Raw genomic sequence first — 45,689 nt, forward strand, 5'->3', positions numbered from 1 at the left:
TGGGTCGCGACCGTGACGAGCAGCGCCCCGAGCGCTTCCAGGTCGGCCAGAAGTTCGACGCGATGGTCACCGGCTTCGACCGGTCGAAGAAGCCGACCTTCTCGGTCAAGGCGATGCAGATCGCCGAAGAGAAGCAGGCCGTGCAGCAGTATGGCTCGTCCGACTCGGGCGCGTCGCTGGGCGACATTCTGGGTGAGGCCCTCAAGGCTCGCAGCCAGAACAACTGATTTTGCGACCTGAAGAGGGGCTCGGGCACCGCGAAAGCGGTTCCCGGGCCCTTCTTTTTTGATTTTAGGACACCGTCAACCACATCTTCTGGTTGATGCAGATTGGAAAAAAGCGCTAAGGTTTCCTTGGGGATAGCCGTTCGCGGCCAGGTTGGGCGCGGCCGCCAAGGGAGGGGCGCGAATGATCCGTTCTGAGTTGGTTCAATTGCTGGTGCAGGATAATCCGGGCCTTTCGGTCCGCGAGGTCGAGCAGATCGTATCGATCTTCTTCGACGAGATTGTCGGCCGGCTGAGTGAAGATGGTCGCGTGGAACTGCGCGGCTTCGGGGCTTTTTCCACCCGGGCGCGCGATGCGCGGCTGGGCCGCAACCCGCGTACCGGGGAAGCGGTGGAGGTGGACGCCAAGCGCGTTCCCTATTTCAAGCCCGGCAAGGAGATGCGGGTTCGCCTGAACATGTGATGTTCGCTTGACACGCGGCGTGCGGCAGGGTCTTGCCTGCCGCCCACTGCGGACGTGGCGGAACCGGTAGACGCCGGAGACTTAAAATCTTCTGCCCCTCGGGGCGTGCGGGTTCGAGTCCCGCCGTCCGCACCAGCCTTGCCAGCGTTACCAGGCCTCGGGTACCGGCCGCCCGTCGCGCCATTCGGCAATGCGGCGGCGGGTACCCGCGGTCGTGCCCTCCGGCAGCGCGTCCGGATCGAAGGCATCGGCTTCGACGATCTCGAGCGACGGCCGGAAGGCGAAGACCACCTGCTCCACCAGCGCCAGCGTCACCGTGTCGCGCCGGAAGTTCGGCCGATGCTGCAGCGTGCCGAGCAGCCGCACCGCGCCGTGCGACACCATGCCTGCCTCCTCGCGCAACTCACGCAGCGCCGCCGCTTCGGCCGATTCGCCCGCGCCCTGGCCACCGCCCGGCAGATGCCATCCATCGATATAGCTGTGGCGGACCAGCACGAGCTGCCCCGCTGCGGTCAAGGCGATGGCGCGCACGCCCCGCGTGCGGGTCCGGGTGAAGAACCATCCCGCCGTCCGCACCGCCAGATAGCCGCGCAAGGCCATTGCGATCAGTCCGGCGAGCCAGGGGAGCGAACGAAAACGATGCAACGCCATGCCCGCGATTCTAGGCCGGTGCGGCCGCGCGGGGAAGCCACCGGGGTTGGCAGCCGCGGCCCGCTACCATAGAGCTTGGCCTTCGCCGCCCGGAACCCGCCGATGCCACGCCTGCGCCTGCCCTTCATCGCCTTGCTGCTGACGCTGTCGTCCTGCGGCGCCGAAGGCCAGCGCAAGGACGACACGCCGGTGGTGGTCAGCGCGATCGGCTCGGCAAAGCTGCTCGCCGATCCCAGCGAAATCCCGATCGACGACGCGCAGGCCGTCGCCCTCTCCGCCACCGCCCAGGGGCTGGTGCGCTTCGACGGAAACGGCCAGATCGAACCGGCGCTGGCCGAGCGCTGGAACGTGTTCGACGATGCGCGCAGCTATATCTTCCGGCTGGGCGACGCGACGTGGCCGGATGGACAACCCGTCACGGCCGGCGAGATCGTCCGCGCGCTGCGCCGTGCCGTCACGGCCAACAACCATAGCCGGCTCGCCCATTATCTCGCGGCGATCGACGAGATCGTCGAGATGACGCCGCAGGTGATCGAGGTTCGGCTGAAAAGCCCCCGCCCCGATCTGCTGAACCTGTTCGCCCAGCCGGAACTCGCGGTGTTTCGCGGGCGCAATCTGGCCGGATCGGGCCCCTTCCGCATCGTCGCGGGCAAGCGCGACGGCCTGTTGCTGCGCCCCGCCGAGACCCCGGGCGACGATCCCAAGGCCGCTCCAGCACCCCATGATTTCGTGCGGCTCCGCGGCGAATCGGCTGCCGTGGCCATCGCCCGCTTCCGCGCGGGGGCCTCCGACCTGGTGCTCGGCGGCGCCCTGGTCGACTGGCCGATCATCGAGGCGGCCGGGATCGCGCCGGAAAATGTGCGGGTGGATCGCGCGGTGGGATTGTTCGGGCTGGCGGTGCTCCACCGCGACGGCTTCCTCACCACGCCGCAGAACCGCGCGGCCATCGCGATGGCGATCGATCGCGATGCGCTGACCTCGGCGATCGCGCAGGACTGGGCACCAGCCGAAACCATCCTCCCCGCCCAGCTCGATTCCGCGGCGCCGCCCGCGCCGGGGAGCTGGATGACGGTTGCCCCGGACCAGCGGCGCGCGCTCGCCGCCCAGCGGGTGCGGGAGTGGCAGGCGGTGCACCGCGGCCCGGTGGAGATCCGCCTCGCCTTGCCCAACGGCGCGGGCGCGACACTGCTATGGGGCCATCTTGCCTCGGCGATGATCTCCATCGGCATCACCCCGATCCGCGTGGCGCTCGGCGATCCGCGCGCGGACCTGATGCTGGTCGACGAAGTGGCCCCCTATAACAGCGGGCGCTGGTATCTCGATCAGGCGTGCCGCGCCTGTTCGGACGACACCGCGACGCTGATCGCCGCCGCGCGCGATGCCCCGGACCTCTACAACCGCACGCACCGCATCGCCGAGGCCGATGCAATGCTGGCCAGCGACGTCGCCTTCATTCCCATCGCGCAGCCTTTGCGCTGGTCGATCGTCGCGCTGCGGCTGGTGAACTGGCAGGGGAACGCACGCGCCTGGCACCCGTTGAACCATCTGCGCAAGCAGTGAGGCAAGGAATGGCACGGGCGACACGGATGAACGAAGGTTTCGCGCAGCGGCTGCCGATCGGCACCGATGCCGCGGCGGTGCGCCAGCGCATCGAGGCGATGGAGCATCTGCTGGAAGGCCTGGTCCGCATCCCCGGCCTGCGCCGCAAGGTGGGCCTGGACGTGCTGCTCGATTTCGTCCCCGGCATCGGCCCGACGGCGGCGGCGGCGATGGGCGCCTATCTCGCCTGGGAAGCGCGCAATCTGGGCATGCCCAAGCGGACCATCGCGCGGATGGCCGGCAATATCGGCATCGACTGGGCGCTGGGCATGATCCCGTTCGTCGGCGCGGTGCCGGACTTCTTCTTCCGCTCGAACACGCGCAATCTCAAGCTGATCCGGCGCTATCTCGACAAGCACCACCCGGCGAGCCGGGTGATCGACATCTGCTGAGGCGCTCCGGGCGTGGGCCCTCAGCCCGCGGTCTTCAGCCCCTGTCCGCCGATCGGCACGGTTTCTGTAATCGTCTGCATGCCGGCGATCAGCGGGCGTGCCTTGGCGATGGCGGCACGCACCGCCGGCAGCGACAGCGAGCGGGAATGCGCTTCCTTCGTCTCCCATACCTCGGTGATCCAGAGCGCGTTGGCGTCGGCGGGATCGTTGGCGACGATATAGCTCAGGCAGCCGGGCATCCCCGGGATCGCCCGCATGAGTATCGCCGCCAGCGCATCCCGCTGACCGCCGCGTGCGGTCATCTTGCCGATGGTGCCGTACATCGCGACCATCTGCATCACCGCCGTCTGTGCTTCCGCCTGGCTAGCCGCCGCGACGCCCAGCGCCGCTGCGCCGGCGAGGAAGCTGCGTCGTTCCAGTGTCATGCGCTCACTTCCCCCGCCAGATCTTGAGCGCGGCATCGTCCGCCGCGCCGCCGGTGCCCGCCTCGCAGCGATGGTAGCGGAAGCGTGTGTCGAGGCAGAGCCACAGCTCGTCGAGCCAGCCGTCGCGGTTGGTCGTCACCCGGATCGCTTCCGCCGGAATGGCGCGGTTCGCGGCCGCAAAGGCGCGCTTGAAGTCACCGACCGTGGGCGTGCCGCGCGACAGCGCGCCCATGTCGGGGAAGCGGATCTGGCGGTACAACCCGGTCGAGCGCTGGAAATAGGCTTCCGGCGTGGTCTTCATGCAGGTGCCGTGCTTGGCCCATTCGTGCTGGATCAGCTGTTCGGAAGGCGTCGCGCACATCGTCTTGGCGATCAGCGCGGGCGGCAGGATCGGCGTCGCCTTGCAATATTGCGGCCAGGTCTTGCCCGCCGCATCGGGCCACAGCCCGTGCAGGGTGAAGCCGAAGCGCCCCCCGGCGCAGCGGAAGGCGTTGGCCGGCTCGTCGCCATGCGCGCGGCAGAAGCCGGGCGCCCAGGTGAGCGCCAGCGTGTAGCTGCTGATCGGCAGCACGCGGCGCGGCTCCTTGGCGCTCGGCAGCTCGGGCAGCGGCCGCGTGACCTTGCTCGGCGCCACGCACATGCCCGCCTGCGCCAGCGCCGCACCCGGCAGCAGCGCCGCGATCAGCCCCAAGCCTGCCACTGTCGCCTTCATGCCATCCTCCCTCAAACGCTCGCGAAATCGAGCCCGATATCGGCGGCCGGCGCCGATTGGGTCAGCCGCCCGACACTCACATAGGTCACGCCGGTCTCGGCGATTGCGCGGATCGTATCCAGCCGAACGCCGCCCGAGGCCTCGGTCGGCACGCGGCCCGCGACCAGCGCCACCGCTTCGCGCAGTACCGGCGGAGGCATGTTGTCGAGCAGCAGGTGCGTGGCGCCCGCGCCCAGCGCGGGTTCGATCTGGTCGATCCGGTCGACCTCGACGATGATCCGCTCGATCCCCGCCGCCACCGCGCGCGCCACGGCCGCCTCGACCGAGCCGGCAACCGCGACATGATTGTCCTTGATCATCGCCGCGTCCCACAGCCCCATGCGGTGGTTGGTCGCCCCGCCCATCCTGGTCGCATATTTCTCCAGCACGCGCAGGCCCGGCAGCGTCTTGCGCGTGTCGAGCAGCGTCGCGCCGGTGCCGGCGACCGCATCGACATAGGTGCGCGCAAGCGTCGCGATGCCGCTCAGATGCTGGACCGTGTTGAGCGCCGAACGCTCGGCGGTGAGCAGCGCGCGCGCCGCCCCGCGCAGCCGCAGCAATGCGGTGCCCGCCGCGACCTGCGCGCCGTCCTCGACCAGCCGTTCGATCTCCACCTGCGGATCGAGCGCGCGGAAGAACGCCTCCGCCAGCGGCAGGCCGGCGACGGTGATCGGGTCGCGGCTGTCCATCACCCCGTCGAACCGGGCATCCGCCGGGATCACCGCCGCCGCGGTAATGTCGCCGCGGTCGCCGAGATCCTCGGCCAGGGTCGCACGCACGAACGAGTCGATGTCGAAGCCGGGAAGCAGGAAGGTCATGCCCGCGCTGTAGAATCCCGCAGGCGGCGCGTCTATCCGAACTGCACCAGCGGCGGCCGGCCATCGACATACTGGCTGGCCGGCTGGTCGAAGCGGAACCCGCCCGCCGCCAGCCGGATCAGGATCTGGCGGGTGTGGAGCATGCTGGTGTGCCCGTCCGCCGCCCAGGCCGGATCGGTGAGCTTGTCCGCCGCGAGCAGCACCCCGCGCGCGCGGCGGTGGAGCAGCCCGCTTTCCACCATCACCCCCACTCGCCGGTGCGCGGTCGAGGGCGGCAGACTCAGCGCGCGGGCGATGGCCCCCGTCGACACCGGCTGCCACAGCGATTCGGGCGGCACCGTGCCCAGTTCGCCATACGCCAGCGCCAGCTCGCGATTTTCCAGCACCGGCCGGGCATTGGCGCACAGCACCGCGTTGAGCAGCACCATGTCGGTCCAGGAGTGGAAGCGGTGGGCGTGGAACTCGATCCCGGTCAGCAGCACGTCGTGGGCGGCGGCGAGCCCCATGTACCAGTCATAGGACAGGTGATGACGCGTCTCGGGAAGCGTCAGGCCGAAGGCGGCGAAATCTTCCACCATTCGGACCAGCGCATCGTGGCTGCAGCGGAACAGCGCGGCGATCTCCGGCCGGGCATGCACCGCCTCGGGCACGCTGACCCCCGCCGGGCCCCGCTCGCACAGCCCCATCGCGCACAGCGCATGGATATGGCGCCGCATCGTCTCGAACGGCCGCCCGAGCGACGCGGCGAGCGCGTTGATGCTGATCGCCTTCGCGCTCCCGCCCTGGCGGCGGGCATGGCCGGCGCCGTGCGGCGACAGCATCTCGCTGGCGCGCGCCACCACCATGAAGATGATCGCACGATCCAGATCGCCGTCCAGCGCACGGATGCCGGCGGCGATCATCGTGTTCTGCATCTCGGCGATCAGCCGCACCATCAGTCGCCCGCGCGGCAGGGGTGCCTGCGTCGGATCGAATGGAGGAACGGCTCTAATCAACTCCTGCATCGGCGAACACGCCCTACGGCGGGACAAGGAACAGGCAAGCACCCATTCCCCCACCGGAATGAGTACCCAAAGATTTGCGAATCGTTACTAGACCATATCAATGCTCGGGTCGACGTCCGGGGGGTCGCCGAACAATAATGATGCACTCTACGCTGCCAGAGCCTTGGCCAGAGGCCTGGATCGCCGCCGCCGCCACTCTCCGTGCCAAACGCGAGGCCATAGGGCTGTCGCTCGATCAGCTCGCTGCATGCACGCGAATCGGCCGCACCCATCTCGAAGCGATCGAGGCCGGGCGGTTCGATCGCTGCGGCGCGCCGATCTATGCGATCGGCTTCACCCGCTCGATCGCCCGCGTGCTGGATACCGCCGAAGCCCCGATCCTCGCCGCGATCCGCGCCGGCAATGCCGAGCGAACACCGCATCCGCCGGTGCCGGCAACACCGAGCCCGGCACGGCGGCTGGTACCCGATCTGGGCTTCGCCACCACCGGTACCTTGCTGTTGTCGCTGCTCGGCGCTTCCCGCGGCTGAGCGATCAGGCCGGTACCGGTCCCAGATCGCCCTGCCCCACCTTGCCGCTGGCGAGTTCGAGCATGCGGTCGAGGCTCTTCTTCGCCTGCACCCGCAGCCCCTCTTCGATCTCGATCCTGGGGCTCAGGTCGCGCAGCGCGAGGTAGAGCTTCTCCATGGTGTTGAGCGCCATGTAGGGGCAGATATTGCAGTTGCAGTTGCCGTCGGCCCCCGGCGCGCCGATGAAATTCTTCTCCGGCATCGCCTTCTGCATCTGATGGATGATGTGCGGCTCGGTCGCGACGATCAGCGTGTCGCCGGGCATCGTCTTGGAAAAGTCGAGGATGCCCTTGGTCGAGCCGACATAATCGGCGTGATCGAGGATATAGGCCGGGCATTCGGGATGCGCGGCAATCGGCGCGCCCGGGTGCTCGGCCTTGAGCTTGAGCAGTTCGGTCTCGCTGAACGCCTCGTGGACGATGCACACGCCCGGCCACAGCAGCAGTTCGCGGCCGGTCTTGCGCTGGAGATAGCCGCCCAGGTTGCGATCGGGGCCGAAGATGATCTTCTGGTCCGCCGGGATCTGCGCCAGGATCTTTTCGGCCGAGCTGCTGGTGACGATGATGTCGCTCAGCGCCTTCACCTCGGTCGAGCAGTTGATATAGGTCAGCGCGATATGATCGGGATGCTGCGCGCGGAAGGCGGCGAACTGGTCCGGCGGGCAGCTGTCTTCCAGGCTGCAGCCGGCGTCCATGTCGGGCAGCACGACGATCTTGTCGGGCGAGAGGATCTTGGCGGTCTCGGCCATGAAGCGCACGCCGCAAAAGGCGATCACGTCCGCATCGGTCTCGGCCGCCTTGCGGCTGAGGTCGAGGCTGTCGCCGACGAAATCGGCTAGGTCCTGCAGCTCGGGCTTCTGGTAGTAATGCGCGAGGATCACCGCGTTGCGCTCCTTGCGCAGCCGCTCGATCTCGGCGCGGAGATCCAGTCCGCTGAGGCTGCCGCCGATGCCGTTGCGCGCGTCCATGTCCCAAAACTCCCGTGGTTCGGCCGCCACATGGCCCGGCTGGGCGGCCGGATCAAGGGAGCGAACGCAGCACGGGCGTTCGGGGTGCGGCCGGCCCGGACTACCGCATCACGGCCATTGCGGCGTCAGGGGGCGATGGCTGCCGGCCGTACCGGCGACGATCCCTTGTGCCAGCGCCGTGCCGGCCGGGCTGAACGCAATGCCATCGGCGAGCACCTGCACGCCCAGCATCAGGCCGATGCCCCAGGCCCAGGCGGGATGGATGCGCCCACTCCGTCGATAATCGGCGATCACGCCGAGGATCGGGAACACCAGCACCGCCGCCAGCGCCGCATACCAGGCATAGGGCATCAGCAGCGGCATCGGCAGCAGCCGGCCGAACCCCGGGCCGGTCAGGATCGCCATCGCGCAGTACATCAGCCGGCGGTGCCATCCGGTCTGCCGACGCGTCGCCAGCGCCGCTCCGACCAGTCCGGCGAACAGCAGCAGTTGCAGGGGATTGCTGATCAGGAACTGGCGAATGTCGAAGAAAAAGGGCGCGCCATGCTGCACCGAGAGCACCGTCATCAGCGTGCCCATCACCACCATCAGCGGCACCCAGAGCACGGACACCCAGCCCAGCCGGCGATGCAACGCCACCGATCCGGTATCCACCAGCAGGTTCTGCGCAAGATAGAGCGCCACCCAGCCAAAGAAAACAAAGGCGTGAACGTGGAATATGGCAGGAACGGCGAAGCTCGATCGCCCCATGGCGAGACTCAGCGAAAACCCGGCAACGATTACCGCCGCCATCACGAACGCCATCACCAGAAAAAATCGCGTGTCGCCCCTCCGCACGCGCGGCACATCCTGCACAATCGTTGCCATGATCAACCCCCCTTGACCTGGCACGACTCCCTACCACTATCCGGTCACCGCGACAATCGGACACCGACAGCAACGAAGGACTTGCCGCCGCTAGGCCGGCAGGCGCTGCCACCCCTCGCCTGCCGGTGCCACCCGCCCGCGCGCCTCGAGATCGAGCAGATGCGCGAGCACCGATCGCCCCGCCGCGCCGTGCAGCCGCGGATCGAGACCGGCATACATGCGCTCGACCATGTCCGGGATCGTCGCGACGTCCTGCTCCAGCAGCCGCAGGATCTGCCCTTCGCGCTGCTTGCGGTGCCCGGCCAGCCCCCGGACGAAGCGATGCGGGGTGCCGATCGGATCGCCATGCGCGGGATAGTAGATGCGATCCTGCGGCCGCTGCATCAGCGTCTCGAGGCTGGCCATATAGGCCGCCATGTTGCCGTCCGGCGGGGCGACGACGGTGGTCGACCAGCCCATCACATGGTCGCCGGTGAACAGCGCGCCGCTTTCCTCCAGCGCGAAGCAGAGATGGTTGGAGGTATGCCCCGGCGTTGCGACGGCGGTGAGCGTCCAGCCCTGCCCCGCGATCTGCGCGCCGTCCGCCAGCACGGCATCGGGCGCATAGCCGGTATCGAAGGCGGCATCCGCGCGCGGGCCGGCATCGTCGAGCACGAGCGGCGCACAGCCGATGATCGGCGCGCCGGTCGCCGCCTTCAGCGCCGGTGCGGCCGGGCTGTGGTCGCGGTGGGTATGGGTGCACAGGATCGCCCGCACCGGCCGGCCGTCGATCGCCGCCAGCAGGGCTGCGAGATGCTCGGCATCGTCGGGGCCCGGATCGATCACCGCGAGGTCGCTGGTGCCGACCAGATAGGTCTGCGTGCCGGTGTTGGTGAAAGGCGAGGGATTGCCCGCGAGGACCCGCGTCACCAGCGGTTCGAGCGCGATCGCAAGGCCCGTGGGCGCGTCATCGGTCATGCCCTGCATTTGGGCATTCCGCGCGCCGAGGCAAGCGGAAGGGGGAGCGGGGCCGGCCCCGAAGGAGTAGGCCAGCCCCGCCGAGTGCGCCGCTGCGGGGATTGTGCCGCGGCGCCCTACGCTCAATCGTCGCTATCGTCCTTGGCGTCGTCGCGCAGTTCGGCCAGCGCCTCGTCGATGCCCTTCAGCGCTTCGGCGCGCTGCGAGGGGCTGAGGCTGGACTGTGCCTCGATCGTGCGGCGGGCATGCTGCAGGCTCATCAGCGCGCTCTTCATCGCCATGTTCTTGCTCATCGCGGCCAGCTTTGCCGACTGGTCGGCATGCATCGCGCTCATCGCGGCGATGCGATCGCTGCAGATGATCATGATCTGCTTGTTGCCCTCCGTGCGGTGTTCGACCGTGGGCGAGGTGCCCTTGCCGCAACTGCCGTTGCGGATCTCCGGCAGGCTCGCCTGGAGCGCCGCCATGTCCGGCATGTCGGGCATGGTGATTTCCTGACGGGTCCCGTCCTTCCGGACGATCACCATCTTCTTGATCACCTTGCCGTCAGTGGCAGTGCGATCGACGCGAACGACCTGGTGCTTGCCGGCCGGCACCGGGGGGACAGGCGGCACCGCAGGCGCGGCGGGCACGGCCCGGATCGCAGGCACGGCCGGTGCGGCAGGCGCGGCTCCGGTTACCGGCGCGACTGGCGCGACCGGCGCCGGCGGCGCGGGCGGCGACGGCGGCGCGTCCTGCACCTGAAGCGCCGCGCCCATGCTGGTGCGGATATGCTCGGCGGCCTGGCTGCCCGAGGCGGTCAGCGCCAGCGCGGCGAGCGAAACGGTGGTGATCCCGGCCAGCCCCGCGCCGATGCGGATGGGGGAAAGCTTCCGGTGGATCGAGAGCATGCGTAATCTCCCTTTGACGTCGTTTATGGTGTGGAGGTGACAAGCCGCCGAGACCGCGCCCCCATGCGCGGACTTGACGATCGCACGGCCATAAGCATGGCGCAGTGCCTGGGCGCGGCCGGCGAGCACCAGGGCGTCGCAGGCCATTTCCTGGTCGGCACGGAAGGCGCGAAACGCCCGCCATGCGACCGGATTGAACCAGTGGAGGGCCAGTACGATCAGCGCGGCCCAGTTGGCGATCAGGTCGCCGCGCAGATGGTGGCCAAGTTCATGGGCGAGCGCGAGATCGCGTTCGAGCTCGTCATAGCGTTCGGAAAAGTCGCGCGGAAAGGCGACGTACTTGCGGAAGATGCCGAAGGCGAGTGGACCGTGCGCGGCATCGGTCTCGATCACCCGCACCCGCCCTTCGGCCACGGTACGGTCGACCCGCGCCCGCGACAGCAGGTGGCGGCAGAAGCGGCGATGCGCGACGAGATGATAGGCAAGGAAGATCAGCGCGCCCGCGCCCCATAAAGCGAGGAGGAGCAGCGTCACGTTCAGTCCCTCGGCCACCGGCGTCGGCGCGACCAGCGCGGCGGGCAGGTGATGGCCGCCGGCGCTCAGGTCGATGGTGACCACCGCGCCCTGGTCGATGGTCGCCGGCAGCTTGGCGGGGTTCAGTACCCCCATCGCCACCGCCGGGGCCTCGGCCGCCCTGCGAGTGAGCGGCGCGAGCAGCGCGCTCAGATGCCACTGCCCCGGCAGCGGCGGCAGCAGCATCCGCGCGGCGGGCAGCACCCACAGCGCATAGGCAAGCTGCGGGCCGAACGCCTTGCGCACGGGTCCACGGAGGGCAAGCGCCAGCAGCATCAGCAGCGTGCTTGCGAGCAGGGTCTCGATCCACCAGCCGATCATTGCTTCAGCTCCTTCAGGAGAGCTTCGATTTCGGCGATGTCCTGGTCGGTGATGGCGTCGCGTTCCGCCAGATGCGCCACCAGCGGCGTCAGCCGGCCGCCGAACAGCCGGTCGATCAGTTTGCGCGATTCCCCTACCACATAATCGCCCCGCGCGACGAGCGGGCGATAGCGATAGCGCCGCCCCTCTTCCTCATGCGCGATGACGTTCTTGGCGAGCAGCCGCCCGAGCAATGTCTTGACCGTGTTGGCGCTCCAGCCGCGATCGGCGGGCACCCGCTCGGTCACTTCCTGCGCGGTGAGCGGCGATTCCTCCCACAGAACCTCCATCACCGCATGTTCGGCTTCGCTGATTCGCTCGGTCATACACCCTCACTGACTACGCTTGTAATCGTCTCGATTACGTCTGTAGTCAAGCCGCTGAATGCTTGGTGAACGGCAGCGTGCCGGCAGCCGAAGCGTCGGTGCGCTTTACAGGTGGCGACGATGGTTAACGGCGATTGACCACCGCAAGCCGCAGGCGGCCGCACTTCGCCGATCTTGGCACGCGCCCTGCAACAAGAAAGGCACGAAGCGTCTCTCCCCCAAGACGCTCCAGCGTCCCCCCAGACGCTCAGGGCGGATCGATGGTTCACCGGCATGGCCATCGATCCGCCCACACCGGCTTTTTTGCCCCCCCCATCACCGCCCCATCGTCATCCCCGCGAAGGCGGGGATCCATTGGTGGGGGCGTCTCGGCTCTTTCGGAAACGTCCTGGCAAATGGATTCCCGCCTTCGCGGGAATGACGGATAGGGGTGCAGGGAGAGCCCCCCCCCCAAACGAAAAGGGCCCCCGCCGCCAGCGAGAGCCCTTCCCTTCCTCCGGTACGAACCGCGTCTCAGGCCGAAGCCGCGACGCCCTTGTCGGCCATCAGCTGGGTCAGCTCGCCGCTTTCGTACATTTCCATCATGATGTCCGAACCGCCGACGAACTCGCCCTTCACATAGAGCTGGGGGATGGTCGGCCAGTCGGAAAAGGCCTTGATGCCCTGGCGGACGCCCTGGTCCTGCAGCACGTCGACGCTGTCGAACTCGACGCCGAGATGGTTGAGGATCGCCACCGCGCGGCTCGAAAAGCCGCACTGGGGGAACAGGGGGCTGCCCTTCATGAACAGCAGCACGTCGCTGCCGTCGACCAACTGCTGGATGCGGGCCTGGGTATCGTCGGTCATTGCTTACTCCTCGGGCGTCGCTTCGGTGGTCAGCTGGAGCGCGTGGAGCACGCCGCCCATCCGTCCACCCAGCGCCGCATAGACGGCCTGGTGTTGCCGCACGCGCGGCATGCCCCGGAACATGGGGGCGACAACCCGCGCTGCATAGTGGTCGCCGTCCCCTGCCAGATCGGTGATCTCGATCTGGGCGTCGGGGATGCCGGCGCGGATCAGCGCCTCGATCTCGGCAGCGGGCATCGGCATGTTACTTGGATTCCATCAGCTGGCGGCGCGCCTCGACGGTCTGCTCCTCGATCGCGCGGCGCACGGTGGCGTCGTCGATCTCGACATTCGCCGCGAGCATGTCGCCGAGCAGCTTGCGGATCACGTCCTCGTCGCCGGCTTCCTCGAAATCGGCCTGGACGACGGCCTTGGCATAGGCGTCGGTCTCTTCGGGCGTGAGGCCCATCTTGGCGGCGGCCCACTGGCCGAGCAGCTTGTTGCGGCGCGCGGTGATGCGGAACGCCATATCCTCGTCGCGCGCGAACTTCGCCTCGAACGCCCGTTCGCGATCGTCGAATGCGGTCATCATATGCCCCTTAGCTAAACTCGGGACCGAGATAGGAGGGCGGGGCCGCGCTGGCAACGGGGGAGGTTCCGGATGGCGGGCCGAAGCGTCCGTCCTACGCCACCAAGGCCGAGTTATCGACTTCAACGTCAAGGTATAACGGAGCCTCCAAACCATCGTCATTCCCGCGAAAGCGGGAATCCATTCGCCTGTACGCTGGGGGATAGGACCGCGGCTTCAGCGCCAATGGATCCCCGCCTTTGCGGGGATGACGCCGATATTGGGACCGGGCGAGTCCAACAGCGAGGGGAAGGATAGAGGTGCGGACGGTTGCGGAGGTCACAGGCGTAGCGCGATGGCGATGATCGCAGCGGCAATCAGAAATGGCGCCAGAAACGCCGCAACACCGCCGAACCACCCCCATTTCCGATAGGCCCGCTCGATCCCGAACTCCCAGCAGAATTCGAAAACGGCTCCCACGACCTCCGCCATGCCAACACCCCCAGGTACTACCGGAGCATCGCGCGCCTCCACTTTGAAGGCAAGCCGGAGACTCAAGGGCGCGTCGGTACCCCCTACCCCGCCACCCGCACCACCACCTTCCCGATCACCGCCCGCGCCGCCATCTTGGCGATGGCCGCGCCGCCCTCCGCAAACGGAAACACCTCCGTCACCCGCGGCGCGATCTTGCCGTCGCTCCACAGCCGGAACAGCGTGTCGACATGCGTGCGGTTGGCCTGGGGATCGCGCGCGGCGAAGGCGCCCCAGAACACGCCGCACACGTCGCAGCTCTTGAGCAGCGTCAGGTTGAGCGGCAGCTTCGGGATGCCCGCCGGGAAGCCCACCACCAGATAGCGCCCCTCCCAGCCGATCGCGCGCAGTGCCGGCTCGGCATAGTCGCCGCCGACCGGATCGTAGATCACGTCCGCCCCCTTGGGGCCGACCGCCGCCTTGAACGCCTCGGCCAGCGCCTTCGATGCTTCCTTGTCGAGGGGCCCGCGCGGATAGACGAGCGTCGCATCCGCCCCCGCCGCCCGCGCCGCCTCGGCCTTGTCCTCGGAGGAGACCGCCGCCACCACCGTCGCGCCGTATGCCTTGCCCAGCTCGATCGCCGCGAGCCCGACGCCGCCCGCCGCGCCGAGCACCAGCAGCGTCTGGCCGGCCTTCAGCTTGCCGCGATCAAGCAGCGCATGGATCGTCGTCGCATAGGTGAGCAGCAGTGCCGCACCGTCCTCGAAGCTGCGACCCTCGGGCAGCCGGTAGAGCTGCGCCGGGCTCAGCACCAGCTTCTCGACCAGCCCGCCATGGCCCGGCACCGCGATCACCCGGTCGCCCGGTGCCCAGTCGGTGACGCCCTCGCCTACCGCTTCGATCACACCGGCGATCTCGCCGCCCGGCGCGAACGGGCGGGGCGGCTTGAACTGGTAGCGATCCTCGATGATCAGCACGTCGGGATAGTTGATCGCGCAGGCGCGCACGCCAACCAGCACCTGGCCTTTCCCGACTGCGGGATCGGCCACCTCTTCCAGGCTTAGAGTATCAGGTCCGCCCGACGCCTTCGACAGCAACGCCTTCATGTCCGCCTCCACCAGCGATCCACGGGCGTTCATGCGCAACCGCGGATTCGAATTTCGAAATCGCGGTATCTTGTGCCAGCGTCATGCCGATCTCGTCCAGCCCCTGCATCAGGCAGTCGCGGCGGAACGGGTCGAGCTCGAAGGCGAAGCGGTCCTGGAAGTCCGTCGTGACGGTCATCGTCTCCAGGTCGACGGTGATCTCGTTGGCGGTCGCCACCTGCACCAGCCGGTCGATCGCCGCCTGCGGCAGCACGACGGTGACGATACCGTTCTTGAAGGCGTTGCCCGAGAAGATGTCCGAAAAGCTCGGCGCGATCACCGCCTTGATGCCCATATCGGCGAGCGCCCAGGCGGCATGCTCGCGGCTGGAGCCGCAGCCGAAATTCTCGCCTGCCACGAGGATCGGGCTGCCGGCATAGCGCGGATCGTCGAACAGGTTGCCCGGCTCCGCGCGAACGCTCTCGAACGCGCCCTTGCCCAGCCCCTCGCGCGTCGTGGTCTTCAGCCAGTGCGCGGGGATGATGATATCCGTATCGATGTTCTTCGCGCCCCAGGGATAGGCGCGCCCCGAAACCTGCTGGATCGGCTCCATCAGCGGCGCTCCGCCGACACGGTGTTCAGATGCATGGACACAGCTTTCCTAACGAGTGGCCGGCAGCCACCCCAATTTCCGGCAATCGGCCGCCCGCGTCAGCGCGGTGCGACGACGGCTCGCTCGAGCGCCGGGATCGTCTTGATCGGCGTCTCCGGCCGCGGATAGGCACCCGCATAGGCTGCGGCGACACCGCTCAGAATGGTTCCGGCAATCAATGCGACGAGCGCCTTTTTCACGGCGTCTCTCCCCTTAACTATTACGCCTGGTTCGCCATCAACTCGCGAACGTCGGTCAGGTGCCCGGTCACTGCCGCCGCCGCCGCCATTGCGGGCGAAACGAGGTGCGTGCGCGAACCCGGACCCTGGCGTCCTACGAAATTGCGATTCGAAGTGGAAGCACAACGTTCTCCGGCGGGAACCTTGTCCGGATTCATCGCCAGGCACATCGAGCAGCCCGGCTCGCGCCACTGGAAGCCCGCCTCCAGGAAGATCCGGTCGAGCCCCTCTTCCTCGGCCTGGCGCTTGACCAGTCCCGAGCCCGGCACGATCAGCGCCTGGCGGATGCGGTCGGCGACCTTGCGGCCCTGCACCACCGCGGCGGCGGCGCGCAGATCCTCGATGCGGCTGTTGGTGCACGACCCGATGAAGATGTGCTCCACCGGAATGTCCTGCATCGCGGTGCCGGGGGTGAGGCCCATATAGTCGAGCGAGCGCTGCGCGGCGGCGCGCTTCGAGGGATCGGCAAAGCTTTCCGGATCGGGGACGACGCCGGTGATCGGCACCACGTCCTCGGGGCTGGTGCCCCAGGTGAGCGACGGTGCGATGTCGGCCGCGTCGAGCGTCACCACCTTGTCGTAGGCCGCGCCCTTGTCGGTCGGCAGCGTCTTCCAATAGGCGACGGCGCGGTCCCATGCCTCGCCGGTCGGCGCCATTGGCCGGCCCTTGAGATAGTCGAACGTCTTCTGGTCCGGCGCGATCAGGCCCGAGCGCGCGCCGCCCTCGATCGACATGTTGGAGATGGTCAGCCGCCCCTCGATCGAGAGGTTGCGGATCACCTCGCCGGTGAATTCGATGACATAGCCGGTGCCGCCGGCCGCGCCGATCTTGCCGATGATCGCCAGCACCACGTCCTTGGCGCTGACCCCGTGGCCGAGCGTGCCGTCGACGCGGACTTCCATCGTCTTCGACTGCTTGAGCAGCAGCGTCTGGGTGGCGAGCACATGCTCGACCTCGCTGGTGCCGATGCCGAAGGCCAGCGCCCCCAGCGCGCCATGCGCCGAGGTATGGCTGTCGCCGCACACCAGCGTCGTGCCGGGCAGGGTGAAGCCCTGTTCGGGACCGACGACATGGACGATCCCCTGCCGCGCATCGAGCGCGTCGATATAGGGCACGCCGAACTCGGCGACATTGGCGCGGAGCGCGGAGAGCTGGCCGGCGCTGGCCGGATCGGCGATCGGCAGCGGGTTGCCGGCGGCATCGACGCGCGGGGTGGTCGGCAGGTTGTGATCGGGCACCGCGAGGGTAAGATCGGGACGACGCACCGTGCGATCCGCCGCGCGAAGGCCGGCAAAGGCCTGCGGGCTGGTGACTTCGTGGACGAGGTGCCGATCGATATAGATCAGGCAGGTGCCATCGTCCCGGCGCTCGACGACATGGTCGGCCCAGATCTTCTCATACAGGGTGCGCGGTTCACTCGACATGCGCGCGCTTTAGTCGAATCGTGCGCGGATGCAAGCTTTGGGGACATTTTCTGCTCCACCTTGCGCCTGCCTCTCCCGCTCCCGGACCGCCTGAGCGCCCGCAACCCGCCATGGCCATGCACCATGCCTCCCGACAAAGCTTTTATATTGGGCGTTGTATGATCGTGCGGGTTAGGTGGATAACTCTGGAGCAAGGGCCTTTTCGAAAAACCCTCGCGTCTTTTGGGGCAAATCCATGGAAGAAGACGAAACACCGGCGGATCACGACGGCGCCACGCTGCTCTACGATTACTTCAAGCATCTCACCGGGCTATGCCTGTTTTCGCTGGGCGGCGTAGCCGCGCTGACCGACAAGCTGGCGGGACGATCGCTGGTGCTGCTGGTCCTCACCTTGCTCGTGATCGGGCTGGCGGGCCTTGTCTCCTTCACGGCGACCGGAAGCATCGTGGACTCGCGCTCCACGGGCAAGCCGATCCGGCGCGACATCACCTATTGTCGCCATGCGGCGCCGCTGATGCTCTCGGTCGGCCTCGGCATGTTCCTCTATCTGTTCGTCACCGCGCGCGGCCACTGAGCGGCGGATCCAGGCGGGCCGGTTACTTCGCCGCCACCCCCCGCAAATAGCGCTGCACCGCCGCCACCTCGTCCGGCCGCAGTGCGTGGAGGTTCTCCTTCACGATCGTGCCCATGAAGCCGACGTTGCGGCCCCCTGCCCCGACGCCCTCGTGCAGCAGCCGCTGGAACTCCCCCGGCGCATAGCTTGCCGCCATCGGCGCGAGCGGGGGCACGGGCTTGCCGTCATGGGTGCGCGGCTCGGTGAGCGCGTGGCATTCGGAGCAGAGCACCTGCGTCAGGTACCGCCCCGGATCGGCGGGCCGTTTTGCCACTCCGTGCGGCTCCGCCACCAGGCTCGGCCGGGTGGCGCCGGTCAGGATCTTCCAGCGGCCGACGGGGCCGAACCAGGTGCTCGCCAGCACATCGTCGGGCGCGGGCCTGAGGCTGCGGACCCAGGCGATGATCCGGCCGACATCGTCGTCGGCGAGATAGGTCATCGACCAGGCGGGCATGAGGAAGACCGTCCGCCCTTCCTTCGTCACCCCCTGGCGGATCAGCCGGGCGAGTTCGGCATCGGAATAGCGCGCGGCGCTGCGCGCGATCGGCGGCGGGGCGACCTGCCCCTCGCGCCAGTCGACCGGGGTCCACACCGCGCCCTTGCCGTCGCCATGGCAGCTCTTGCAGCCGGTGAGCGTCGCCAGCCGCGATCCTTCGGCCAGCGAGGCGGTATCGTGCGGCACCGCGATGGCGCTCAGCGGCACGGCGTGGCTGCGGCAAAGTACCCATTCGGAGGCGCCGTACAGCCCGCCCGCCCCCAGCACCGCCAGCGCCGCCACGCCCAGCCCCAGTCGCACCAAGATCCGCATCGTCATTCCCCCCGGAAGGATGCGCCGCGCTATGCCAGAACCGGGCCGTCTCCGCCACGCTCCTTGGGCGAAACATAGGCCGGGTCGTGCGCGAAGGGCAGCGGGCCGCCGTTGCGGAGTGCCGCCAGCACGGCGGCGAAGTCGGTCTCGCAGCGGAACCCCAGCACGCGCTCGGCCAGCCCCGCATCATAGACCCGGCCGATGCTCGCCGGCAGCGTCCAGCCCCGCGCCGCATAGAGCGCCGCCGCCTCGGGGAACGCCTGCGCGATCACCGCCGCCGCGTCGCGCTTGAGGTCGCCGCAATCCGCCCGCACGAACGGCGTGGGCGCGGAGATCACGAACACGCCGTGGCCCACCATCGGCGCGCGCTCCAGCGCCGCCAGATGCGCCCGCGCCGCATCCTCCACCGTCAACCGGCGGTGGAGCAGTTCGTTGGCCTTGAGGTTCTCGCCCGAGGGCACGGCATGGGTGTCGTCGTCCTCCGGGAAGAAGCGGCTCGTGCGCAGCACGATCGTCGCCAGCCCCTGCTCGGCCCAGGCGATCCGGCACAGCCCCTCGGCGGCGAGCTTGGTGACACCGTAGATGTTGCGGGGGACAAGCGGGCCGCTGGTCTCGTCAAGCCACACCGCCGCCTCGCCCGCCTCGTCGCGGATCGCCTGGCTGATCATCAGCGAGGTGGTGGAGGTGAAGACGAACCGGTCATGCCCCGCCGCCGCCGCGCATTCGAGCAGGTTGAGCGTGCCCGCGACGTTCACGTCGAGGAAGGTCTGCGCCGGATAGCGGACGATGTCCGGCTTGTGCAGCCCGCCGGCATGGAGCACCGCCTCGATGCCCTGCTCGGCGAACACGCGCTCGACCAGCGCCCGATCGGCGACCGAGCCCAACACCTGCGTGTCCGCTCCCGGTGCCACGTCGAGCCCGATCACCGCATGCCCCGCCCCCCGAAGCATCGGCGCCAGGAAGCGTCCCAGCCAGCCCGACGATCCGGTGAGCAGCACCCGCATCAGGGGCGGCTCCCATATTTCCGCGCCAGCACCGCGCAGACGAACAGCTGGAGCTGGTGGAAGATCATCAGCGGCAGCACGATCAGGCTCACCGCGCCGCCCGGGAACAGGATGGTCGCCATCGGGATGCCGCTCGCCATGCTCTTCTTCGAGCCGCAGAAGACGATGGCGATCTCGTCCTCGGTCGAGAAGCCCAGCTTGCGGCTGCCGACCGTCGTCACCGCGATGACGATGCCGAGCAGCACCGCGTTGAACGCCAGCACCAGCGCAAGATCGGCCAGCGACACCCGGCTCCACACGCCGGCGACCATCCCCTCGCTGAACGCGGCATAGACGACCAGCAGGATCGATCCGCGATCGACCACCATGGTCAGCGTGCGATGCTTGAGGATGAAGGCGCCGATCAACGGCCGCGCCGCCTGCCCGGCCGCGAAGGGCAGCAGGATCTGCATCGCGATCGATTCGAGCTGCGCCAGCGAGAAGCCCGCGCCGCTGCCGTGCGGCAGCAGCAGCGCGGCGAGCAGCGGGGTGATGATCACCCCGATCAGGTTGGAGAGCGAGGCGCTGCACAAGGCCGCCGGCACATTGCCCCGCGCGATCGAGGTGAAGGCGATCGACGACTGCACCGTCGAGGGCAGCAGGCAGAGGAACAGCAGGCCGAGCGCGATTCCGCCCGGCAGCAGCTGGCCGGCAACCGCATAGACGCCGAGCCCGAGCAGCGGGAAGAACAGGAAGGTGCTGAGGAACACCGTCAGCTGCAGCCGCCAGTTCGTCAGCCCCGCCCAGATCGCCGAGGGTGCGAGTCGCGCGCCATAGAGGAAGAACAGCAGCGCGACGGCGATCGTCACCGCCTGGTCGGCGATGCTCGCGCCGATGCCGCGCGCAGGGAACAACGCGGCCAGGCCCACCGTGCCCAGCAGCATCAACAGATAGGGATCGATCCAGCGACGAAGGGCGGCCATGCGGGTACTCACACCATGGATAGTGCGGTCGCCCATGCGCGCACCTGCAGCCCCGTGCAAGCGCTCAGGCTGCAGCCGGCAAGGGGCTCCGCTGCACCTGCTCGCCCGCATCCGCCCAGTCGGGGCGGCGGCGGACAAAGGGGTTGAGGAACAGGAAGGGCAGCTTCACGAACAGCAGCTCGGAATGGATGAAGCTGTCCACCGCGCGCTCCCACCAGCGCGGCGCGCGCTTGCCATGGGCGCGCAGCCAGCCGTCATAGGGCGCCCAGTGGCTCGGCTCGTCCTGCTCGATGATCCGGAAGATGCGGGTGAGCACCTTGTCGCTCAGCACCGCCGGGTGGTTGAGCAGGATGTGGACCTGCCGATGGCCGCGCTGCTCGGTGAGCGAGATCACCCGGCAGAGCTTCTCGAACTCGGCATCGTCCTCGATCAGTTTGCGGGTATCGAGCGTGTCGATGGTGCGGCGGAACATGATCTCGACGAAGCGATCGATGTGGCCGAAGGTCCGGTCGAGCGCGAGCGGCATGCGGCCCTGCAGCTCGAACCACCGCTTGAACATCTGATAATGCTTGCGCTCGTCGGCGCGGTGCTGCTCGATCGCGGCGATCAGCGCGTGGTCGTGCGGGGCACGGGCGCGAACCGCCTCGAGCACCCGGTCGATGCTCGTATAGCCGCGATGCTCGTTGTAGATGTAGATCGACCCCAGCAGGTCGAGATAGCGGCGGCGGAACGCGGACAACATGGGCCAGACGCTATGCGTCTGATTTATTTCCGTCAATCAATCGTTCTTGACGAAGAAATGGTCGATCACGTCCTTGGCCAGCCGCGCCGGGCGCTTGGTCTCCGCATCGAGGCAGCACCAGCTCGACTTCACCTCGGCGAGCACCTCGGAACCGCGGCGGATGATCGTTTCGTAAAAGGCACGGGCACCCTGGACCTTCTCCAGCAGCACGGTGGCGACCACGTCGTCCTCCAGGAACGCCGGGCGGCGATAGGTGATCTCGTGCTTGAGCGCGACCCAGAGGTGCTCGGCCACCGCCTCGACCGGGGCCAGCGCCTGCCAATGGCTGACCACCGCCGCCTGTACCCATTTCAGATAGGAGGCGTTGTTCACATGTCCCATGAAGTCGATGTCGTCCTGGGCGACGTCGACCCGGAATTCGAAGGGAATCGCGGTGTTGCTCACCCCTGCATCATAGACCAGCGGGGCCGAACAAGCGAGCCGGCGACAGACGAAATTCGGCGGATGTCGAGCACGTCCGCCAAGCCGCGCATGCCGTAGCGGAAGCCGATCAGGCCGGGCCGATTTCCAGCCGCTTGGCCAGCGTGTCGCGGCGCGCATCGAGCTCGTGCCGGGCGCGCTCGATCAGCTCCAGCTCGGTGGCTTCGAGCAGGTCGTCGACCACCCCGCGCAGGTGCCGCCGCATCGCCGCGCGCGCCCCGTGCGGATCGCGGGCATGGAGCGCGTCGAGGATCGGGCGATGCTCGTCATAGCGCGGATTGACGCCGTTGCGGCGCGCGCGATCGAACATGTTGGCGCACAGCGGCGAGCGGCTGCGCAGGTCCCACAGATATTCCACCACGCTGCGGATCGCCGAATTGCCGGTCGCGTTGGCCACCGCGATGTGGAAGCGGTGATCGGCATCGAACAGCGTCGCGTTGCCGGTCGCCGGATCGGCCATCTCGGCGGCGATATGGTCGAGTTCGGCCAGCTGCTCGGCGGTGATCGACACCGCTGCCAGTGCTGCCGCTTCGCCCTCGAACAGGATCCGCGCCTCGGTCAGGTCGAAGGCGCCGATATCGAGATTGAGCGCATCCTCGCGCAGCCCGCCCGAATTGTCGCGGTGGGTGACGTAGAGGCCCGAGCCATGCCGTGCCTCGATCCAGCCCTTCATCTCGAGCGCGATCATCGCCTCGCGGATCGTCGGGCGGCTGACTTTATATTCTTCGGCCAGATCGCGTTCGCCGGGAAGGCGCGTGCCGGGCGCCCAGCGGCCCGCCTCGATTCCGTCCGCGATCGACGCGGCCACGCGCTGGTAGAGTTTGCTGCGGTTTAGTTTCATCAACTCATCTCATAGGCGAGCGGCGGATTTTCGCAAAGCCTTTGGCCTTACCAATCAGTCCCGAAAGCGGTCGGGGCGATAGCGGCCGGGATCGAGCGCGGGCGTGCCGCCGAGCAGCAGCCGGCATGCCAATTGGGCAGCCGCGGGCGCCGTCTGGATGCCGAAGCCGCCCTGCCCGGCGCACCAGAAGAAGCCGGGGGTCGCGGGATCGAAGCCATAGACCGGCCGCCGATCGGGCGCGAAGCTGCGCAGGCCCGCCCAGCGATGCTCGAGCGCCGCGACCCGCCAGTCGACCACCTGCTCGAAGCGGTGGATGGCGGTGGCGACGTCGATCTCCTCCGGCGCGGCATCGCAGGGTGGGCTGTCCACTTCGTCATGCGGCGTGAGCCACAGCCGCCCGCCGGCCTCGGGCTTGAAATAGAAGGTCCCGCCGAGGTCGCTGACCAGCGGGCAACCGGCAGGGGGCGCGGGATCGGTGCGCAGCTGCACCATGGTGCGGCGATAGGCGCGGATGCCGATCGGCGTGGCGCCGGCCAGCACCGCCACCGCGTCCGCCCAGGCACCGGCGGCGTTGACCAGCTGGGCGGCGGCGAACGCACCGGCACGGGTTTCGAGCTGCCAGCTACCGTCCGCGCGGGTCGCCCCGATCAGCGCCGCCGAGCAGTGGAGCACCGCGCCGGCCGCCCTGGCGCGGGCGAGGAAGTGCTGATGCAGCGCGGCCACGTCGATATAGGCGCAGCCGGGTTCGAGGACGCCGAGCGCCCAATCCTCCCGCAGCCCCGGCACCAGCGCGCGCGGATCGACGGCATCCAGCGCCACGCCGCTGCCCTCGAAGGCGGCGAGAAAGGCGTCGACCTGCGCCTGGTCGCCCGCACGGGCGAGGTGCAGCTCGCCGAGCGGGTCCAGAAAATCTCCGTCGCGCAGCATCGGGCCCGAGGCGGTGGTCAGCGGCTGGATGTCGGGCCCGCCATAGGTTTCGGACCAGAAGGCGGCCGATCGGCCGGTGGCGTGATAGCCGGGCCGGTCCTCGGCTTCGAGCAGCAGCACGCGGGCGTGCGGCGCCAGTTCGGCGGCGAGACTGGCCCCGGCGATGCCGGCGCCGACAATGGCAACGTCGTAGCGGCTCACCGGCGGGGCGCCCGCGCATCGAGAAAGCCCGCGATCGCGGCGAGGGCACGATCGCGCACCGGATCGGCCTCGCGCAGGATCTCGTGCGCGCTCTCCGGCCCGAAGCGCAGCAGCGCCGCATCGGGCAAGCGCGGCGCGATCCGAAGTGCTGCCCGCGCATCGACCAGCCCGTCCGCCTCGGCGACCAGCAGCAGCAGCGGCGTGCGCACCGCCTCGATCGGGCCTGCCTCGAGATCCGCCATCGAGCGGAACGCCTCGACCAGCCATTGCCAGCTGGGCGGGCCGGTCAGCAGCGCGCGGTCCTGCGCCTGCCACCAGAGTTCGTCGGCATAGCGATCGGGATCATGGGTGAGCAGATTGGCCCGCGTTTCGGTGGTATAGGGCTTTTCATTGCCCTTCCAGGCAGGCCGCCGCGGATCGCCGAGCCGCGACAACAGCCGCGCCGTCGGTGCCGCCAGCCGACCGAGCGCGCTGCGCACGCCCAGCATCGGCGCGATCAGCACCGCCGCGTCGGGCGCGATCGCGCCTTCGACCAGTCCGCGCAGCACCAGATGCCCGCCCATCGAATGCCCCATCACCACATGCGGGCCGGGCGTCTCCGCCATCCACTGCGCGGCGAACGCGCGGAGGTCGGCGATATAGGCCGCGAAATCGCCGATATGCCCGCAATTGGCCTTGGGCGTCAGCCGGCCCGAGCCGCCCTGCCCGCGCCAGTCGAACGCGGTGATCGTCCAGCCCTGGGCATGCCAGTACGCGAAGCTCTCCAGATATTTCTCGAACACGTCGCCGCGGCCGGTCTGGAACAGGATGCTGCCGCGCCCGCCCGGCGCGGGCCAGTGGAAGCGCCGGAGCATCCAGCCATCGGGCGCCGGCCAGCGATCGACGTTCGCGCCTTCAGGGATTTCGCGCGCAACCTTCCGGGAAACTGCCATGCGTCGTGGTTACGGTTTCGTAAGCCGGTCCGTCTACCCATTTGGGCCATGGGGGCGATCTTCCAGGCATGTCTGCTCGGCGCGCTCGCGCTGGTCCTGGTCTCGGCCGGGGTCGAGGACGTGCGCTTCCGCACCATCGCCAACGCCAAGAACGCAGCCATCGCGCTGGCCGCACCGCTCTGGTGGTGGGCGAGCGGGATGGGCCTCTGGCCGGACATTGCCGTCCAGATCGGATGGGCCGGCCTTGTCTTCGCGCTGTTCGCCGGTGCGTTCGCGCTGAACATGATGGGCGGCGGCGACGTGAAGCTGATCGGCGCGCTGGCGCTGTGGCTGCCACTGGCGCCGCTGCTCCGCATGCTGCTGCTGATGTCGCTGCTGGGCGGCGCGCTCACGCTGTTGATGTTGCTGCACAAATGGATCCGCCGGCGCGGCACGGCTGCCGCCGCGATCGAGGTGCCCTACGGCGTCGCGATCACCCTCGCCGCGCTGATTGTCCTTTGCGAACCGATTCTTAACCGAATTGGATGATGCTTAACGCGGCCAATACCGGGTCGGCCAACGAAGTGTGAAGAGGCACAACACAGGATGGACGCACGTAGGCTATTGCTGCTCGTCGGTGCGCTGGTGGTCGCCGCGATCACCGCGTTCATGGCGCGCAGCCTCGTCGTGGGGAGCCCTGCGCCCGTCGCCGGTGCGATGCCGAACGGCGTGGCCGCCCCGCCGGCTGCCCCGGTCAACACCACCGAAGTGCTGGTCGCCAAGCGCGCGCTGCCGGTGGGCACGATCCTCGATCCGACCGCACTCGAATTCCGCCCCTGGCCCAAGGATCTGGTGCAGGGCGCCTATTATGTCCGCGGCCAGAGCGAGCCGGCCAAGCTGCAGGGCACCGTCGTCCGCTTCGCCATCCCCGCCGGCCAGCCGGTCACCCAGGGCGCGCTGGTCAAGCCGGGCGACCGCGGTTTCCTTGCCGCCGCCCTCGGCCCCGGCATGCGCGCGGTGACCGTCCCGGTTTCCGCCCAGAGCGCGGTCGCCGGCTTCGTCTTTCCGGGCGACCATATCGACCTGATCCTGACGCAGACGGTGAATGGGGACGGCCCGCCGCTGCGTGCCTCGGAAACGGTGCTGCGCAACCTGCGCGTGCTCGCCACCGACCAGCGCACCGACAAGCAGACCGACGACAAGGGCAAGACCGTCGTCGTCGGCTATTCCACCGTCACCGTCGAGGCGACGCCGAAGATCGCCGAGAAGATCGCGGTGGCGCAGACCGTCGGCAGCCTCTCGCTGTCGCTGCGCTCGATCGCCGACACGCAGAGCGACCTGGACGAGGCGATCGCCAGCGGCGCGGTGACCGTGCCGGACGATCCCAAGAAGGAAAAGGCGTTCCTCGCCCGCGCCGCCAGCCGCCCCCAGGACGATGGCGACAGCTATGTCACCGGCGCGGACGTGTCGCGCTTCCAGCGTCGAACCGTGCCCGCCAAGGAAGGCGCGCCTGGCGGCATGGCGCCAGCCGGCCCCGCCTCTGCTGTCGTGTCCGGCTATCCCGGCGCCGCACCGCAGCCGATCGGGCCTGTCGTCCGCGTCGTGCGCGGCAGCGATGCGAGCCTCGTCCCCGTGAGCGGAAAGAACTGAGATGCAGCGCACCCTTCCCCTCGGCCTGGGCGCGCTCGCGTCGCTGCTCGCCGCCCAGCCTGCGCTCGCGCAGGGCCGCCCCGCCAAGCCGGTCGCCCGCATGGCGCAGCTGCCCGCCGGCAGCCAGCGCCCGGCGCGCGAGGTGCTGCTGTCGATCGGCGAGGGCGAACTCGTCACCCTGCCCGCCGCCGCGACCAATGTCTGGACCTCGAACCCGAGCGTCGCCGACGTCTATGTCGCAAGCACGCGGCAGATCCACCTCTATGGCAAGGCCTTTGGCGAAGCGACGGTGTTCGCCACCAACGCCGCCGGCGCGGTGATCTACTCGGCGAGCGTCCGCGTCAGCCAGAACATCAGCAGCATCGATGCGATGATGAAGGCGGCGATGCCGGATTCCGACATCACCGTCACCACCGTCGGCCAGATCGCGGTGCTCAACGGCACCGTCCGTTCGCCGCAGGACAGCGAGCAGGCGCAGCGGCTGGTCACCAGCCTGCTCAATCCGGGCGTGAAGATCGACGATGCCAGCACGCCGCTCAAGATCGGCGTGGTCAATCGCCTGCGCACCGCCACCCCGTTGCAGGTTCAGTTGCAGGTGCGCTTCGCCGAAGTGAGCCGCAGCTTCGTCAAGAACCTCAACGTCAACCTGACCAACCGCGACCATGGCAGCTTCCTGTTCGGGATCAATCAGGGCAAGCAGGGGTCGATCACGACCTGGACCGGCGACACGCAGGATCCCGCGAGCGGCGCGGTGAAGGGCAGCAAGGTGTTCACCTTCCCCAGCCCCAGCACCGGCAACACGCTGCTCGGCGCGGCGGGGCATTTCCTCGGCACCGATCTGCTCGCCAGCCTCGATTTCGGCGAGACGATCGGCCAGGTCTCCACCCTCGCCTCGCCCAGCCTCACCGCGCTCTCGGGCGAGACGGCGAACTTCCTGGCCGGCGGCGAGATCCCGATCCCGATCGCCCAGGCGCTCGGCACGACCACCGTCGAGTACAAGCAGTACGGCGTCAGCCTCGCCTTCACCCCCACCGTGCTGGCGGACGGGCGCATCTCGCTCCACGTGCGCCCGGAAGTGTCGCAGCTCTCGTCCTCGGGCGCGGTGACGCTGGCCAACACCACCATCCCCGCACTCACCACCCGCCGCAGCGAGACGACGGTCGAGCTGGGCTCGGGCGAGAGCATGGTGATCGGCGGGCTGCTGCAGAACACCCACAACAACTCGATCACCAAGACGCCGGGGCTGGGCGACATGCCGGTGCTCGGCGCGCTGTTCCGCTCCAACGCCTTCCAGCGCAACGAGACCGAGCTGGTGATCGTGATCACGCCGTATCTCGTGCGGCCGGTCAACGCGAACCAGATCCGCCTGCCGACCGACGGCTACAAGGCGCCGAACGATTTCGACCGCATTTTCATGGGCGAGCTTGCCGGCGGCAAGAGCGGCGGCGACCGGCCGATGCCGAGCATGGCGCCGCCCAGCGCCGCGCCGTCGACCGAGGCGCTGGCCCCCACGCCGATCGCGCCGCCCCGTTCCGGCCGCAAGTCCCGGGGCGCGGCTGCCGCGCCGGGCTTCGGCCTGTGATGCGCCTGCTGAGGAGAACCGCCTTGTTCCCGCGCCCCGCCCTCGCCCTCGCCGTCCCTGCGCTGCTGCTCGCCGGATGCGCCGGCTATAATGGCAGCCTCGATTCGGTGCACCAGCCGGTGGTCAGCCGGCAGGACCTGACGCTCGACCTCCAGGCCTCGAACGGCCGCCTCGCGCCCGGCGAGGACCACCGGCTCGCCGAATGGATGGGCGCGATGAACCTGCGCTACGGCGACCGGCTGTCGATCGACGACGGCGCCGACGGCAGCACCGGCCGCACGCAAGTCGCCGCCGCCGCCGGCCGCTACGGGCTGATGCTCGCCGATCGCGCGCCGGCCACCGGGCGACCGAGCGGCAGCGACAGCGTCCGCGTCGTGCTCACCCGCACCAGCGCCAGCGTGCCCGGCTGCCCCGATTATTCGCACCCAAGCATGATGACGGCGGATGCCAGCACCAGCTCCAATTTCGGCTGCGCCACCGCGTCCAACCTGGCCGCGATGGTCGCCGATCCGGCCGATCTGGTGCGCGGCGCCCCCGGCTCCCCCACCGCCGATCCGCAGACCATGACCAAGGCGATCGGCGCCTATCGCGCGGCCGTGCCCTCGGGCAGCGGCGGCACGACGGTGAAGAGCGAGTCCGCCGGAGGGCCGAAGTGAACGCGCCGTTCAACCCGGGCCGCGCCGCCAGCCGCGAACCGTTCACCGCCTTCGTGTGCGACGAGGCCACCGCCGAGCTCATGCGGCCGATCGCAGTGGAGCTCGGCTGGTCGCCGGAAAAGGTCAACAAGGGCGGCCTGCGCAACGCGGTGCAGACGCTGGCCGTCTCCGCCAGCCCGAACATCCTGTTCGTCGACCTGTCGGAATCGGGCGACCCGCTCAACGACATCAACGCGCTCGCCGAGGTTTGCGAGCCCGGCACCATCGTGCTCACGGCCGGCGCGGTGAACGACGTGCGGCTCTACCGCGACCTGATCGCGAGCGGCATCCAGGATTATCTGCTCAAGCCGATCAACCCGGACATGCTGCGCGACGCGTTCCTGCATGCGCAGGTGACGCTCGCTGCGCCCAAGCAGACCGAGGCGATCGTCGGCCATCCGCACTGTACCGTCGCCGTGATCGGCACCCGCGGCGGCTGCGGCGCCACCAGCATCGCCGCCTCGATCGCCTGGCTGCTCAGCGAGCGCGCGGCGCGGACCACCGCGCTGCTCGACCTCGACGTGCATTTCGGCACCGGCGCGCTGGCGCTCGATCTGGAGCCGGGCCGCGGCCTGACCGACGCGATCGAGAACCCCAGCCGCATCGACGGGCTGTTCATCGAACGCGCGATGGTCCGCGCCTCGGAGCGACTGGCGGTGCTCTCCGCCGAGGCGCCGATCAACGCGCCGATGCTGGGCGACGGCGCGGCCTTCTACCAGCTGCAGGAGGAGATGCGCGGCGCCTTCGAATGCACGGTGACCGATCTGCCGCGCCAGATGCTGGTGCAGCATCCGCATCTGATCGCCGATGTGCAGGTGGCGGTGCTCGCGACCGAGCTGACCCTCGCCGCCGCGCGCGACGCGATCCGCATCCTCAGCTGGTTCAAGTCGAACGCGCCCCAGACCCAGCTGTTCATCGTCGCCAACAAGGTGCCGCAGGCCGGCCTGCTGGAGATCAGCCGCAAGGATTTCGAAGGCTCGATCGAGCGCCGCATCGATTTCCTCGTGCCGTTCGAACCCAAGATCGCCAGCCAGGCCGCCAAGCTGGGCAAGACCATGGCCGAGGTGGGCAAGAACCAGCGCAGCTTCGCCCCGCTGACCGACCTCAGCCGCCGCATCCTCGAGATCACCGACGCCGGCGAGGAGGGCGACGCCAAGGCGACCGCCAAAGGCGGGTCGCTGCTCAGCAAGCTCGGCGACCTCAAGGCGCTGATGGCGAGCAAGAAGAAATAGGGCGATGGGGCTGCTGCCGCTCCTGATGGTGGGCCTGGGCGCCGCGGCGGTGCTGGCGCTGCTCGTGCTGGCGCTGTCCGGCCCCTCGGCGCAGCGTGCCAGCGCGCGGCGGCTGACCTCGCTGCGCGACCGGCATCTGGTGAGCGCGACCGGCGCCAACGCGATGGAGGCGCAGCTCCGCCGCATCTCCACCGCCCAGGCCAGCGGCTTCGAGCTTACCTTCGCGCGGCTGCTGCCCAACCAGGCGCAGCTCGAAAAACGGCTGGCGATGACCGGCAAGAGCTGGACCGTCGGCCAGTACGGCCTCGCCACGCTGGGCCTCGGCATCGCCGTCGCGGCGTTGCTGCTGGTCAAGGGCGCGCCGCTGCTGCTGGCGCTGGTGTTCGGCACGTTCGTCGGGCTGTGGGTGCCGCATTTCGTCGTCGGCTTCTTCGTGAAGCGCCGTGTCGCGAAGTTCACCGCCACCTTCCCCGACGCGATCGATCTGCTCGTCCGCGGCCTGCGCTCGGGCCTGCCGATCACCGAGACGATGGGCGTCGTCGGTCAGGAAATGACGGGTCCGGTGGGCGAGGAATTCCGCGGCATCAGCGACAAGATGAAGATCGGCCGCACGCTCGACGCGGCGCTGCAGGAGACCGCCGATCGGCTCGGCACGCCCGAGTTCCAGTTCTTCACCATCACCATCGCGATCCAGCGCGAGACCGGCGGCAACCTCGCCGAGACGCTGAACAATCTGTCCGACGTGCTGCGCAAGCGCTCGCAGATGAAGCTCAAGATCAAGGCGATGTCGTCGGAGAGCAAGGCATCGGCGCTGATCGTCGGCTCGCTGCCGTTCATCGTGTTCGGCCTCGTCTGGTTCATCAACAACAACTACATGATGCACTTCTTCACCGATCAGCGGCTGATCGTCGCCGGCGGCGGCGGGCTCGTGTGGATGGCCATCGGCGCCTTCATCATGGCCAAGATGGTCAATTTCGAGATCTGACGGCGATGGAACCCACCGGCCCCACCCTGCTCGGCATCGACGTCACCTGGGTCGCGACGATCCTGTCGGCGGTCGCCGCCCTCGCGGTGCTCGTCGCGATCTACGCCGCGACCACGGTGCGCAACCCGATGTCGCGGCGGGTGAAGGCACTCAACGAACGCCGCGAGGAGCTCAAGGCGGGCATCGCCGCCACCCCGTCCAAGCGCCGCGTGAAGCTGGTCCAGCGCAGCGACACGACCGATCGCATCCGCAGCCTGCTCTCCTCGCTCAAGGTGCTCCAGGACGAGCAGCTCAAGGTCGCCCAGCTCAAGCTGCTGCGTGCCGGCATCCGGCGGCGCGAATGGGCGGTGGGCGTGATCTTCGGCCGGCTGGTGCTGCCGATCGTGGTCGGCGGCCCGATGCTGTACGTCGTCTACGGCACCGATACGTTCGCCACCTGGTCGCCGCTCAAGGCCTATGGCCTGGTCGCCGGCAGCTTCATCCTCGCGTACAAATTCCCCGACCTCTACCTGAAGAACCGCATCCAGAAGCGCAGCGACGCGATCCGCAAGGGCCTGCCCGACGCGCTCGACCTGCTGGTGATCTGCGCCGAGGCGGGCCTGACGGTGGACGCCGCCTTCGGCCGCGTCGCCAAGGAACTGGGCCGCGCCTATCCGGAACTGGGCGAGGAATTCTCGCTCACCGCGATCGAGCTGGGCTTCCTCACCGACCGCCGGGCGGCGTTCGAGAATCTTGCGCTCCGCATCGATCTCGAAGCAATTCGCGGCGTCGTCACGACGATGATCCAGACCGAGAAGTATGGCACCCCCCTCGCCTCCGCGCTGCGCGTGCTTTCTGCAGAATTTCGTAACGAAAGAATGATGCGCGCAGAGGAAAAGGCCGCACGACTTCCTGCAATCATGACCGTGCCGCTGATCCTGTTCATCCTGCCGGTATTGTTCATCGTCATTCTTGGGCCCGCAGCATGCTCAATCAACGATGCGTTGATGCGCTGAGGCCGGGGGAACCTTGATCGTCCCGGCAGGTTGTGCGCGAGACTGTTGGAGCCCGCGCATGAACGACCTGCCCTACACCACCCCGCTGCAGTTTCTCGGGCTCGCGCTTGCCCTGGTGGCCGGGTGGCTGCTCGGTCTCGCCAGCAACCGCAGCGGCCGCAAGTGGCGCGATCGCTTCGAGGCGGAAGAGGCCGCCCACCAGGCGCTCCGCGAGGAACTGACGGTGGCGAACAGCCGCATCCGCGATCTGGAAGCCGCCAATAGCCGGCTCGAGCGTAGCCTGGCCGACCGGCGGCCGGCGCCCGTCGCGGACCCGGCACCCGACAAGCGTGACTCGGCGATGCGCAGCTGGTTCTATGGCGGCACCGATGTGCTCGCCCGCATCCGCGGCATCGACGAGCATCGCGAACGCCAGCTCAACCAGCTGGGCATCCAGCATTTCCGCGACATCGAGAACCTGCCGGGCGAGGACGAACTGCCCCTCGAGGATCGGCTCGGCCTGCCGCGCGGGACGATCGTGGACGAGCATTGGCGCGAGCAGGCCGCGCTGCTGCGCGCCGGTCGTACCGACGAACATGCAAGGCGGTTCGGCCAGCGCGTCTGACCAACGCGAACAATTCAGTTGACTGTCGCCCGGGCACCACGCCCGGGCGCTTTCGTTTGTGCAGCAATCTGCCGCAGCTCTCCCATTTGCAAACGCGCATTCACCTGTGATAGCTGTGCAATGCCAGCAGGTTGACGGACCGGCCGCCCCCCGGAACGCGCGATAGCGACGATGCGGCTGCATAACCGATCCAACACCAGCGCCGCGAAAAATTCCCACAGGTAGCACATTTGTCCGCAAGTGGCTTGACAATTGGTCAGGCCTCTATGACAGTTCAGGTCATACCGGACGTCAGTTCCGGGACAAAATGAAGAACGCCGCAGACAGGGTTCGCTAACCGGAAGAGGGGTGGTTTGATGCCGTTTCAACCAGAAATTGGGGCGCATCGCGCCCGCGCCGGTACCAAGTTGGTACTGCTCTCCGCAGCCTGTGTGGCAGCGCTCGCCTTTGGCGGCTCCGCCATGGCCCAGACCAGCGACCAGCCCACCGCCCAGAGCCAGGACGAGCCGGGCGGCGAGATCGTGGTAACCGGCTTCCGCTCCAGCCTCGCCTCCGCGCTCGACGCGAAGCGCAAGGACATCCGCATCACCGACGGCATCTCCGCGGAGGATATCGGCAAGTTCCCGGCGCAGAACATCACCGAGGCGATCCAGCGCATTGCCGGCGTCCAGATGTCGAACATCAACGGCCGCGGCTCGACGATCAGCATCCGGGGCCTGGGCGCCCAGTACGCCCGCACGACGATCAACGGCCAGACCTTCGCGAGCGCCGACTTCAAGGACGGCTTCCGCTACGACATCATCCAGACCGACCTCGCCAGCGCGATCCAGGTGGTCAAGTCGCCGACGGCCGACATGGACACCGGCGGCCTGTCGGGCACCGTCAACATCGATACGGTCAAGCCACTTGCCTATAAGGGCCCGCACTTCATCGTCGGCGTGAAGGGCTACAACTCCGAATATCGCGGCAAGGAATGGACGCCCAAGGTCAGCGGCGCGTACATCGACAGCTTCGCCGGCGGCACGCTCGGCGTGATGGCGAACGTCAGCTACCAGAAGCTGAAGGATCGCGGCGACTACGTCTTCATCAAGAACTGGTACAATGCCGGCGTCATCGATCCCGATGTCCGCGTGCCGGGCAATCTGCGCTATCGCCGCATCGATCGCGACACCGAGCAGCTGATGGCCAGCGGCGCGATCCAGTGGAAGCCGGCCGACAATTTCGAAGCGCTGCTCCAGGGCGAATATTCACGCGACCACACCCGCTACACCACGCGCCAATATGTGTTCGGCCGCTGGGCTTCCAGCGCGGTCACGGTGAACGGCAAGGCCAACGGCATCGCCAACAACATCACGATCAGCAATTTCAACGTCGACAACAACACCCAGCCCGAACTGCGCAACCTCAAGACCCAGGCCTATACCGGCACGATCAACTGGCAGCCGGGCGACAGCTGGAAGGTGCATGCCGTCGCCCATTATACCAAGGGGGACGCGGCGCTCTACGAATGGGCGTCGATCGACGAAGTGAAGTTCGCCCAGGGCGGCACGCTCGACATCTCGAACCCGAGCAACATCAAGTGGACCACGCAGAGCCTGACCGACGGCTCGCTCTGGAACAACGCCAACCGCACCTGGTTCGCGTTCGTCGACGGCGCGACGCACCTCCAGACCGCGAAGGACAAGGCCGCGCAGGTCGACCTGACCAAGGACCTTGGCTGGCACGGCATCCAGTCGCTGGTGCTCGGCGCCAAATACCATCATGAGAGTTTCTCGACCCGCGCCTTCCGCCACGATCGCGACGGCGACGTCACCGATCCGGTGACCTACCCCGAGTTCAACTATATCCCGAACCTCGGCACCACGGGCCAGCTGGTCACCAACTTCCTCGACGGCGCGATGTCGATCCCGCACGCTTTCCTGTCGACCAACGCCGATGTCTGGCAGAGCCTGCTCGCCTCCAAGGGCATCACCGTGCCCGACGTGCCGGACTGGCCCAGCACCTACCGCGTCGATCGCTACGTGCCCGCGGTCTATGCGATGGCCAATGTCAACACCACCGTCGGCGGCATGGCGCTGCGCGGCAACCTTGGCGTGCGCTACGAGCATACCCACCAGAACGTCACCGCCAGCCTGACCGACGGCACCGGCAGCGATGCCGCGCTGCTCGGCCTGCAGCACATCGTCCAGGATTACGGCAACGTCCTGCCGAGCGCGAGCTTCGCGCTCGATATCACGCCGAAGCTGGTCGCCCGCTTCGCCGCCGCCAAGGTGCTGGTGCGCCCGCTGCTCAACAGCCAGACGCAGATGGCCGACACCATCAGCACCGGCATTTCGCAGCAGAAGCGCCCCTTCACCAGCGTCTCGGGCGGGGAATCGCGCCTCAAGCCGCTCACGGCGAACCAGCTCGACCTCAGCCTGGAATATTACCATGGCCGCGGCAACTCGGTGAGCATCGCCGGCTTCTACAAGGCGGTGAAGAACGGCACCTTCACCCAGTTCTATTGCCCCAGCTCGTACAACGGCGTGGCGCTGAACGGCGTGACCACGGACTGCCAGTCGGCGGACCTGAAGAGCGACTACAGCTTCAGCCGCGTGCTGAACGACAACCGCACGATCCACATCAAGGGCGTCGAGATCGCGGCCTCGGAGAATTTCGACGGCATCCTGCCGATCAAGGGCTTCGGTGCCACGGGCAACGTCACCATCGTGGATACCGACGCCAGCGCGCTGGGCACCGGCTTCAACCTGCGCGACCTGTCGAAGTTCACCGCCAACATCACGCCCTATTGGGAAAACGAGATGTTCAGCGTGCGCTTCTCGGTGAACCACCGCAGCTCGTACCGGCAGGATGCCGCCAGCAGCTTCTTCGTCAACGGCGGCGAGATCCACACGGTGCGCGCCCGCACCCAGATGGACCTGGCGCTCGGCTTCACGCCCAACAAGTGGCTGAGCTTCACCGGCGGCATCATCAATCTGAACAACACCCACGAAGACGCCTATCAGACCACCGCGGACACCTTCCAGATGGCCAGCCGCACCGGTCGCACCTTCTATTTGTCGGCCACGACCAAGTTCTGATCGACGAACCCCGGGCTATCCCCGGAAGCGCCCCTCTTCCCATGCGGAAGGGGGGCGTTTCTCGAAAATACGCAAAGGGTACCCAGCGTTCAGTCTACGCCGGGATCGCGGTAGCCGTATACATCCATGTCGATCGATCTAGGCGTCCAGTCCCGGTCCGCCCATTCGCTAGCAAACTTCAAAATATGTTCGCAGAATTTACCGTAACTCACGCCTTGAGACATTGCCAAGCGCTCACGAACAATACGATCATATATAAAGAATGCATCCGGAATATGAAAATGAAGATATTTCGAGCAGAAAGATATACGAGCATTAACTGCACGACGATCTTTAGGGGCTCCCCACTCCTCGCAGATAAATGAAACTATTTCCTTTTGAAGATAAGCGTGAATATCTACAATTTCCGGCAGATTTCCAATACTAACCCTTCCCAGGGATCGGACATCAGCTAGTTTTTGATCGAGATCCGACCTCTTTAGTCGCCGTGCGACGCCCTCAAAAAAGCTTCCCTCGTAACCAAAACATGAGTCGCCTATGCCCCGCTTTGGTGAAGCGAGGTAAAATTTTCCAATAAGGTCGAGTTTGGAAGCGGTCGCTCCGACGTCCGAATGATCCGGAAATCGCTCGCATAATTCATAGAGGAACAGGTTTGCTACGCCCCCGGCAGCCTCGCGATCGGATGGACGAGGAGAACGTCGCGCCTTACTGATCTTGGCGGAGTCTCGACCGCTCTGGGCCCGCACTGCTCGCTCGACGTCCACGTTCCCCCGCAAGAATTCCCTTCCGTGGAAACCAAATCCTGCTGGCCACCCGAAGTTGGCTGAAAACAGATCATGCCCCTCGGCCTGGTGATGTGTCAGGCATAGGTTCTGAACGAAATCATCCTCGTTCCTCCAGCTAATGTCACCCGGGATGCGGCTCTTCGAAGTGTTGAATGGGGCAGCGTCGCGCAAGCCATGATGCTTTGCCGCCACTGGATTCTGGCATCCTGGAAATTCACAAATAGACATAGCACTCCCTCCTAGAAAGAGACGAGCACAAAAGGCCTTACTAAAATACTAATGCTGGAAGATGTCACTTCGATTGGAAAAATAGAAAATATACCCGGCACCCCCATCAAGGCGAGCCAAGAAATTTTCACCAAAGAATAAGCAAATACGCTTCTACCGTATCACGGCCGGGGTATAGTTCTCGACCACTTCCGCCAGCGCCCGGCCGTCGCCGTCCAGCACCAGCGCGCGGTGGCGCAGGACATAGGGCGCGACACCCGCCAGCACCTGCTCCAGCGGCTTGCGATGGGGCTTGAGCGGCCGGATCACCGCGCCGAACGGGGTATCCCCCTGCTCCAGCGCGGCGTTCATCTCGGGGGTGAGACGCGAGGGCACATACCAGTTCTCGGCGACCGACAGGGCCTCGCCCGCGCAGCTGAGCACGACGCTGCGGTACACAACTCGCTCACCCGGCCCAACGCCCAGCCGTATCCGCTGCTCCGGCGTCGGGTCCTTGTGCGCCGAGCGGTCCACCTCGGCCCGGATCGGTCCACCGCAGCGGCGTTCCAGCACGGCGGTGGCGGTAGGGCTGGCGAGAAGCTCGCGGCTGAGGGCCGCCGCATCGTCCGTCGCTACCGCTACCGCCACTACCAGCATCACTTTCCTCGAATTGCCGCCTGCGCTGCCGCCAGCCGCGCGATCGGCACGCGATAGGGCGAAGCCGAGACATAATCGAGCCCCGTCTTCTCGCAGAACGCGATCGACGCCGGATCGCCGCCATGCTCGCCGCAGATGCCGAGCTTGATGTCGGGCCGGGTCGCACGGCCGCGCTCGGCGGCGAGCGCGATCAGCTGGCCGACGCCCTCCACGTCGAGGCTGACGAACGGATCCTTGGCGTAGATGCCCTTTTCCACATAGGTGGTCAGGAACCGCGAGGCGTCGTCGCGGCTCACACCCAGCGTGGTCTGAGTCAGGTCGTTGGTGCCGAACGAGAAGAAGGCGCCGACCTCGGCGATCTCGCCCGCCATCAGCGCGGCGCGGGGCAGCTCGATCATCGTGCCGACGAGATAGTCGAGCGTGCGGCCCTTCTCGGCGAACACCGCCTGCGCCGCCTTGTCGACCACCGCCTTCATCAGTTCCAGCTCGCGCCTGGTGGCGACCAGCGGGATCATCACTTCGGGCACCGGTGCCGCGCCGGACTTTTCCGCCACCGCGATCGCTGCCTCGAAGATCGCGCGCGCCTGGATCTCGTAGATCTCGGGATAGGTCACGCCGAGACGGCAGCCGCGATGGCCGAGCATCGGGTTGAACTCGTGCAGCTCCGCCGCGCGGCGCTTGAGCGTGTCGATATCCACGCCCGCCGCCGTCGCGACTTCGGCGAATTCCGCCTCTTCATGCGGGAGGAATTCGTGGAGCGGCGGATCGAGCAGGCGGATCGTCACCGGCAGGCCCGCCATCACCTCGAAGATTTCGAGGAAGTCGCTGCGCTGTTCGGGGAGCAGCTTCTCCAGCGCGGCGCGACGGCCGGCCTCGTCCTCGGCGAGGATCATCTGGCGTACGGCAGTGATCCGCGACTGCTCGAAGAACATGTGCTCGGTGCGGCACAGGCCGACACCCTCGGCACCGAACTCGCGCGCGGTGCGGCAGTCGAGCGGCGTCTCGGCATTGGCACGGACCTTGAGGCGGCGGACTTCGTCGGCCCAGGTCATCAGCGTTCCGAAATCGCCCGACAGCTCGGGCTGCACGGTCGGCACCTGGCCGGCCATCACCTCGCCGGTGGCGCCGTCGATCGTCACCATGTCGCCCTCGCGGACCACGCGGTCGCCGACGCGCATCACCTTCTCGCGCGCGTTGATCGACAGGCTGCCGGCGCCGGAGACGCAGGGACGGCCCATGCCGCGCGCGACGACCGCCGCATGGCTGGTCATGCCGCCGCGCGCCGTCAGGATGCCGCGCGCCGCGTGCATGCCGTGGATGTCCTCGGGGCTGGTCTCGACGCGGATCAGGATCACCGAATCGCCGGCATTGGCGCGCTTCTCGGCGGTGTCGCTGTCGAACACCGCATAGCCCGAGGCGGCGCCCGGGCTGGCGGGCAGACCCTTGGTCAGCACGTCGCGCGGCGCCTTGGGGTCGAGCGTCGGGTGGAGCAGCTGGTCGAGCGCCTGCGGATCGACGCGCAGGATCGCCTCTTGCCGCGTGATCAGCCCCTCGTTCGCCATGTCGACCGCGATCTTGAGCGCCGCCTTGGCGGTGCGCTTGCCGCTGCGGGTCTGCAGCATCCACAGCTTGGCGCGTTCGACGGTGAACTCGATGTCCTGCATGTCGCGATAGTGCGTTTCGAGCCGGTCGAACACCGCCGCCAGCTCGCCGTAAACCTCGGGCATCGCCTCTTCCATCGAGGCGGGCTTGGCCCCCGCCGCCTCGCGGGCGCGCTTCGTCAGGTACTGCGGCGTGCGGATGCCGGCGACGACGTCCTCGCCCTGCGCGTTGATCAGGAACTCGCCATAATAAGCGCGCTCGCCGGTCGAGGGATCGCGGGTGAAGGCGACGCCGGTGGCCGAGGTGTCGCCCATGTTGCCGAACACCATCGCCTGCACGTTCACCGCCGTGCCCCAGTCGGCGGGAATGTCGTTCAGGCGGCGATAGACCTTGGCGCGCTCCGACTGCCACGAGCCGAACACCGCCCCGATCGCGCCCCAGAGCTGGTCGTGCACGTCCTGCGGGAACGGCTTGTTCCACAGCTCCTCGACGATCGCCTTGTATTCGGCGACCAGCGCCTGGAGATCGGTGGCGCTCAACTCGGTATCGAGCGTGAAGCCGCGATCCTCCTTGGCGATCTCCAGCGCTTCCTCGAACCGGCCATGGTCGAGGCCCAGCACCACATCGGCATACATCTGGATGAAGCGGCGATAGCTGTCCCAGGCGAAGCGATCGTCGCCGCTGGTGGCGGCCAGGCCCTGCACCGTCTGGTCGTTCAGCCCGAGGTTGAGGACCGTGTCCATCATCCCGGGCATCGAGACGCGCGCGCCCGAGCGGACCGAGACGAGCAGCGGATCGGCCGCGTCGCCGAACTGCTTGCCGGTGATCGCGGCGATATGCGCGATGCCGTTCGCCACTTCGGCCTTCACGCTCTCCGGGAAGCTCTCGCCTTCCTCATAATAACGCGTGCACATCGCGGTGGAGATGGTGAAGCCCGGCGGCACCGGCAGCCCGATCGAGGCCATCTCGGCGAGGTTCGCGCCCTTGCCGCCGAGGAGATTCTTGTCGCCCGCACCACCGTCCGAAACACCACCGCCGAAGCGGTACACATATTGCGTCATTCTGATCCCCTTCCGATCGAAAGCGCCCCTTCAAGACTGAAGGGGCGCTACCGCAGCTGCGAAGATGGAGGAACCGCTGATTGCGTTGTCGGTGCCGGTTTATTTCAGGACAATGGCAGTTTCAGGCCAATTTTCGCGATATTAATCTTACAATTAGGCGGTTCAACCTTCGATCTTGGCGAAGTCCGCCACCTTGTGCACTGCATCACGCATCCGCGCGAGCAGGCCGAGGCGCGCGGCGCGCTTGACCGGATCGGCGTCGTTGACCGTCACCTGATCGAAGAAGGCGTCGATCGGCGCGCGCAGGATCGCGAGCGCGGCCATCGCATCCTCGAACTGCTCGGCTTCGATCGCGGCGGTCGCCTTGGGCTCGGCCGCGTCGAGGGCTGCGGCGAGCGCGGCCTCGGCGGGTTCGGGCGCGGGGTTCACGGCCCCGGCTTCCCATTCCTCCTTCTTGAGGATGTTTGCCGCGCGTTTGTAGCCGGCGAGCAGGTTGGCGCCGTCCTCGGTACCGACGAACGCCTGCAGCGCAAGTGCACGAGCTGTTACACGATCCAAGCGTCCGTCGTCGCGCGCATTCCAACGCCTAGATGCCTCAACGATATCGTGGCGTACACCTCGCTCACGCAGCTGGACGGTCAGCCTGTCTAGGAAGAAGTCCAAGACGGTCGTCAGCAGTTTACGCCGCGCGACGTCTTCATTTGAGAGTTCCGCGCCAGCATCTTCTTGACCTAACCAGTGCGTGATCGGAGCGTCAGTTACTAAGGCAAGGCCGTTGTCAAGGATCAGGCGAATAGATGCCAATGCTGCTCGGCGGAGCGCGAAGGGATCCTTCGAGCCGGTCGGTAGCTCGTTGATATCGAAAAACGCGAAGAGCGTATCCAGCTTGTCGGCCAGCGCCACTGCCACCGTCACCGGATCGGTAGGTACGTCGTCGCCCTGCCCGACCGGCTTGTAGTGATCGCGGATCGCCGCGGCGACCGCCGGGTCTTCGCCCTGCGCGGCGGCGTAATAGCCGCCCATCAGGCCCTGCAGCTCGGGGAACTCGCCGACCATGCCGGTGACGAGGTCCGCCTTGGCGAGGCGCGCGGCGCGTTCGGCGAGGTCTGCAAGATCCTCCCCGGCACGGGGAGGGGGACCGCCAGCCGCAGGCTGGTGGTGGAGGGGGGGCTCAGCAGAGGACGCCGCCTGTGGCAGCCCCCTTCCACCATCGGCTGACGCCGATGGTCCCCCTCCCCGTTCCGGGGAGGATTGAATTACTCCGCTCTCCACCAGCCAGCGTGCGAGCTTCGCCACGCGCTCGACCTTGTCGGCCACCGTTCCCAGCTTCTCGTGGAAGACGATCTTCTCGAGCTTCCCCGCCTGCGCCGCGAGCGGCACCTTGAGGTCGGTCTCGTAGAAAAACCGCGCATCGCTCAGCCGTGCCGCCAGCACCTTCTGGTTGCCCGCGACGATCTTCTCGCCGCCATCGGCCGCGTCGATATTGGCCACGCAGACGAACGCATTGGCGAGCTTCCCCGCAGCGTCGCGGCACACGAAATATTTCTGGTTCACCCGCGCGGTGAGCTGGATCACCTCGGGCGGCACCGCCAGGAAGGCTTCGTCGAAGCGGCCGAGCAGCGGCATCGGCCATTCGGTCAGCCCGGCATTCTCGTAGAGCAGGCCCTCGTCCTCCACGAGCGTAAGCCCGGCCTTCTGCGCCGCCATCTTCGCGCCCAGCGCGATGATGTTGCGCCGCTCGGCACCGTCGACGATGACATGGCAGGCGCGCAGCTTCTCGACATAGTCGTCGGCCGAACCGATGGTGATCGTGCCCGGATGGTGGAAGCGATGCCCCACCGTCGCCGCGCCGCTGGTCACGCCGGCGATCTCGCACGGCACCACCTCGCTGCCGAACAGCGCGACGATGCCCTGCAGCGGACGCACCCAGCGCAAGGACTCGGTGGAGAGCGAATCCGCCCCCCAGCGCATCGACTTGGGCCAGGGAAAGGCGCGGATCACCGCGGGGATCGCGGCGGCCAGCACCTCGGCGGTCGCGCGGCCGGGCTTGTCGACCACCGCGAACAGCACGCCGTCGCGCTCGACCAGCTGGTCGGCGGTGAGGCCGGTCTTGCGCAGAAAGCCTTCCAGCGCCTGAGGCGGCGCGCCGACGCGGGGGCCCTTGGTCTCTTCGGAAACGGCGGCGGTCTGCTCGGGCAGGCCCTTCAGGATCAGCGCCAGCCGGCGCGGCGTGGCGTAGGACACCACCTCGGCGGCCTTGAGCCCGGCCTTGTCCAGCTCGGCGGCGAACAGGCGCGCGAGATCCTCCCGCGCCTTTTCCTGCATGCGCGCCGGGATTTCCTCGGAGCGGAGTTCGAGAAGAAAGTCAGTCATGGGCAATTCCAAGTGCACCTGCGTAGCCAAGTGCCCAGTGTTGGAGAGCGAGTCGCTTGGGGCTCTGGGCTCCTGCTTCCGCAGGAGCACGAAGGAGGAAGCGCCGGTTACGCATCATGCCGACCAGCCCGGATAGGCGGCTTCCCATTCGGGGCTCTTCTTCTCGATCCACGCCGAACAAGCCCCCTTCGCCAGATCGCGCACCCGGCCGATATAGGCCTGGCGCTCCGCCACCGAGATCACGCCGCGCGCATTGAGCAGGTTGAAGATGTGGCTCGCCTCGATCGCCTGCTCATAGGCCGGGATCGGCAGCTTGGCCTCCAGCGAGCGCTCGCACTCCGCCGCGGCCTTGCGGAACAGGTCGAACAGCGCGTCGGTATCGGCAATCTCGAAGTTCCACGTCGACATCTCGCGCTCGTTCTCCAGGAACACGTCGCCGTAGGTCACGCCCGCGTCGTTGAAGGCGAGGTCGTACACGCTGTCCTTGTTCTGGATGTACATGGCGAGGCGTTCGAGCCCGTAGGTCAGCTCGCCGGCCACCGGTTTGCAGTCGAACCCGCCCATCTGCTGGAAATAGGTGAACTGGGTGACTTCCATCCCGTCGCACCACACTTCCCAGCCAAGCCCCCAGGCGCCGAGCGTCGGCGATTCCCAATCGTCCTCGACGAAGCGGATGTCGTGCTTGGTGAAATCGATGCCGATCGCCGCCAGCGAGCCCAGGTACAGCTCCTGCAGGTCGGGCGGGCTCGGCTTCAGGATCACCTGATACTGGTAGTAATGCTGGAGCCGGTTGGGGTTCTCGCCATAGCGGCCGTCGGTCGGGCGGCGGCACGGCTGGACAAAGGCGGCGTTCCAGCTGTCCGGCCCCAGCGCGCGCAGCGTGGTCGCGGGGTGAAAGGTGCCCGCCCCCATCTCCATGTCATAGGGTTGCAGGATCACGCATCCCCGCTCGCTCCAATAGTCATGGAGGGTGAGGATCATGCGCTGGAAGGAAAGTGGTCCTTCCGGGGGGCCGTTTCGGGTCTGCATAATGGGGCAGGCTTTGGCGGATGGCCCTTGTGCGGTCAAGGACGGCCGCCATCCTCATCCCCCGTCATTGCGAGCGCAGCGAAGCAATCCAGAGCGTGGTCGCCAGTGGCTCTGAATTGCTTCGCTACGCTCGCAATGACCGAGCAAAGTCAGTCAACCATGATATTTTGTCAGGTCTTATTGACAATGTCGCGACTCACTGTCACTTTGTCATGGTCACCTGACATTACGTCATGCACGGGTGACAAAGGGAGGTTGGCCATGCAAGAGGAGGTGGACATGAAAAATCGCCTCAAGGTGCTGCGCGCCGAACGCAACTGGAGCCAGGCGGAACTCGCCGGGCGACTGGATGTGTCGCGCCAGGCCGTCAACGCCATCGAAACGGGGAAATACGACCCCTCGCTGCCGCTCGCCTTCCGCATCGGACGGCTGTTCGAGATGCCCATCGAGGAGATTTTCGATGATGAACATGACGGCGAGTAAGCCCGCCGGATGGGGCGAGGCGCGGGTGGCCGAAAAGAGGGCGCGGACGAACCGACGGCGGGTGGCGCTCGCGGTCGTGACGATAGCGGTTGTGCTGGGCTTTCCTTTTATCAATGGCTTTCTCGACGGCGTACGCGGCGGCGCGCGCCACCCGGCCCCGGAATGGGTCCTCGATGCGATGCTGATCCCGCTCCTGCTGCTGGCCGTGCTGGTATCCTGGCGCAACTGGCGCGATGCCGACGAGGTTCAGCGGCTGCTGGCGGTGCAGACATGGGCGGTGATCGGATTCAGCGGCTTTCTGCTGCAAGCCATCGTGACGATCGCGGCCAAGTACGTCACGCTGTCCAATCCGGGCTATGTCGCGTGGCTGATGTCTGCCGCGTTCGGCCTGGGCTTCTACTTCATCCGGCGGGTGCGGTCGTGAGCGGCCGTCTGACCCACCTCGCCATAGGGGCTGGCATCGCGCTATCGCTGCTCGGCTGGGGCGCCGGACAGATGGGGGTGATCGCGCTGGATGCGCTTCGCCCCGCGATCCGGGCCACCGCCCCGGCCGCCCATAGCGCGCCGACACGCCCGTTCTCCATCCAGCTTTCCGTCGAGGTGCGACCATGACCGCTTCGCCCATTGCCAAAGGCCCCAGCGAAAGGGCCAATCACCGCCTGGTCGTCCTGTCGGGCGCCGTCGGCGGCATCATGGGCCTTTCCATGGCCGTCGTGGCGATCCTCTCCACCCCGGCCGGGACGAAGCCCAGTGCGTTTCAGATGTGGACGTCGCCGCTGCCGCTCTGGTTCGCGATCCTCATGGCCGTGATGTGGGGCATCGTGATACCGATCATCTCGTGGCGCTGGCACCGCGTCGTCGATGAGCATGAAAGCCGCGCCTATCGCGATGGTGCCTTGGCGGCCTTCTACGTCGTGGCGTTGGGGGCGCCCGTCTGGTGGTTCCTGTGGCGCGGCGGCGTGCTGCCTCCCGTTCAGGTGGAATGGGTATATGGCGCGATGATGGCGACCTGCGGCATCGTGTGGATGTGGCGCAAATATGTCTGATTCCGCCCCCTTCCCCTTCCCTTTCCGAAAGTCCGATCCCATGAAGACGATCATGAAAGCCGCCCTCACCTCGCTCGCCCTGATGCTGGCCCTGCCCGCCTGTGCGCAGAGCAAGCCCGCGCCGATTTCCAACGATGCCGATCCCGCTTTGTGGGTGGTCAAGGATGCCGACACCACCATCTATCTGTTCGGCACCATCCATGTGCTGAAGCCCGGCCTCTCCTGGTTCGACGAGGCGGTGAAGACCGCCTTCGACAAGTCCGACCAGCTGATGCTGGAAATGGTGCAGCCCGATCCGGCGACGATGCAGCAGATCGTGATGAAGAACGGCTTCGTCACCACCGGCCCGACCCTGACCGAGCAGCTGCCCGCCGACAAGCGTGGTGCCTATTTGAAGGCGGTGACCGATCTGGGGGCCGATCCGCGCAACTTCGACCGGATGAAGCCTTGGCTGGTGGGCGTCACCCTGTCGCTCGCGCCGATCCAGAAGCTGGGTTACGATCCGAAGAACGGGCCGGAGACGGTGCTGGCCGACGCGGCCAAGGCGGCGAACAAGCCGGTCGCGGGGCTGGAAACCGCCGAGCAGCAGATCGGCTTCTTCAACGGCCTGTCGCAAAAGGCGCAGATCGAATTCCTGACCTCGACCATCGACGACCTGCCCAAGGCGGGCGAGGAAATGGCCGAGATGGTCGACGAATGGGCCAAGGGCGATCCCGACGCGTTGGCCAAGACGATGAACGAAAGCCTGAAGGACTCGCCCGAAGTCGCCAAGACCCTGCTGACCGACCGCAATGCCCGCTGGGCGACGTGGATCAAGCAGCGCATGGCCAAGCCCGGCACCGTCTTCATCGCGGTCGGCGCGGGCCATCTGGCGGGCAATGACAGCGTCCAGGCCCAGCTGGCCAAGCAGGGGATCGAGGCGCAGCGTATCGCCTATTGATCCACCCCCGCGCCGCCGTGCCTCTGGCTTGGCGGCGCGGACTGCCTATGCTTCCTCCGCCATCAGATCGTCGTCGGAGGGCTAGTAACCCAAT

At 67.5% G+C, this 45,689-nt stretch carries 50 protein-coding genes, 1 tRNA gene and 1 pseudogene; 21 read left to right on the top strand and 31 right to left on the bottom strand.

Features of this window, described 5'->3' with window-relative positions:
* The 3 genes and pseudogenes from QZ814_RS12275 to QZ814_RS12285 all read left to right on the top strand — a co-directional run.
* Positions 1 to 227, top strand: a pseudogene (locus QZ814_RS12275) (30S ribosomal protein S1); the annotation flags it as partial.
* Positions 228 to 408: 181 nt separating this feature from the next.
* Positions 409 to 687, top strand: coding sequence for an integration host factor subunit beta (locus QZ814_RS12280; protein ID WP_294332713.1), 279 nt, complete (start codon positions 409 to 411; stop codon positions 685 to 687).
* Positions 688 to 735: 48 nt separating this feature from the next.
* Positions 736 to 822 (top strand) — tRNA-Leu (locus QZ814_RS12285).
* 12 nt (positions 823 to 834) lie between these two features.
* Here the strand turns inward: QZ814_RS12285 and QZ814_RS12290 are convergent.
* Positions 835 to 1,338 (bottom strand): NUDIX domain-containing protein, encoded by a 504-nt coding sequence (locus tag QZ814_RS12290; RefSeq protein WP_294332620.1) that lies wholly within the window; start codon positions 1,336 to 1,338, stop codon positions 835 to 837.
* A gap of 102 nt (positions 1,339 to 1,440) precedes the next feature.
* Here QZ814_RS12290 and QZ814_RS12295 point away from each other — a divergent pair, with 102 nt between their 5' ends.
* Both QZ814_RS12295 and QZ814_RS12300 read left to right on the top strand, forming a co-directional pair.
* A complete protein-coding gene (locus QZ814_RS12295; RefSeq protein WP_294332623.1) occupies positions 1,441 to 2,898 on the top strand; it encodes an ABC transporter substrate-binding protein in 1,458 nt (485 codons plus the stop codon).
* Between the two features lie 26 nt (positions 2,899 to 2,924).
* Positions 2,925 to 3,329: a DUF4112 domain-containing protein gene (locus QZ814_RS12300; RefSeq protein ID WP_294332625.1), complete on the top strand. Its 405-nt coding sequence runs from the start codon at positions 2,925 to 2,927 to the stop codon at positions 3,327 to 3,329.
* Between the two features lie 20 nt (positions 3,330 to 3,349).
* On the opposite strand, the gene QZ814_RS12305 is transcribed toward QZ814_RS12300, so the two are convergent.
* The 4 genes from QZ814_RS12305 to QZ814_RS12320 are packed head-to-tail and all read right to left on the bottom strand — an operon-like array spanning position 3,350 to position 6,327.
* Complete coding sequence (locus QZ814_RS12305; protein WP_294332627.1) at positions 3,350 to 3,754, bottom strand: putative quinol monooxygenase; 405 nt, start codon at positions 3,752 to 3,754, stop codon at positions 3,350 to 3,352.
* Positions 3,755 to 3,758: 4 nt separating this feature from the next.
* Positions 3,759 to 4,466 carry a ribonuclease T2 gene (locus tag QZ814_RS12310; protein WP_294332628.1) on the bottom strand — a complete coding sequence of 236 codons (708 nt, stop codon included), beginning with the start codon at positions 4,464 to 4,466 and terminating at the stop codon, positions 3,759 to 3,761.
* An 11-nt stretch (positions 4,467 to 4,477) separates the two neighbouring features.
* Entirely contained in the window at positions 4,478 to 5,323 is an 846-nt protein-coding gene (gene nadC, locus QZ814_RS12315; RefSeq protein WP_294332629.1) for a carboxylating nicotinate-nucleotide diphosphorylase, read from the bottom strand.
* Between the two features lie 32 nt (positions 5,324 to 5,355).
* Positions 5,356 to 6,327 carry a helix-turn-helix domain-containing protein gene (locus tag QZ814_RS12320; protein ID WP_294332630.1) on the bottom strand — a complete coding sequence of 324 codons (972 nt, stop codon included), beginning with the start codon at positions 6,325 to 6,327 and terminating at the stop codon, positions 5,356 to 5,358.
* 137 nt (positions 6,328 to 6,464) lie between these two features.
* Between QZ814_RS12320 and QZ814_RS12325 the strand changes: the two genes are divergently transcribed.
* Positions 6,465 to 6,857 (top strand): helix-turn-helix transcriptional regulator, encoded by a 393-nt coding sequence (locus tag QZ814_RS12325; RefSeq protein WP_294332634.1) that lies wholly within the window; start codon positions 6,465 to 6,467, stop codon positions 6,855 to 6,857.
* Between the two features lie 4 nt (positions 6,858 to 6,861).
* Here QZ814_RS12325 and nadA read toward each other — a convergent pair whose 3' ends face one another.
* The 13 genes from nadA to leuC all read right to left on the bottom strand — a co-directional run bounded on the left by nadA (position 6,862) and on the right by leuC (position 17,100).
* On the bottom strand, positions 6,862 to 7,863 hold the full coding sequence (gene nadA, locus QZ814_RS12330; RefSeq protein ID WP_294332636.1) for a quinolinate synthase NadA: 1,002 nt from the start codon (positions 7,861 to 7,863) through the stop codon (positions 6,862 to 6,864).
* 108 nt (positions 7,864 to 7,971) lie between these two features.
* Positions 7,972 to 8,730: a hypothetical protein gene (locus QZ814_RS12335; RefSeq protein WP_365898624.1), complete on the bottom strand. Its 759-nt coding sequence runs from the start codon at positions 8,728 to 8,730 to the stop codon at positions 7,972 to 7,974.
* 90 nt (positions 8,731 to 8,820) lie between these two features.
* Positions 8,821 to 9,696, bottom strand: coding sequence for an MBL fold metallo-hydrolase (locus QZ814_RS12340; RefSeq protein WP_294332637.1), 876 nt, complete (start codon positions 9,694 to 9,696; stop codon positions 8,821 to 8,823).
* 113 nt (positions 9,697 to 9,809) lie between these two features.
* Complete coding sequence (locus QZ814_RS12345) at positions 9,810 to 11,471, bottom strand: M56 family metallopeptidase (RefSeq protein WP_294332639.1); 1,662 nt, start codon at positions 11,469 to 11,471, stop codon at positions 9,810 to 9,812.
* Positions 11,468 to 11,836, bottom strand: coding sequence for a BlaI/MecI/CopY family transcriptional regulator (locus tag QZ814_RS12350; RefSeq protein ID WP_010542593.1), 369 nt, complete (start codon positions 11,834 to 11,836; stop codon positions 11,468 to 11,470). The genes QZ814_RS12345 and QZ814_RS12350 overlap by 4 nt, the downstream gene beginning before the upstream one ends.
* Positions 11,837 to 12,349: 513 nt before the next feature.
* Positions 12,350 to 12,682, bottom strand: a complete 333-nt coding sequence (gene grxD / locus QZ814_RS12355) for a Grx4 family monothiol glutaredoxin (protein WP_084582175.1) — start codon at positions 12,680 to 12,682, stop codon at positions 12,350 to 12,352.
* 3 nt (positions 12,683 to 12,685) lie between these two features.
* Positions 12,686 to 12,925, bottom strand: a complete 240-nt coding sequence (locus QZ814_RS12360) for a BolA family transcriptional regulator (protein ID WP_064313164.1) — start codon at positions 12,923 to 12,925, stop codon at positions 12,686 to 12,688.
* 1 nt (position 12,926) lies between these two features.
* Positions 12,927 to 13,250 (bottom strand): DUF1476 domain-containing protein, encoded by a 324-nt coding sequence (locus QZ814_RS12365; RefSeq protein ID WP_116470848.1) that lies wholly within the window; start codon positions 13,248 to 13,250, stop codon positions 12,927 to 12,929.
* A 318-nt stretch (positions 13,251 to 13,568) separates the two neighbouring features.
* Positions 13,569 to 13,721, bottom strand: coding sequence for a hypothetical protein (locus QZ814_RS12370; protein WP_294332646.1), 153 nt, complete (start codon positions 13,719 to 13,721; stop codon positions 13,569 to 13,571).
* 83 nt (positions 13,722 to 13,804) lie between these two features.
* Positions 13,805 to 14,806, bottom strand: coding sequence for an NADPH:quinone oxidoreductase family protein (locus QZ814_RS12375; RefSeq protein ID WP_294332717.1), 1,002 nt, complete (start codon positions 14,804 to 14,806; stop codon positions 13,805 to 13,807).
* Positions 14,769 to 15,398: a 3-isopropylmalate dehydratase small subunit gene (leuD, locus tag QZ814_RS12380; RefSeq protein ID WP_294332647.1), complete on the bottom strand. Its 630-nt coding sequence runs from the start codon at positions 15,396 to 15,398 to the stop codon at positions 14,769 to 14,771. Before leuD ends, QZ814_RS12375 begins: the two co-directional genes overlap by 38 nt.
* A 98-nt stretch (positions 15,399 to 15,496) precedes the next feature.
* Positions 15,497 to 15,637, bottom strand: coding sequence for a hypothetical protein (locus QZ814_RS12385; protein WP_294332649.1), 141 nt, complete (start codon positions 15,635 to 15,637; stop codon positions 15,497 to 15,499).
* Positions 15,638 to 15,657: 20 nt separating this feature from the next.
* Positions 15,658 to 17,100, bottom strand: coding sequence for a 3-isopropylmalate dehydratase large subunit (leuC, locus tag QZ814_RS12390; protein WP_294332651.1), 1,443 nt, complete (start codon positions 17,098 to 17,100; stop codon positions 15,658 to 15,660).
* Positions 17,101 to 17,335: 235 nt separating this feature from the next.
* Here leuC and QZ814_RS12395 point away from each other — a divergent pair, with 235 nt between their 5' ends.
* A complete protein-coding gene (locus QZ814_RS12395) occupies positions 17,336 to 17,674 on the top strand; it encodes a hypothetical protein (RefSeq protein ID WP_294332654.1) in 339 nt (112 codons plus the stop codon).
* A 22-nt stretch (positions 17,675 to 17,696) separates the two neighbouring features.
* On the opposite strand, the gene QZ814_RS12400 is transcribed toward QZ814_RS12395, so the two are convergent.
* From QZ814_RS12400 to QZ814_RS12435, 8 genes are all read right to left on the bottom strand, one after another.
* Positions 17,697 to 18,521, bottom strand: coding sequence for a cytochrome c (locus QZ814_RS12400; protein ID WP_294332656.1), 825 nt, complete (start codon positions 18,519 to 18,521; stop codon positions 17,697 to 17,699).
* Between the two features lie 29 nt (positions 18,522 to 18,550).
* Positions 18,551 to 19,525: an NAD(P)-dependent oxidoreductase gene (locus tag QZ814_RS12405; RefSeq protein ID WP_294332658.1), complete on the bottom strand. Its 975-nt coding sequence runs from the start codon at positions 19,523 to 19,525 to the stop codon at positions 18,551 to 18,553.
* Complete coding sequence (locus QZ814_RS12410; RefSeq protein ID WP_294332661.1) at positions 19,525 to 20,487, bottom strand: bile acid:sodium symporter family protein; 963 nt, start codon at positions 20,485 to 20,487, stop codon at positions 19,525 to 19,527. Before QZ814_RS12410 ends, QZ814_RS12405 begins: the two co-directional genes overlap by 1 nt.
* A 64-nt stretch (positions 20,488 to 20,551) precedes the next feature.
* A complete protein-coding gene (locus QZ814_RS12415) occupies positions 20,552 to 21,229 on the bottom strand; it encodes a ferritin-like domain-containing protein (RefSeq protein ID WP_294332663.1) in 678 nt (225 codons plus the stop codon).
* 36 nt (positions 21,230 to 21,265) lie between these two features.
* Positions 21,266 to 21,673, bottom strand: a complete 408-nt coding sequence (locus QZ814_RS12420) for a thioesterase family protein (RefSeq protein WP_294332665.1) — start codon at positions 21,671 to 21,673, stop codon at positions 21,266 to 21,268.
* Between the two features lie 106 nt (positions 21,674 to 21,779).
* Complete coding sequence (locus QZ814_RS12425) at positions 21,780 to 22,550, bottom strand: FadR/GntR family transcriptional regulator (protein ID WP_294332669.1); 771 nt, start codon at positions 22,548 to 22,550, stop codon at positions 21,780 to 21,782.
* A gap of 54 nt (positions 22,551 to 22,604) precedes the next feature.
* Entirely contained in the window at positions 22,605 to 23,678 is a 1,074-nt protein-coding gene (locus tag QZ814_RS12430) for an FAD-binding oxidoreductase (protein ID WP_294332671.1), read from the bottom strand.
* Positions 23,675 to 24,610: an alpha/beta hydrolase gene (locus QZ814_RS12435; RefSeq protein WP_294332673.1), complete on the bottom strand. Its 936-nt coding sequence runs from the start codon at positions 24,608 to 24,610 to the stop codon at positions 23,675 to 23,677. Before QZ814_RS12435 ends, QZ814_RS12430 begins: the two co-directional genes overlap by 4 nt.
* 48 nt (positions 24,611 to 24,658) lie before the next feature.
* On the opposite strand from QZ814_RS12435, the gene QZ814_RS12440 reads away from it, so the two are divergent.
* From QZ814_RS12440 to QZ814_RS12480, 9 genes are all read left to right on the top strand, one after another.
* Complete coding sequence (locus QZ814_RS12440; protein WP_294332675.1) at positions 24,659 to 25,138, top strand: prepilin peptidase; 480 nt, start codon at positions 24,659 to 24,661, stop codon at positions 25,136 to 25,138.
* A gap of 57 nt (positions 25,139 to 25,195) precedes the next feature.
* Positions 25,196 to 26,239, top strand: a complete 1,044-nt coding sequence (gene cpaB, locus QZ814_RS12445) for a Flp pilus assembly protein CpaB (RefSeq protein ID WP_294332676.1) — start codon at positions 25,196 to 25,198, stop codon at positions 26,237 to 26,239.
* Between the two features lies 1 nt (position 26,240).
* Entirely contained in the window at positions 26,241 to 27,821 is a 1,581-nt protein-coding gene (locus tag QZ814_RS12450) for a type II and III secretion system protein family protein (RefSeq protein ID WP_294332679.1), read from the top strand.
* A gap of 23 nt (positions 27,822 to 27,844) precedes the next feature.
* Entirely contained in the window at positions 27,845 to 28,477 is a 633-nt protein-coding gene (locus QZ814_RS12455) for a CpaD family pilus assembly lipoprotein (RefSeq protein WP_294332681.1), read from the top strand.
* Positions 28,474 to 29,748: a pilus assembly protein CpaE gene (locus tag QZ814_RS12460; protein ID WP_294332683.1), complete on the top strand. Its 1,275-nt coding sequence runs from the start codon at positions 28,474 to 28,476 to the stop codon at positions 29,746 to 29,748. The genes QZ814_RS12455 and QZ814_RS12460 overlap by 4 nt, the downstream gene beginning before the upstream one ends.
* A gap of 4 nt (positions 29,749 to 29,752) precedes the next feature.
* A complete protein-coding gene (locus QZ814_RS12465) occupies positions 29,753 to 30,733 on the top strand; it encodes a type II secretion system F family protein (protein WP_294332685.1) in 981 nt (326 codons plus the stop codon).
* A gap of 5 nt (positions 30,734 to 30,738) precedes the next feature.
* A complete protein-coding gene (locus QZ814_RS12470; RefSeq protein WP_294332687.1) occupies positions 30,739 to 31,728 on the top strand; it encodes a type II secretion system F family protein in 990 nt (329 codons plus the stop codon).
* A 58-nt stretch (positions 31,729 to 31,786) separates the two neighbouring features.
* Entirely contained in the window at positions 31,787 to 32,332 is a 546-nt protein-coding gene (locus tag QZ814_RS12475; RefSeq protein ID WP_294332689.1) for a hypothetical protein, read from the top strand.
* Positions 32,333 to 32,688: 356 nt separating this feature from the next.
* Entirely contained in the window at positions 32,689 to 35,412 is a 2,724-nt protein-coding gene (locus tag QZ814_RS12480; protein WP_294332691.1) for a TonB-dependent receptor, read from the top strand.
* An 89-nt stretch (positions 35,413 to 35,501) separates the two neighbouring features.
* Here QZ814_RS12480 and QZ814_RS12485 read toward each other — a convergent pair whose 3' ends face one another.
* From QZ814_RS12485 to QZ814_RS12505, 5 genes are all read right to left on the bottom strand, one after another.
* Positions 35,502 to 36,425 (bottom strand): hypothetical protein, encoded by a 924-nt coding sequence (locus tag QZ814_RS12485; RefSeq protein WP_294332693.1) that lies wholly within the window; start codon positions 36,423 to 36,425, stop codon positions 35,502 to 35,504.
* A 153-nt stretch (positions 36,426 to 36,578) separates the two neighbouring features.
* The gene (locus QZ814_RS12490) at positions 36,579 to 37,061 is read right to left on the bottom strand and encodes a hypothetical protein (RefSeq protein ID WP_294332696.1); all 483 of its coding nucleotides are present in this window, start codon (positions 37,059 to 37,061) and stop codon (positions 36,579 to 36,581) included.
* Positions 37,061 to 39,724 (bottom strand): pyruvate, phosphate dikinase, encoded by a 2,664-nt coding sequence (gene ppdK, locus QZ814_RS12495; protein WP_294332697.1) that lies wholly within the window; start codon positions 39,722 to 39,724, stop codon positions 37,061 to 37,063. Before ppdK ends, QZ814_RS12490 begins: the two co-directional genes overlap by 1 nt.
* A 162-nt stretch (positions 39,725 to 39,886) precedes the next feature.
* Positions 39,887 to 42,097, bottom strand: coding sequence for a glycine--tRNA ligase subunit beta (gene glyS / locus QZ814_RS12500; RefSeq protein WP_294332701.1), 2,211 nt, complete (start codon positions 42,095 to 42,097; stop codon positions 39,887 to 39,889).
* Positions 42,098 to 42,211: 114 nt separating this feature from the next.
* The gene (locus QZ814_RS12505; RefSeq protein WP_294332703.1) at positions 42,212 to 43,078 is read right to left on the bottom strand and encodes a glycine--tRNA ligase subunit alpha; all 867 of its coding nucleotides are present in this window, start codon (positions 43,076 to 43,078) and stop codon (positions 42,212 to 42,214) included.
* Between the two features lie 327 nt (positions 43,079 to 43,405).
* Here QZ814_RS12505 and QZ814_RS12510 point away from each other — a divergent pair, with 327 nt between their 5' ends.
* From QZ814_RS12510 to QZ814_RS12530, 5 genes are read left to right on the top strand one after another with little or no spacing between them, the layout of a single operon-like run.
* Positions 43,406 to 43,609 (top strand): helix-turn-helix transcriptional regulator, encoded by a 204-nt coding sequence (locus QZ814_RS12510; protein ID WP_056434642.1) that lies wholly within the window; start codon positions 43,406 to 43,408, stop codon positions 43,607 to 43,609.
* Entirely contained in the window at positions 43,587 to 44,033 is a 447-nt protein-coding gene (locus tag QZ814_RS12515; protein ID WP_294332706.1) for a hypothetical protein, read from the top strand. The genes QZ814_RS12510 and QZ814_RS12515 overlap by 23 nt, the downstream gene beginning before the upstream one ends.
* The gene (locus tag QZ814_RS12520; protein WP_294332708.1) at positions 44,030 to 44,221 is read left to right on the top strand and encodes a hypothetical protein; all 192 of its coding nucleotides are present in this window, start codon (positions 44,030 to 44,032) and stop codon (positions 44,219 to 44,221) included. Before QZ814_RS12515 ends, QZ814_RS12520 begins: the two co-directional genes overlap by 4 nt.
* The gene (locus QZ814_RS12525; RefSeq protein ID WP_294332709.1) at positions 44,218 to 44,655 is read left to right on the top strand and encodes a hypothetical protein; all 438 of its coding nucleotides are present in this window, start codon (positions 44,218 to 44,220) and stop codon (positions 44,653 to 44,655) included. The genes QZ814_RS12520 and QZ814_RS12525 overlap by 4 nt, the downstream gene beginning before the upstream one ends.
* Before the next feature lie 52 nt (positions 44,656 to 44,707).
* Positions 44,708 to 45,595 carry a TraB/GumN family protein gene (locus QZ814_RS12530; protein WP_294332711.1) on the top strand — a complete coding sequence of 296 codons (888 nt, stop codon included), beginning with the start codon at positions 44,708 to 44,710 and terminating at the stop codon, positions 45,593 to 45,595.
* Positions 45,596 to 45,689 lie beyond the last annotated feature (94 nt).

Origin of the sequence: uncultured Sphingomonas sp. (assembly GCF_913777625.1) — a bacterium.
Classification (GTDB): domain Bacteria; phylum Pseudomonadota; class Alphaproteobacteria; order Sphingomonadales; family Sphingomonadaceae; genus Sphingomonas.

What these genes read in the sequence shown, in the direction of transcription:
- grxD (WP_084582175.1), bottom strand. Translation starts at nt 12,682, where the DNA reads ATGACCGACGATACCCAGGCCCGCATCCAGCAGTTGGTCGACGGCAGC.
- QZ814_RS12325 (WP_294332634.1), top strand. Translation starts at nt 6,465, where the DNA reads ATGATGCACTCTACGCTGCCAGAGCCTTGGCCAGAGGCCTGGATCGCC.
- QZ814_RS12440 (WP_294332675.1), top strand. Translation starts at nt 24,659, where the DNA reads ATGGGGGCGATCTTCCAGGCATGTCTGCTCGGCGCGCTCGCGCTGGTC.
- QZ814_RS12370 (WP_294332646.1), bottom strand. Translation starts at nt 13,721, where the DNA reads ATGGCGGAGGTCGTGGGAGCCGTTTTCGAATTCTGCTGGGAGTTCGGG.
- QZ814_RS12505 (WP_294332703.1), bottom strand. Translation starts at nt 43,078, where the DNA reads ATGATCCTCACCCTCCATGACTATTGGAGCGAGCGGGGATGCGTGATC.
- QZ814_RS12310 (WP_294332628.1), bottom strand. Translation starts at nt 4,466, where the DNA reads ATGAAGGCGACAGTGGCAGGCTTGGGGCTGATCGCGGCGCTGCTGCCG.
- QZ814_RS12320 (WP_294332630.1), bottom strand. Translation starts at nt 6,327, where the DNA reads ATGCAGGAGTTGATTAGAGCCGTTCCTCCATTCGATCCGACGCAGGCA.
- glyS (WP_294332701.1), bottom strand. Translation starts at nt 42,097, where the DNA reads ATGACTGACTTTCTTCTCGAACTCCGCTCCGAGGAAATCCCGGCGCGC.
- QZ814_RS12480 (WP_294332691.1), top strand. Translation starts at nt 32,689, where the DNA reads ATGCCGTTTCAACCAGAAATTGGGGCGCATCGCGCCCGCGCCGGTACC.
- QZ814_RS12300 (WP_294332625.1), top strand. Translation starts at nt 2,925, where the DNA reads ATGAACGAAGGTTTCGCGCAGCGGCTGCCGATCGGCACCGATGCCGCG.
- QZ814_RS12350 (WP_010542593.1), bottom strand. Translation starts at nt 11,836, where the DNA reads ATGACCGAGCGAATCAGCGAAGCCGAACATGCGGTGATGGAGGTTCTG.
- QZ814_RS12525 (WP_294332709.1), top strand. Translation starts at nt 44,218, where the DNA reads ATGACCGCTTCGCCCATTGCCAAAGGCCCCAGCGAAAGGGCCAATCAC.
- leuD (WP_294332647.1), bottom strand. Translation starts at nt 15,398, where the DNA reads ATGGAGCCGATCCAGCAGGTTTCGGGGCGCGCCTATCCCTGGGGCGCG.
- QZ814_RS12415 (WP_294332663.1), bottom strand. Translation starts at nt 21,229, where the DNA reads ATGTTGTCCGCGTTCCGCCGCCGCTATCTCGACCTGCTGGGGTCGATC.
- QZ814_RS12345 (WP_294332639.1), bottom strand. Translation starts at nt 11,471, where the DNA reads ATGATCGGCTGGTGGATCGAGACCCTGCTCGCAAGCACGCTGCTGATG.
- QZ814_RS12410 (WP_294332661.1), bottom strand. Translation starts at nt 20,487, where the DNA reads ATGGCCGCCCTTCGTCGCTGGATCGATCCCTATCTGTTGATGCTGCTG.
- QZ814_RS12470 (WP_294332687.1), top strand. Translation starts at nt 30,739, where the DNA reads ATGGAACCCACCGGCCCCACCCTGCTCGGCATCGACGTCACCTGGGTC.
- QZ814_RS12360 (WP_064313164.1), bottom strand. Translation starts at nt 12,925, where the DNA reads ATGCCGATGCCCGCTGCCGAGATCGAGGCGCTGATCCGCGCCGGCATC.
- QZ814_RS12305 (WP_294332627.1), bottom strand. Translation starts at nt 3,754, where the DNA reads ATGACACTGGAACGACGCAGCTTCCTCGCCGGCGCAGCGGCGCTGGGC.
- QZ814_RS12510 (WP_056434642.1), top strand. Translation starts at nt 43,406, where the DNA reads ATGAAAAATCGCCTCAAGGTGCTGCGCGCCGAACGCAACTGGAGCCAG.
- nadC (WP_294332629.1), bottom strand. Translation starts at nt 5,323, where the DNA reads ATGACCTTCCTGCTTCCCGGCTTCGACATCGACTCGTTCGTGCGTGCG.
- QZ814_RS12515 (WP_294332706.1), top strand. Translation starts at nt 43,587, where the DNA reads ATGATGAACATGACGGCGAGTAAGCCCGCCGGATGGGGCGAGGCGCGG.
- QZ814_RS12295 (WP_294332623.1), top strand. Translation starts at nt 1,441, where the DNA reads ATGCCACGCCTGCGCCTGCCCTTCATCGCCTTGCTGCTGACGCTGTCG.
- QZ814_RS12465 (WP_294332685.1), top strand. Translation starts at nt 29,753, where the DNA reads ATGGGGCTGCTGCCGCTCCTGATGGTGGGCCTGGGCGCCGCGGCGGTG.
- QZ814_RS12435 (WP_294332673.1), bottom strand. Translation starts at nt 24,610, where the DNA reads ATGGCAGTTTCCCGGAAGGTTGCGCGCGAAATCCCTGAAGGCGCGAAC.
- QZ814_RS12335 (WP_365898624.1), bottom strand. Translation starts at nt 8,730, where the DNA reads ATGGCAACGATTGTGCAGGATGTGCCGCGCGTGCGGAGGGGCGACACG.
- QZ814_RS12395 (WP_294332654.1), top strand. Translation starts at nt 17,336, where the DNA reads ATGGAAGAAGACGAAACACCGGCGGATCACGACGGCGCCACGCTGCTC.
- nadA (WP_294332636.1), bottom strand. Translation starts at nt 7,863, where the DNA reads ATGGACGCGCGCAACGGCATCGGCGGCAGCCTCAGCGGACTGGATCTC.
- cpaB (WP_294332676.1), top strand. Translation starts at nt 25,196, where the DNA reads ATGGACGCACGTAGGCTATTGCTGCTCGTCGGTGCGCTGGTGGTCGCC.
- QZ814_RS12290 (WP_294332620.1), bottom strand. Translation starts at nt 1,338, where the DNA reads ATGGCGTTGCATCGTTTTCGTTCGCTCCCCTGGCTCGCCGGACTGATC.
- QZ814_RS12365 (WP_116470848.1), bottom strand. Translation starts at nt 13,250, where the DNA reads ATGACCGCATTCGACGATCGCGAACGGGCGTTCGAGGCGAAGTTCGCG.
- QZ814_RS12340 (WP_294332637.1), bottom strand. Translation starts at nt 9,696, where the DNA reads ATGCAGGGCATGACCGATGACGCGCCCACGGGCCTTGCGATCGCGCTC.
- QZ814_RS12405 (WP_294332658.1), bottom strand. Translation starts at nt 19,525, where the DNA reads ATGCGGGTGCTGCTCACCGGATCGTCGGGCTGGCTGGGACGCTTCCTG.
- QZ814_RS12490 (WP_294332696.1), bottom strand. Translation starts at nt 37,061, where the DNA reads ATGCTGGTAGTGGCGGTAGCGGTAGCGACGGACGATGCGGCGGCCCTC.
- QZ814_RS12530 (WP_294332711.1), top strand. Translation starts at nt 44,708, where the DNA reads ATGAAAGCCGCCCTCACCTCGCTCGCCCTGATGCTGGCCCTGCCCGCC.
- QZ814_RS12280 (WP_294332713.1), top strand. Translation starts at nt 409, where the DNA reads ATGATCCGTTCTGAGTTGGTTCAATTGCTGGTGCAGGATAATCCGGGC.
- QZ814_RS12375 (WP_294332717.1), bottom strand. Translation starts at nt 14,806, where the DNA reads ATGAAGGCGTTGCTGTCGAAGGCGTCGGGCGGACCTGATACTCTAAGC.
- ppdK (WP_294332697.1), bottom strand. Translation starts at nt 39,724, where the DNA reads ATGACGCAATATGTGTACCGCTTCGGCGGTGGTGTTTCGGACGGTGGT.
- QZ814_RS12425 (WP_294332669.1), bottom strand. Translation starts at nt 22,550, where the DNA reads ATGAAACTAAACCGCAGCAAACTCTACCAGCGCGTGGCCGCGTCGATC.
- QZ814_RS12475 (WP_294332689.1), top strand. Translation starts at nt 31,787, where the DNA reads ATGAACGACCTGCCCTACACCACCCCGCTGCAGTTTCTCGGGCTCGCG.
- QZ814_RS12450 (WP_294332679.1), top strand. Translation starts at nt 26,241, where the DNA reads ATGCAGCGCACCCTTCCCCTCGGCCTGGGCGCGCTCGCGTCGCTGCTC.
- QZ814_RS12400 (WP_294332656.1), bottom strand. Translation starts at nt 18,521, where the DNA reads ATGCGGATCTTGGTGCGACTGGGGCTGGGCGTGGCGGCGCTGGCGGTG.
- QZ814_RS12485 (WP_294332693.1), bottom strand. Translation starts at nt 36,425, where the DNA reads ATGTCTATTTGTGAATTTCCAGGATGCCAGAATCCAGTGGCGGCAAAG.
- leuC (WP_294332651.1), bottom strand. Translation starts at nt 17,100, where the DNA reads ATGTCGAGTGAACCGCGCACCCTGTATGAGAAGATCTGGGCCGACCAT.